This is a genomic window from Microbacterium sp. X-17, from assembly GCF_039615055.1.
Genome location: NZ_JBDHNI010000002.1, coordinates 344,647 through 386,048, shown reverse-complemented (window position 1 = coordinate 386,048; position 41,402 = coordinate 344,647). Strand labels below are relative to the sequence as shown.

Genomic DNA, 41,402 nt, shown 5'->3' with positions numbered 1-41,402 from the left:
CCCCCCTTCCCCGGGGTTGGGACACACACTCCCCCTTTTTCGCCCCCCAAAACCGCGTTCTCAGGGCGAGGTGGTCAGGGCTCGGGCGGCGAGGTGGCAGGGCTCGGGCGGGAAGTGGTCAGGGCTCGGGCGGGAAGACGCCGTCGAGCTCTGCGAGCCAGGGGCGCGCGGTGCCGTCCGACGGCGCGCGCCAGTCGCCGCGTGGGGAGAGGGAGCCGGCGGGGCTCACCTTCGGCCCGTTCGGGATGGCGGTCCGTTTGAACTGCGCGAAGCCGAAGTAGCGCTGCAGGAACACGCGCAGCCAGCGCACGATCGTCGCGCGGTCGAACGCGCCGCGCTCGTCCTCCGGGTATCCGGGAGGCCAGGCGCCCGCCGCGGCATCCGCCCACGCCTTCTCCGCGAGGAACACGATGCGGCTCGGTCGCATGCCGTACCGCAGCACGTGGAAGAGCGCGAAGTCATGGAGCGCGTACGGACCGATCGTTCCCTCGGTCGACTGGACGGCACCGTCCGCGCCGGCGGGTACGAGCTCGGGGCTGATCTCGGTGTCGAGCACGGCTTGGAGGACGTCCGTGGTGCGCGCGTCAACGCCCTCGCCGGCCGCGATCACCCAGCGGATCAGGTGCTGGATGAGCGTCTTCGGCACGCCGACGTTGACGGCGTAGTGGCTCATCTGGTCGCCGACGCCGTACGTCGCCCAGCCGATCGCGAGCTCGGAGAGGTCGGAGGTGCCGATGACGATCCCGCCGTGGCGGTTCGCGAGCCGGAAGAGCAGGTCCGTGCGGACGCCGGCCTGCACGTTCTCGAACGTCACGTCGTAGAGCGGCTCGCCCTCCGCGTACGGATGCCCGATGCCGCGCAGGATCTCGGTCGCGGCGGGCGCGATGTCGATCGTCTCGATCGTCGCGCCGACCGCTTCGGCGAGGGCGAGCGCGTTCGACTTCGTGTGGTCGGAGGTCGCGAAGCCCGGGAGCGTGTAGGCGAGGATGTCGCTCCGCGGTCGGCCCATCCGGTCCATCGCCCGCGCGACGACGAGGAGCGCGTGTGTGGAGTCGAGGCCGCCGGACACGCCGATCACGGGCCGGGGGTTGCCGATCGCGGCGAGCCGCTCCACGAGCCCCGAGACCTGGATGTTGAAGGCCTCGTAGCAGTCCTGCGCGAGTCGCGCGGGATCGTTCGGCACGAAGGGGTAGCGCGCGATCTCGCGCCGCAGGCCGATGTCGCGCGCGGGCGGATCGAGCGTGAACTCGACCGTGCGGAAGCCCGGCTCGTGGGTGCGGCGGTTGTCGTCGAAGGTGCCCTGACGGACGCGATCCTGCCGGAGCCGGTCGAGATCGACGTCGGCGACCGAGCGGCGCGGCCCGTCCGGGAAGCGCTCCGTCGTCGCGAGCAGCTGGCCTCGCTCGTAGACCATGGTCTGGCCGTCCCACGACAGGTCGTTCGACGACTCGCCCATGCCGGCGGCGGCATATGCGTAGGCGGCGAGGCAGCGAAGGGACTGGGCCTGCGCGAGCACGTTGCGGTCGTCGGCGCGTGCGATCGTGATGGGACTGCCGGAGAGGTTCAGCAGCACCGTGGCGCCGGCGAGAGCCGCGGACGACGACGGCGGGATGGGGATCCACATGTCCTCGCACACCTCCGCGTGCACGACGAGTCCGGGGACGTCGGTCGCACTGAACAGCAGATCCGGCCCGAACGGCACGTCCCACGCGCCGACGCGGATCCGCCCGCCCGCCCGGTCGTCGCCGGGCGCGTACCAGCGCCGCTCGTAGAACTCGCGATAGGTCGGGAGATACGACTTCGGCGCGACCCCCAGCATCCGTCCGCGGTGGATCACGACGGCGCAGTTGTAGAGGCGCCCGCCCGCGCGCAGCGGTGCGCCGACGACGAGCACGGGCAGGAGCTCGGCGGATGCCGCCACGATCCGCTCGATCGCGACGACGGTCGCGTCGAGCACGACGTCCTGCAGGACGAGGTCGTCGATCGCGTAGCCGGTCAGGCAAAGCTCCGGGAAGACGGCCACCGCGACCGCATCCGCGTCGCACGCGCGCGCCGTGGCGAGCACAGCCTCGGCGTTCGCCGCCGGATCCGCGATGGCGACCGGGATCGTGCACGCCGCGACCCGCGCGAACCCGTGCCGGTACGCGCTCTCGAACGGCAGTGCCTCGCTCACGCCCCCAGTCTGGCACCTCGCCCCGCGCCCGACCCCCCGCGCCGGATCAGGTGCCGTGCGCGGCGCACTCTCCGGCGAGGTCGGGACTGATCCCGACGGCGGCTTCGAGACGTCCCAACGCGTCCGCCGTGGCCGGATCGCTGAGGCTTTCGAGCTCCGTGACGACAGCGCCTGCTTCACTCAGGGTGTTGAAGTGGGCGAGATGGTCGAAGGCCGCCGCTCCACGGTCGTAGAACCCCGCTACCGCTTCGGCGTCGGCCTCCGTGCCGGCCGGCCACGGCGTCGACGGCTGTCGTATCTCAGCGGCGCTCCGGGTGAACAGGTTCGACCCGTCGGCGGCCTCGGACTGAAGAGCGCGGAAGGTGTCGAGCGACATCTCCGACCGGGCGACCCGAGTGAGGTCGTCGGAATAGCGCTTCGTTGCGCAGATGATCGACAGCAGCCCGACTTTCGCCTGCGCGACCGTCGCGGAATCACCCTGCCCCTGTCCCGTCGTCTCGACGTAGTCGCCCGAGCAGCCCGTCAACAGCAGTGCAACCGCGACCGTCGCCACCATGAGTATGCGCTTCATTCGTCCCCCAGCCTCGCGGCGACGGTAGTCGCGGCAGGTGAACGGGGGGTGTCGGGGGGCGCGGGTACGCTGCCGGAGGCGCGGGTGTCCGTGCGCACGACGTAAGGACGGTATGCGGTACATCGAGAGCGACGGGCGGGTCGTCTGGAGCGCCAGCGACCTCAAAGCGGCGGCCGAGTGCGAGTTCGCGTGGCTGCGCGCGATCGACGCGAAGCTCGGCCGCGTGCCCGCCGTGGAGGAGCCGGAGGATGCGACGCTCGAACGCGCGGCGCGGCTCGGGACGGCGCACGAGCGGCGCGTTCTCGCCGAGTACCGAGCGCGGTTCGGCGACGCGGTCGTGGAGATCCCCGAGACGGCGTCGCGCGATGCGGAAGGGCTTGCGGCCGCCGTGGCGGCCACCGAGCGAGCGCTCGCCGACCCTCGCGCCAAGGTCGTCTACCAGGCCGCGTTCGCGACCGACGAGTTCGTCGGGTTCGCCGACTTCCTCGTGCGCGACGAGGGCGCGGCGGACGGCGCGTGGATCGTGCAGGACACCAAGCTCGCGCGGCACGCCCGCGTGACGGCCCTTCTTCAGCTCGCCGCGTATGCGGACCAGCTCGACCGTCTCGGCGTCCCCCGCGCCGACCGGGTCGAGCTGCTGCTGGGCGACGGATCCACGAGCGTCCACGACGTCCGCGACATCCTCCCCGTGTTCCGCCTGCGCCGCTCCCGGCTGCGGGCGCTCATCGCCGACCGGAGGCCCGTCGCGGGCGCCGCGGGGGAGCCGATCGCGTGGGGCGACGAGCGCGGCCAGCTGGGCGTCGCGGCGTGCGGCCGGTGCGCGACCTGCGAGCTCGAGGTCGTCGCTCACCGTGACCTCCTGCTCGTCGCCGGGATGCGGCCGGTGCAGCGCGCCCGCCTGCGCGCGGCGGGGGTCGACACGATCGACGCGCTCGCCCGGGCGGCGGATCCGCCGCCGCGGATGGGCGCCGAGGTCTTCGCGTCCTTGCGCACGCAGGCGCGCGTTCAGCTGGAGAGCCCGGCGGGGGTGGTCGCGCCCGCGCCCGCGGCGCATCCGCCCGTCCCCACATACGAGGTCGTCTTCCCGAAGGCGCTCGGTGCCCTGCCGCGGCCCGATCACGGCGACATGTTCTTCGACTTCGAGGGCGATCCGCTCTACACGGAGGGGGCGCCGATCGCCGGTCGGCCCGCGGTCTGGGGCCTCGACTACCTGTTCGGCTGGGTGGACGACCGCGAGGTGTACTCCCGCCTCTGGGCGCACGACTTCGCGCAGGAGCGGGCGGCCCTCGTGCAGTTCCTCGAGCTCGTGCGCCTGCGGCGCGCACAGCATCCGGGCATGCACATCTACCACTACGCGCCGTACGAGCCCACGCACCTGCTGGCGATGGCGGCGCGGCACGGCGTGGGCGAGGCTGAGGTCGACACGCTCCTGCGCGATGGCGTGTTCGTCGACCTGTATCCGATCGTGCGCCGCTCCCTGCGCGTGGGGTCGCGGTCGTACTCGATCAAGAAGCTCGAGCCGCTCTACATGGGCGACCAGGTTCGCACGCAGGACGTGCAGAAGGGCGACGAGTCGATCGAGCGGTACGTCGAGGCGCGCCTGCTGCAGGATGCCGGGGAGGATGCCGCGGCGCGCGAGATCCTCGACGACCTGGCCGATTACAACCGGTACGACTGCGTCTCCACGCGGCGCCTGCGCGATTGGCTCGTCGACCGCGCGCGGGAGGCCGGGCTCGTGCCCTCCGCCGACCTCGCGCTCGACGACGTCGGGTACGCGCCGTCCCCGCGTGCGGGCGCGTTGCTGGCGTGGGCGGAGGACCGCGCGTCCGCCGGCGCGACCGGGGCGGATGCGACCGACGTCGCCGACGCGGAGGCCCTGCGCCTCGCGGCGGCGGCGATCGACTACTACCCCCGCGAGGCGAAGACGTTCTGGGCCACGCACTTCCTCCGGCTGCGCGAGCCGGTGTCGCTGTGGGAGGAGACGCGCGACGTGGTGGTCGTCGACCCGGAGCGGTCGCGCGTCGTGGAGGACTGGCATCCCGGACCCCGCTCGGTCCGCCGCGTCGTGGAGCTGCGCGGCGAGCTCGCGCCCGGGACGCGGCTGAGCGTCGGCGCCGACCCCTCGCTCCTCTACGACCTGCCCGCGCCGTTCCCGTTCACGGCGTCGCCGCGGTGGATCCACGCCGACCACCGCGCGACGGTGCTCGAGGTGCTCGACGACGGCGCACTGGTGGAGGAGCGCGCGGTCGACGGCCAGACCTGGGACGCGCTGCCGATCGCGATCACGCCCGCGTCGCCCCCGCGGGCCGCGAGTCAGCAGACGGCGATCGACGAGTGGGCGGATGCCGTGCTCGCGGCCGCCCCGGGCTTTCCGCGCGATCCGGCGACGGACGTGCTGCGGCGCACGCCGCCGCGCACGGTCACGGCCGGGCTCGTGCCGAGCAGGGGAGACGATGTCGCGGCGATCGCGCGCAGCATCCGTGATCTCGACCGCAGCTACCTCGCGGTGCAGGGCCCGCCCGGCACGGGGAAGACGTACGTCGGCTCGCATGTCGTCGCGCGGTTGGTTCGGGAGCACGGGTACAAGGTCGGCGTCGTGGCGCAGTCGCACGCGACGATCGAGCACATGCTGGCGAGGATCGTGGAGGCCGGCGTCCCGCGCGAGCAGGTCGCCAAGGCGCCGAAGGATGCCGAGGCGGAGCATCCGTTCACGGTGATCGCGAAGAACGGCGTGGCTGAGTTCACGGCGGCGCACCCGGAGGGCTTCGTGTTCGGCGGCACGGCGTGGGACTTCTCGCATGCCGGCCGCGTGCCGCGCGGCTCGCTCGACCTGCTCGTGATCGACGAAGCGGGCCAGTTCTCGCTCGCATCGACGATCGCGGTGTCGGTGGCGGCATCCCGGCTCCTGCTCCTCGGTGACCCCCAGCAGCTTCCGCAGGTGAGTCAGGGCACGCATCCCGAGCCGGTCGACACGTCGGCGCTCGGCTGGGTCATGGACGGAGCGGCCGTCATCCCCTCCGAGTACGGCTACTTCCTCGAGCACACGTGGCGGATGCATCCCCTGGTCGCCGCCCCGGTGTCCGTCCTGTCGTACGACGGCCGGCTCAGCGCGCACGCCCGCGCGGCGGAGCGGTCCGTCGACGGCGTCGAGCCGGGGCTGCATCCCGTGCCGTTGCGGCACCACGGCAACGCCACGACCTCGTTCGAGGAAGCCGAGCACGTCGTCGCGCTGGTGCGCGGCCTCGTCGGCCGCTCGTTCCACGACGTCGACGAGAGCGAGCGGGCGCTGACCGAGGCCGACGTCATCGTGGTGACGCCGTACAACGCGCAGCAGGTCGTGGTCGAGGAGGCGTTGGCGGATGCCGGCCTGGGCGGTATCCGAGTCGGCACGGTCGACCGGTTCCAGGGGCAGGAGGCGGTCGTGTCGATCGTGAGCCTGGCGGCGTCGTCCGGCCGCGATGCCCCGCGCGGGCTCGAGTTCCTCCTGCTGCAGAACCGCCTGAACGTCGCGATCTCGCGCGCGCAGGTCGCGGCCTACCTGCTGTACTCGCCGGGCTTGCTCGACGATCTGCCGCGGACTCCCGAGGGTGTGACGCGGCTGAGCGCCTTCGCTCGCCTGGTCGGCGCCGAGTCCTGACCCCGCCGGCGCTCGCGCCGCGCCGTGCGCCCTGATCGCCCGCACAACTCCTGCATTCCGCGGCGCGCGTGGTCACGCCGCCGCAGAATGCAGGAGTTGTGCGGGCCGGCGAGGGGCGGCTCCGGCGTGCCGGCGGGCCGGGCCGCGGACGGCACGGGCGCGACACAGGCGAGCGGCGGCTCCGGCGTGCCGGCGGGCCGGGCAGGCGTGCCGGGGAAGAACAGCTAGGCGACGGTGCCGTAGAGGCGGTCGCCGGCGTCGCCGAGGCCCGGCACGATGTAGCCGTGTTCGTTCAGGCGCTCGTCCACGGCGCCGAGGACGAGCGTGACCGCACGGTCGGCGACGCGGCGCTCGATCTCCGCGACGCCCTCCGGCGCGGCGATGAGGCAGATGGCCGTGACCTCGCTCGCGCCGCGGCGGAACAGGAAGTCCATGGCGGCCCCGAGCGAGCCGCCGGTGGCCAGCATGGGGTCGAGCACGTAGCACTGGCGACCGCGGAGGTCGGCCGGCAGACGCTCCGCGTACGTGGTCGGCTGCAGCGTCTCCTCGTTCCGCGCCATGCCGAGGAACCCGACCTCGGCGGTGGGCAGCAGCCGGGTCATGCCCTCGAGCATCCCGAGTCCGGCGCGGAGGATCGGCACGACCAGCGGATACGGATCGGCGAGGCGGGCGCCCGTGGTCTCGGTCACCGGCGTCCGGATGCGGATCGGCTCGACGCGCACGCCGCGGGTCGCCTCGTACGCGAGGAGTGTGACGAGCTCGGCGGTGAGCTCGCGGAACACGGGCGACGGGGTCTCGAGGTCCCGCAGCACGGTCAGCTTGTGGGTGATGAGCGGATGATCCGCGACGTGCACGCGCATGGGTCTCAGGCTATCGACGCGTGACCGTAGGGTGGGGCCATGACCCTGCCGGCGACCGATGGCGATGCCGCGCTCGTCGGCCGCGCTCTCGAGCTCGCGCGTGAGGCCGGGGCGCACGGGGATGTCCCCGTCGGGGCGGTCGTCGCGGCCGCGGACGGCACCGTGCTCGGCGCGGGCCGCAACGAGCGCGAGCTGACTCACGATCCCACCGCGCACGCGGAGGTCCTGGCGCTCCGGGCCGCGGCATCCGCCCTCGGCTCCTGGAACCTCGAGGGCTGCACGCTCGCGGTGACCCTCGAGCCGTGCCTGATGTGCGCGGGCGCGATCCTGCAGGCGCGCGTGTCGCGTGTCGTGTTCGGGGCGTGGGACGACAAGGCGGGCGCGGCGGGCTCCGTCTACGACGTGCTCCGCGACCGGCGGTTGCCGGTCCGCGCCGAGGTCGTCGGCGGGGTTCGCGCGGCCGAGGCCGCCGCGCTGCTCCAGTCGTTCTTCACCGACCGCCGCTGACCCGCGACCGCGGATGCCGCGACTCAGTCGACGGACTTCACCACGATCGCCTCGGTGGACAGCGTCGCCGGCCGTTCCACGTCGGGCTCGAGGTAGATGACGCGCGCGGCCGGGACCGCGGACCGGATGCGCGCCTCGATGTCGTCGATGTCGCGGGCGACCTCGACGAGCGGGCGATCCGCCGGGAATGCAAGCTTGGCCGCGACCATGAGCTCGTCCGGTCCGAGGTAGAGGGTCTTGAGGTGGATGATGCGGTCGGCCTCGTGGCCGGCCGTGACCGCGTCGACGATGCGCGCGTGGTCGGCATCCGTCGCGCCCTCGCCGACGAGGAGGCTCTTGGTTTCGATCCCGAGCACGATCGCGACGAGCACGAGGAGCGAGCCGATCATCAGCGTGCCGATCGCGTCGAAGACCGGGTTGTGCGTGATCGCCGACAGGCCGACGCCGAGGAGCGCGAACGCCAGGCCGGTGAGGGCCGCGACGTCCTCCAGCAGCACGACCGGCAGCTCGGGGGCCTTGGCCCGGCGCACGAACGAGGTCCACGACTGGCCCTTCGCGCGATGGTGGTTGCTCTCGCGCACGGCCGTGCGCAGGGAGAACGACTCGAGCACGATCGCGATCACCAGCACGGCGAGGGGCACCCAGACGTTCTCGAGCTCGTGCGGGTGGGCCAGCTTGTCGACGCCCTCGTAGATCGAGAACACGCCACCGACGGAGAACAGGATGATCGACACGACGAACGCGTAGACGTAGCGCTCGCGGCCGTATCCGAACGGATGCTCGCGGTCGGCCTCCCGCCGCGACTGGCGTCCGCCGATCAGCAGCAGGATCTGGTTGCCGGAGTCGGCGAGGGAGTGGATCGCCTCCGCGAGCATCGATGCGGAGCCGGACACGAACCACGCGACGAACTTCGCGAGGGCGATTCCGAGGTTCGCGAGCAGCGCCGCGATGATGGCCCTGCTGCCTCCGGATGCGCTCATGGGTCGAGTCTAGGGAAGCGCCCTCCGCCGGGCGCCCGGGGCGCGCGCCGCATCCGCGCTTTCGTAGGATGGGCGAATGGCGCCGTTTTCCCCCGACCTCCCGCCGATCGCGATCCTGGGGGCGGGATCCATGGGTGGGGCGATCGCGCAGGGACTCGCGGCCTCGGGTCTCGCCGCCGCCGTCACCGCGACGAACCGCACGGCGGGGTCCGCGGCCACGCTCGACGGGCTGGCGGGCGTGCGCAGCGTCGCGCTGGAGAGCGAGCCGGCCGCGAACCGCACCGCTGCGGCGGAGGCCGACATCGTGCTCGTCGGGGTGAAGCCCGCGCTCGTGCCGGAGCTGCTGCGCGAGATCGCGACCTCGCTGCGCCCGGGAACGATTGTCGTGAGCATCGCCGCGGGCGTGACGATCGCGACGTTCGAGGAGATCCTCGGACCCGGCATCCCGGTGCTGCGGTCGATGCCGAACACGCCCGCGCTCGTCGGAAAGGGCGTGACCGGACTCGCCGCGGCGGACGGGGTGTCGGCCGAGGACGCCGCGCTCGTGCGGCGGCTGTTCGAGACCGTCGGCACCGTGGTCGAGGTGCCGGAGGCGCAGATCGACGCGCTCACCACGATCTCCGGATCCGGGCCCGCATACTTCTTCCTCCTGGTCGAGGACTTCACCCGCGCCGCCGTGGGCAAGGGGTTCACCGAGGAGCAGGCGCGCCTCATGGTCGAGCAGACCTTCGCCGGCGCCGCGGCGTTGCTCGCGGCTTCGGGCGAGGCGCCTGGGGAGCTGCGCCGTCGCGTCACGAGCCCCAAAGGCACGACGGAGCGCGCCGTCGCGGTGCTGCAGTCCGCCCACCTGGACGCGGTGTTCGCCGAGGCGACGGATGCCGCCCTGGCCCGCGCCCGCGAGCTCGCCGGCTGACCCCTCACCCCGCCCCGCCCCCGGGTCCCGGGTCCCGCCCCACCCTGGCCTCCGCCCCGCCCCGGGCGCGCCCGGCTCCCGCACCCACCTCCGCGAGAACGCGCGTATGTCACAGACACGCCGTGCAGAACGCACATATGCGCGTTCTCGCGAAGTGCGTGGCCAGGGTTAGAGCGCGGGGAGCGGATCCGTCTCGGCCCACGGGCGACTCGGGAGCCGCTTCCGGACGAAGACCGATATGCGCTCCAGCGCGCCGACTAATCTATGGGCATGGCGGATATCTTCGACGTGATTGCAGACGGCACGCGCCGCGACATCCTCCGGTTCCTCCTGGACCGGTCCGCCGCGGGGGAGAGCGGCACGAGCGTCTCGCACATCGTGAGCGAGCTCGGCGTCAGCCAGCCGACCGTGTCGAAGCACCTGAAGGTGCTGCGGGATGCTGCGCTCGTGTCGGTGCGCGAAGAGGGCCAGCACCGCTACTACAGCCTCACCCCGACCCCGCTCGACGAGGTCGACGACTGGCTGATCCCGTTCCTCCCCGACGACGTGTCGGTCGGTCTCCCGGCCGTCCCGCTCCCCGAGTCCGCGGCGCACGCCGCCGAGGTGGTGGGCCGCGCCGCGGCATCCGCGACGCACGCGGTCGCCAACGCCCTGCGCAAGCTCCCCGGTCGCTGACCGACTCTCTCTCCCCCGGAGCCGCCCAGCCAGAGCGCTCTTCACGCGAGAACGCGCGTATGTCACAGACATGCCGTCCATTCATGACATAGGCGCGTTCTCACGTTGGGGGTGGCGGGAGCGGGCGCCGCGGAAGAGCCCGTCCTGAGCGGGTTCGCCCCACCAGCCACTCGGGTTTACAGGCGTCGCGCGCACCCCTAGAGTGTCGATTCAGCGACATCCGGCACTACTGAGGGGAGCGACATGTCCGACCTGTCCGACGTGCGCTTCCTGACGGTCGCCGAGGTCGCGGAGCTCATGCGGGTATCGAAGATGACGGTCTACCGTCTCGTCCATTCCGGCGAGCTCCCCGCCGTCCGCTTCGGGCGCAGCTACCGGGTCCCTCAGTCGGCCGTCACCGCTGCCATGCAGCGGCCGATCGCCGACGTCGGATAGACTGCCGCGAAGCATTTTTCCGCATAGTGAGGTAACTCCGTGGGTTCAGTCATCAAGAAGCGCCGCAAGCGCATGGCGAAGAAGAAGCACCGCAAGCTGCTTCGCAAGACTCGCCACCAGCGCCGCAACAAGAAGTAAAGCGGCGAACGCACACCAAGCGCCTGTCCTCGGGACGGGCGCTTCGTGTTTTCACCGATAATGGCTGCATGAAGTCGATCACCGTTCAGCAGCTGCGCGACCGCGAGGCCACCCCCCTCATCGACGTGCGCGAGCCCGACGAGTTCGCCGGCGGGCACGTGCCCGGTGCGGTGAACCTCCCCATGTCGCGCATCGGCGACCTCCTCGACCAGCTGCCCGACGGTGCGTTCGACGTGATCTGCCAGGTCGGCGGCCGCTCGGCGCGCGTCGTCGAGGCGCTCGAGGCCCGCGGGTTCGACGCGACGAACGTCGAGGGCGGGACCGGCGCCTGGATCTCCTCCGGCTTCCCCGTCGACCGCTGAGCGCCGGCGGGCGGGGGCGTGTCCGCGTCCCTTCTAGGATGAGTGCGTGACCACGATCACGCTCATCCGCAAAGACGGCTGCCACCTGTGCGACGTCGCCCGCGGAGTCGTCGATCAGGTGCTCGCGGAGTTCCCGGAGGACGAGGCCGAGCGCATCGAGCTCGTCGAATCCTCCATCGAGGATGATCCCGAGCTCCACGCGCGATGGTGGGAGAAGATCCCGGTCGTGCTGATCGACGGTCATCTGCATGCGCATTGGCGTGTCAATCCCGAGCGGCTGCGCGCCGCGCTCACCGATGCTGAGGAGCTCGTCCCATGACCGTTCGCCACGTCGTCGTCTGGAAGCTGTCCGCCGAGGATGCCGAGCAGAAGGCGGCCGACGCCGCCGAGATCGTGCGCCGCCTCGGTGGGCTGGAGGGTGTCGTCCCCTCGATCCGCTCCCTCTCGGTCGGCACCGACGTCGTCTCCGCCGGCACGTTCGGCGACGTCGCGCTCGTCGCGGACTTCGACGACGAGGACGGTGTCGAGCAGTACCAGGTGCACCCGGCGCACCGCGAGGCCGCCGGCTTCATCCGCGACGTGGTCTCCTCGCGCACCTCGGTCGACTTCCTCGTCTGATCCCCGCTCCTCGATTGTCCTCGATCGCGGAGCTCGTCCCGCCCGGCGCGAGTCCGGACGCGGTCTACGACGGGTTCGTCGCCTGGGCGGGGGAGCGGGGGATCTCCCTGTACCCCGCGCAGGACGAGGCGATCATCGAGATCGTCTCGGGCGCGAACGTCATCCTGTCCACGCCGACGGGGACGGGGAAGTCGCTCGTCGCGGTGGCCGCTCACGCGGCATCCCTCGCCCGGGGAGTGCGCACGTACTACACGGCGCCCATCAAGGCCCTCGTCAGCGAGAAGTTTTTCGCGCTCGTCGACGTGTTCGGCGCGGAGAACGTCGGGATGGTCACCGGCGACTCGTCGGTGAACCCGGATGCCCCGATCATCTGCTGCACGGCGGAGATCCTCGCTAACCTCGCGCTGCGCCACGGCGCCGAGAGCGACGTCGGCCAGGTCGTGATGGACGAGTTCCACTTCTACGGCGATCCCGACCGCGGCTGGGCGTGGCAGGTGCCGCTCCTTCTCCTGCGTCGCGCGCAGTTCGTGCTGCTGTCCGCGACCCTCGGTGACGTCAGCGCGATCGCCGACGACCTCTCCCGCCGCACCGGTCGGCAGACCGCCCTCGTGACAGGCGTCGAGCGCCCCGTCCCGCTGCATTTCTCCTATGTGCGCACGCCGATCCACGAGACGGTCGAGGAGCTGCTGTCGACCCGGCAGGCGCCCGTGTACATCGTGCACTTCTCGCAGGCGGCCGCGATGGAGCGCGCGCAGGCGCTGTCCTCGATCCGCGTGGTGAGCCGGGAGCAGCGCGACGAGATCGCGGACGCGATCGGCGGCTTCCGCTTCACGACGGCGTTCGGTCGCACGCTGTCGCGGTACGTGCGTGCCGGCATCGGCGTGCACCACGCGGGGATGCTGCCGCGGTACCGGCGGCTCGTCGAGACGCTCGCGCAGCGCGGGCTGCTGCGGGTCATCTGCGGCACCGACACGCTCGGTGTGGGCATCAACGTACCCATTCGCACCGTGCTCCTCACCGCGCTCGCGAAGTACGACGGGCAGCGGATGCGGCAGCTGAGCGCTCGGGAGTTCCACCAGATCGCGGGTCGCGCCGGACGCGCCGGCTACGACACGGCCGGGACCGTCGTCGTGATGGCCCCCGAGCACGAGATCGAGAACGCGGCGATGTTCGCGAAGGCCGGCGACGATCCGAAGAAGCAGCGCAAGATCGTGCGGAAGAAGGCGCCGCAGGGGTTCGTGAACTGGAGCCAGACCTCGTTCGAGCGGCTGGTGGCGGCGGAGCCGGAGCCGCTCGTGCCGCAGCTGCAGCTCACCGCCGCGATGCTGATCAACGTCATCGCCCGCGGCGGGGACGTGTTCGGCAACGTGCGCTCGCTCGTGTTCGACAACCACGAGCCGCGGCCACGGAAGTACGAGCTCGCGCGTCGCGCGCTCGCGATCTTCCGCACGCTGGTCGCCGCCGGGGTGGTCGAGGCCGGCCCGGGCGGCGGCATCCGCCTGACCGTGGACCTGCAGCCGAACTTCGCGCTCAACCAGCCGCTCTCGCCGTTCGCGCTGGCGGCGATCGAGCTCCTTGATCCGGATGACACGGCGGCCGGCGCCGGCTCCGGTCACTACGCGCTCGATGTCGTGAGCGTCATCGAGGCGACGCTCGACGATCCGCGTCCCGTGCTCTCGCAGCAGCAGTTCCTCGCGCGCGGGGAGGCGGTCGCGGCGATGAAGCGCGACGGCCTCGACTACGACGAGCGGATGGCTGCGCTCGAGGAGGTCACGTACCCCAAGCCGCTCGAGGAGCTGCTCGCGCAGTCGTTCGAGGTGTTCGCGTCGAGCCAGCCGTGGGTGCGGGACTTCGAGCTCTCGCCGAAGTCGGTCGTGCGCGACATGTTCGAGCGGGCGCTGTCGTTCGCCGAGTTCGTGTCGGTCTACCAGCTCGCCCGCAGCGAGGGGCTCGTGCTGCGCTACCTCAGCGACGCGTATCGGGCGATCCGCCAGACCGTGCCCGCCGAGGCGCAGACGGAGGCCCTGCTCGACGTCGTCGCGTGGCTCGGCGAGCTCGTGCGGCAGGTGGACTCGAGCCTCGTGGACGAGTGGGAGAGTCTCGTGAATCCGGCGGCCGACCCGGCCGCGCCCGTCGTGCCGCCCGCGCCGCCGTCGGTGCTGACGAACCGCCGCGCGTTCCTCGTGCTCGTGCGCAACGAGCTGTTCCGTCGGGTGCAGCTCATCGCCCTGGAGCGGGAGGACGAGCTGGCCGAGCTGGATCCGGACGTGGACTGGCCCGCCGCGCTCGACGCGTACTTCGCGGACCACGACGAGCTGCTGACCGGGGGCCCGGCGCGGTCCGCGTCGCTCGTGTCGATCGACGAGTCGGATGCCTCCGTCTGGCGGGTGGAGCAGACCCTGGACGATCCCGCCGGCGACCACGACTGGCGCCTCCGCGCCGAGGTGGATCTGGCCGCCTCCGAGGAGGCCGGCACCGCCATGGTCCGCGCCACCGCCCTCCTCCGCCTGTAGCCCCCGCCCCGGCCCCCGCCCCGCGCTCCGCGCGCCCGCGCGTGGTCCGGCGCCCGCGCGTCGTCCCGCGCGCCCATCCCACCCTCCACGAACCCACCTCCTCCTCGCGAACCCACCTCCTCACGCGCGGCGGACGGGGTGGGCTCGCGAGGAGGACGTGGATTCGGGTTGGGGTCGGGGTAACCCGCCGGGGGTGAGGGAGGGCTCGCGCCGCGCCCCGTCCCGCTCGCGCCCGCAGCCCGTGCCCGCCCGCGCGCTCACCCACCTCGTCGCGAACCCACCTCTTCCTCGCGAAACCACCTGCTTATGCGCGCGGGCAGGGGTGGGCCCGCGAGGAGGAGGTGGGATGGGGTGGGGGCGCGCGGGGCCCGGCCCGCGGGCGGGGTGCCCGGCGCGCCGGCGAGGTGGGCTCGCGAAGAGGAGGTGGGCTGGGCGGGCGCGCTCAGCCCGCGAGGGGGGGGCGGCGGGGGGGGCCGCCCGCCCCGGGGCGGGGGGGGGGGGGGGGCGGGGCTAGGGGGCGAGGCGGGTGGGGCCCCGGAAGAGGAAGGTCACCTCGCGGATGGAGGACTCGCCGAGCAGCAGCATCAGCAGGCGGGCGAGGCCCATGCCGAAGCCGCCGTGCGGGGGCACGCCGTAGCGGAAGAAGTCGAGGTAGTGCTCGAGGCCGGCGGGATCCAGGCCCTTCGCGCGCGCTTGCTCCTCGAGCACCTCGACCCGGTGCTCGCGCTGCGCGCCCGTCGTGATCTCGGTGCCGCGGTAGAGGAGGTCGTAGCTCTTCGTGAGCCCGGTCTCCGGATCCTGCATGTGGTAGAACGGCCGGATCTCGGCGTGGTAGTCCGTGATGAACACGAAGTCGTGCCTGAACGTCTCCTTGACGTGCGCGGAGATCTGCCGCTCGCCCTCGGGGTCGAGGTCGCCGTCGGTGCGCGGGATCTCGTACCCGCGCGCGGCCACGATCTCGCGCGCCTCCGCGAGCGGGATGCGGGGGAACGGCAGCGTCGGCACGGTCACCTCGAGGCCGAACAGCTCCTCGATCTCCGCGCCGTGCTTCTCCTTGACCGCCGCGAAGGCTGCCGCGAGGAGCTCCTCCTGCATCCGGGCGACGTCCTCGTGCGAGTCGATCCAGCTGATCTCCGCGTCGATCGAGGTGAACTCGGTCGCGTGGCGGCTCGTGAAGCTCGGATCGGCGCGGAACGCGTCGGCGATCTCGAACACCTTGCCGAAGCCGGCGGCCTGCGCCATCTGCTTGAAGTGCTGCGGGCTCTGCGCGAGGTACGCGGTCTGCTCGCCGAAGTACTCGAGCTGGAACAGCTCCGCGCGCGACTCGGACGGGCTCGACATGAGCTTCGGCGTGTGGATCTCGATGTAGTCGCGCTCGATCCAGTACGTGCGCATCGCGTGCTCGAGCGTCGTCTGCACGCGGAAGATGAGGGCGTTGCGGCGCTGACGCAGGTCGAGGAAGCGCCAGTCGAGGCGCTTGTCGAGTCCGCTGTCCGCCGCGATCGGCGTCTCGGGGAGAGCGGATGCCGCGATGTCGAGGCCCGCGATCTTCACCTCGACGCCGCCGAGCTTGACCCGCTCGTCGTGCTTGAGGACGCCGGTCGCCGTCAGGAACGTGCCCGTGGTGAGCGCGGAGATCGACTCCGTGAGGGCGAGCGCTGCGGCATCCTCCGCCGTCGCGCCCTCGGCGAGCTCGCGCGTCGCCGGGTTCACGAGCTGCACGGCGCCGGTCTCGTCGCGGAGGATGACGAACTGCACCTTCTTCTGATCGCGGACGGTCTCGACCCATCCGGACACCGTCACCGGGCCGTCGGGGAGGGACTGCAACTGCTCGACGAGGACGCGTTCGCTCACGGGGAGCCAGTCTACGGTGGCCCGCCCGCGCGCCCTATCCTGGCGGGGTGACGTACGACCGGACGCACGACCGCGACAGGCCCGAGGAGCCCGAGCGTCGTCGCGGGCCGGAGCCGGTCCGCGAGCGGCGGAACCCCTGGGACCTCGCGGCGACGCTCGTGCTGATGCTGGTGCTCGCGGTCCTGGGGATGACGGCGTCGTACGCGGGGATGATCGCCGGCACCACGGCGTCGACCTGCACGGGCGACTGCAGCGGACCCGGCATCACGGTCGGTCTCGTCCTGGTGACGTTCGGTCCGATCGTCGTGTTCTTCGCCGGCCTGTTCCTCGTCATCCGCGGGGTCCTGCGGCGGGCGTTCACGTTCTGGATCCCGCTCGTCGGCTTCATCGCGCTCGCGATCCTCTGGTACGCCGGCGTCGCGCTCGCGTCCGGCGTGCTCTGACGCCCAGGCTCCCCGCGGACGCTCAGGCTCCCCATAGCGGACCCGCACGTAGACTGAGCGGGTGCCCGCCGACCGCCTCCATCTCGTGCGCCACGGGGAGGTCCGCAATCCTGACGGCATCCTGTACGGACGCCTGCCGGGCTTCGCGTTGACTGCGGAGGGCCGGCGGATGGCGCGGGATGCCGCGAACGCGGTGCACGCCGACGGCCGCCCGGTCGGCGCGCTCCTGTGCTCGCCGCTGCAGCGCGCGCGGGAGTCGTCCGAGCCGTTCGAGGAGCTCTTCGGCGTCGAGCCGCTCGTCGACGAGCGCGTGATCGAGCCGACCAACGTGTTCGAGGGGCGCGTCATGCGCCGTGCACTCCGGAACCCGCTGAACTGGCGGCACCTGGTCCGGCCGTCCGTGCCGAGCTGGGGCGAGCCCTACGCGAAGGTCGTCCACCGCGTGGAGGCGGCCATGACGGATGCCTGGAACCGTACCGCCGGCGGTGACGTCGTGATCGTGTCGCACCAGCTCCCGATCTGGATCACGCACCTCGCGGTCGCGGGTGCGTCGCTCCGCCACGACCCGCGGGCCCGGCGCTGCGCGCTGTCGAGCATCACGAGCTTCGAACGCCACGACGACCGCTGGGTCGAGGTCGACTACCGCGAGCCCGCGTCGACCGTGGGCGCGATCGACGTGGGGGCGGTGTGATGCGCCGAGTGCGGCGGGGGCTCGCCGCGGCATCCCTCGTGCTCGCGGGGGCGCTCGTGCTCGCGGGCTGCTCGAACGACCCGCTCGCCGACCAGTACCGGGCCGGCGACAACAAGGGCTTCGTCGCGGGCGACTTCGCCACGAAGGAGATCGCGCCGGCGGACCGCGGCGATCCGGTCGTCTTCCAGGGCACGCTCGACAACGGCAAGCCCGTGTCGAACACGGATTACACGGGCGACGTGCTCGTCGTGAACTTCTGGTACGCGGCGTGCGGCCCGTGCCGGGTCGAGGCGCCGCGGCTCGAGTCGGCGCTGCAGTCGTTCGCCGGGCAGGATGTCGCGTTCCTCGGCATCAACACGTACGACCAGCCGCAGACCTCGCTCTCGTTCGCGAGCGACTACGGCGTCACGTACCCGAGCGTCATCGCCGTCAACGACGGCGCGGTCAAGCTCGCGTTCGCGAACGCGGCCCCGCTCAGCTCGACGCCGGTCACGCTGGTCCTCGACAAGAAGGGCCGCGTCGCGGCGCGTGTCATCGGCGAGCTCCCGGATGCCTCGATCCTGACCGCCCTCGTGCGCGACGCGCTGGCGGAGACCTCGTGAACCCGGGCGCCCTCGTCGGCGGCGCGCTGTGGGTGGCGCTGCCGATCGCGGTCGCGGCGGGCCTCGTCTCGTTCCTGTCGCCGTGCGTGCTGCCGCTCGTCCCCGGCTACCTCGGGTTCCTCGGCGGCGCCGCGTCACGGCGAACGGACAGCGGCGGGGACGCGCCCGCGCGCGGTCGGCTCCTGCTGAGCGTGCTGCTGTTCATCGCGGGCTTCACGGTCGTGTTCGTCGCGATCAACGTCCTCGGCGGCGCGCTCGGGCGGTTCTTCCTCGCATACGGCGACCTGATCACGCGCATCCTCGGGGTCGTCGTGATCCTCCTCGGCCTCGTCTTCATCGGCGTGTTCGGGATCGCGCAGCGCAGCGTCCGGGCGAACGTCAAGAGCAACCTCGGAATCGTGGGAGCCCCGCTCCTCGGCGTCGCGCTCGGCATCGGCTGGACGCCGTGCATCGGCCCGACCCTGTCCGCGATCTTCGCCGTCTCGTGGAACCTGGGCGACCCGTGGCGCGCGGCGCTCCTGGGCCTCGCGTACTCGCTCGGCCTCGGCATCCCGTTCGTCCTGATCGCGCTCGGCTTCGGCTGGGCGACCCGCTCGGTCGGGTTCCTCCGCCGCCACATCCGCACCGTCAACCTCGTCGGCGGCGCGCTGCTGATCGTCCTCGGACTGCTCATGGTCACGGGCGTCTGGACCGCCGTCATGTCGCAACTGCAGGGGGTGCTCCAGAATGTCCCGCTACCGCTCTGACGACCCCGAGGCCGCGGTCGATCCGCTGCGGCCGTCCGACCACATCGACACCATCGTCGAGGCCGAGCCCGCCGTGGGGGACGACGGCGAGGCGATCGCGCAGCCCGCGCTGAGTCCGCTCGGATGGCTCCGCTGGGCGTGGCGGCAGCTCATCACGATGCGGACGGCGCTCGTGCTCCTCCTGCTGCTCGCGATCGCGGCGGTGCCGGGCTCGATTTTCCCGCAGCGCAGCGCGGACCCGAACGGCGTCACGCAGTACTTCACCGACAACCCCGGCCTCGCGCCGATCCTGGACAAGCTGCAGCTGTTCGACGTCTACACCTCGGTGTGGTTCTCGGCGATCTACATCCTGCTGTTCGTCTCGCTCGTCGGCTGCATCATCCCCCGCACGCGACAGCACTGGAAGGCCATGCGCGCCCGGCCGCCGCGGACGCCGGTGCGGCTCTCGCGGCTGGACGCCTACCGGTCGACCCTCATCGAGGTCGCCCCCGGCACCGATCAGGCCGCCGCCGCGGAGCACGCGGTCGAGCTCGCGCAGCAGCAGCTGAAGTCGGCGGGCTACCGCGTCGAGCGCTACGACGGCCGTGGCGCGTTCTCGGTCTCCGCCGAGCGCGGATACCTCCGCGAGACCGGCAACCTCGTCTTCCACGCGGCGCTCGTCGGCGTCCTCCTCGCCGTGGGCCTCGGGGGCGCCTTCACGTACACGGGGCAGCGCGTCGTGGTCGAGGGGACGACGTTCGTCAACGCGCTCACGGACTACTCGTCCTTCAACCCCGGCCGGTTCGTGAACGAGGACCAGCTCGTGCCCTACTCGCTGACGCTCGACCACTTCGCGGTGTCGTACGTGCCGGCCGACCAGAGCGGCGGCGGCCAGGCCGGCGACTTCGTGGCCTCTCTCACGACGCAGATCGCGGGCCAGCAGCCGCAGAAGGGCGACGTACGCGTCAACCACCCGCTCGACATCGGCGGCGACCGCATCTACCTTCTCGGCAACGGCTACGCGCCCACGATCACCGTGCGGAACGCCGCCGGCACCGTCGTGTTCCACGACTCGGTGCCCTTCCTCCCGCAGGACAAGAACCTCACGTCGCTCGGGGTCATCAAGGTCACCGACGGGATGCCGCAGCAGCTCGGCCTCGTCGGCTTCTTCTACCCGACCGCGCAGGCCTTGACGACCGGTGCCCTGACCTCGGTCTACCCCGACCTCGTCTACCCGGAGCTCACGCTCAGCGTCTACCAGGGCGACCTCGGGATCAACGACGGCACCCCGCGGTCGGTGTACACGCTGGACACGTCGTCGATGCAGCAGCTCGCCGGTCCGAACACGAGCAATCCGGCGCTGCAGTTGCAACCCGGCCAGACCGCCGACCTGCCGAACGGACTCGGCACCGTGACCTTCGACAACGAGGCCGCCCCCGGGTCGACGAGCTTCGACGGATCCGTCAAGCGCTTCGTGTCGCTCTCCATCCACCGCGACATCGCGGCCCCCTGGGTGCTCGCGTTCGCCGTCATCGCGATCCTGGGGCTGCTCTCGGCCCTGTTCATCCCGCGCCGGCGCATGTGGATGAAGGCCACCCCGCAGGGATCCTCCGTCCGCCTCGAATACGCCGCGCTCGCGCGCGGCGAGGATCCCGCGCTCGAGGGCGCCGTCGCGCAGTTCGCGCAGAAGCACGCGACGTCGCTCCCCTAAGCGGCGTGCGTAGAATGCTCGCATGCCCGGAGCCGGAACGATGAGCCTCGACGACGTCTCAGTCCTTCTGGTCTGGACGGCCATCGCGATCTACGCCCTCGCGTTCATCGCCTACGCGATCGACCTCGCGCGCCGTTCGGAACTCGCGGTCGAGGCACAGGACGCGCGGACGCGGCAGCGGGAGCTCGTCGCCGCGGGCGGTGTCGGCGGCGCGGTCGAGGCATCCGGAGAGACGATCTCCGACGTGCAGGAGCGTCAGGACGCCGCGGCCACGGCGCTGAAGGCGCGGGGTCGGGCGCGGCAACGGCCCGTCTTCGCCCGGATCGGCACCGCGCTCACGTGGCTCGCCTTCCTCTTCCACCTGGGCGCCGAGCTGACCCGCGGGATCGCCGCCGGCCGTGTCCCGTGGTCGAACATGTACGAGTTCGCGCTGACCGGCACGCTGCTGATCGTCGCGGTCTACCTCCTTGTCCTGTTCTGGTACGACCTCCGTTTCCTGGGCGCTTTCATCACGGGCCTCGTCGCGCTCCTCCTCGGCGGTACCGCCGTCGGCTTCTACACGCAGATCGTGCCGCTGGCCGACCCGCTCAAGAGCATCTGGCTCGTCATCCACGTGTTCGTGGCGTCGCTCGGCACGGCTTTCTTCGCGCTCGCGTTCGCCCTGTCGGTCACGCAGCTGCTGCAGTCGCGCCGGGAGCGCCGCGTCGCGCAGGCCGCGGAGTCGGGCGCGACGGTGTCGACGAGCCCGCGCTTCCTCCGCATCCTTCCGAGCGCGGAGACGCTCGAGTCGCTCGCGTACCGGTTCGCGATCATCGGCTTCATCTTCTGGAGCTTTACGCTCATCGCCGGCTCCATCTGGGCGAACGATGCCTGGGGCCGCTACTGGGGCTTCGACACGAAGGAGGTGTGGACCTTCGTGATCTGGGTGCTGTACGCCGGCTACATCCACGCCCGTGCGACGCGCGGCTGGCGCGGCACCCGCTCCGCGTGGCTGTCGATCATCGGCTTCGCCGCGGTCATGTTCAACTTCACGATCGTCAACATGTTCTTCAAGGGCCTCCACGTCTACAGCGGCCTGAGTTAGCCTGGAGGGCTGTCCGCGCGCCGCGCGGCCATGACGGAATACTCCGGCCGGCCCCCGCGCTTCCCTTACGGGGCACTGCGCTCCGTCCGCCCTCCCGTCGCACTGAACCATGGCCTCTTCGTCTCCTTCCACGCTCCGCGCCCTCGCGCGCCTCGTGCCGTTCGCGCGCCCCGTGCTGCCGCGCCTCCTGCTCGGCGCGGGCAGCGCGATGGCGGCGAGCCTCGTCGCGCTGAGCGTGCCGCTGCTGCTCGAGGCCGTCGTCTCCGGCCCCGTGAGCTCCGGCGACGTGCGGCAGATCGCGGGCGGCGCGGTGCTCGTGCTGCTCCTCGGCCTCCTCGAGGCGTTCCTGGTCTGGCTCCGGCGCCGGTTCGTGCTGATTCCCTCGACGAAGATCGAGTACGCGCTGCGGACGCAGTTCTCCGAGCGGCTCCAGCGCCTGCCGGTCGCCTTCCACGACCGCTGGCAGTCCGGTCAGCTCCTCAGCCGCATGATGCAGGACATCGGCCTCATCCGGCGGTGGATCTCGTTCGGCGTGATCCTCCTCGTCGTCAACGTCATCACGATCGTCGTGGGCTCGGCGATCCTCTTCACGTGGCACTGGGCGCTGGGCCTCATCTTCCTGCTGTGCTCCACGCCGCTCTGGTACGTCGGATACCGGTTCGAGAAGCGGTACGGGATGCTGACGCGCCGCAGCCAGGACCAGGCCGGCGACCTCGCGACCGCGGTCGAGGAGAGCGTCCACGGCATCCGCGTCCTGAAGGCGTTCGGGCGCGGCCCGCACGCCCTGCGGAAGTTCCGCGTGCAGGCGGAGTCGCTGCAGGGCACGGAGATCCAGAAGGCGCGGGCGGTCGGCACGATCTGGTTCTGGCTGGAGCTCCTGCCCGCGGTCGCGTTCGCACTCTGCCTCGCCGCCGGCATCGTGCTCGTGCAGCTCGGCCAGCTGTCGGTGGCGCAGCTGTTCGCGTTCTTCGCGATGGCGACGGTGTTGCGCTGGCCGATGGAGTCGATCGGCTTCCTGTTCTCCTTCCTCCTCGACGCGCGCACGGCGACCGACCGCATCATGGAGGTCTTCGACGCGCCGAACACGATCGTGGACCCGGACACTCCGCGCACGATCGCCCAGCCCCGCGGCGAGCTGGTCTTCGAGGGGGCGCGGTTCCGGTATCCGGATGCGTCGGACGACTCCCGCGACCTCCTCGACGGCATCGACCTCGTGCTGCGGCCGGGGGAGACGATGGCGCTCGTGGGCCTCACCGGCTCCGGCAAGACGACGCTCACGACCCTGCCGACGCGCCTGTACGACGTGACCGGCGGCCGGGTGCTGCTCGACGGCGTCGACGTCCGCGACCTGTCGCTGGCGGAGCTGCGCCGCCATATCGGGATGGCGTTCGAGGATGCCACCCTGTTCTCGGCATCCGTCCGCCACAATGTCCTGCTCGGCCGTGACGACCTCGATGAGGACGGCGCCGAGGCCGAAGAGCTGATGCGCGAGGCGCTCCAGGTCGCGCAGGCCGAGTTCGTCGACACACTGCCGAACGGCGTCGAGACCGTCATCGGTGAGGAGGGGCTGAGTCTCTCGGGCGGGCAACGGCAGCGCCTCGCCCTCGCGCGCGCGGTGGCCGCGCGGCCGTCCGTGCTCGTGCTCGACGACCCGCTGTCGGCCCTCGACGTCGACACGGAGGCGCGGGTCGAGGAGGGGCTCCGGCGCGTCCTCGACGGCACGACGGCCCTGATCGTCGCGCACCGGCCCTCGACCGTGGCGCTCGCCGACCGGGTCGCCCTCCTCGAGGACGGCCGCGTCACGGCGGTCGGCACCCACTCCGAGCTGCTGCGCGACTCCGCGCACTACCGCTACGTGATCTCGAGCCTCGAGGCCGACCACGCCGAGCACCACGTGCCCACGACGCCGATCGACATCCCCGAGTACGCCGGCGCCGAGCGCCGGTTCCGGGTGCGCGAAGGGGAGGACGCCTGATGTCCGGCGTCACCGGAACCCTCGGCGAGGACCGCAGCGACTACACCCGCGAGGAGAGCCGCGCGATCCGCCGCCGCTCGCTGCGGCTGCTGGGCTCGCTCGTGAGCCCGCTGCGCTGGCACCTCGCGCTCGCCGCGATCGTGCTCGTCGCCTCGACCGCGCTGCAGGTCGCGGGCCCCGCGCTGATCGCGTACGGGATCGACAACGCGCTGCCCGCCGTGATCGAGCGGATGGACTGGATGCCGACGATCGGCGTCGTCTCGGTGTACCTGGCCGCGGCGATCGGCGGCGCGCTGCTCATCGGCTGGTACGCCGTCGTCGCGGCGCGCATCACGCAATCCGTCATGCTCGACCTCCGCGTGCGGATCTTCCGGCACACGCAGCGGCTCAGCATGGAGTTCCACGAGTCGTACACGTCCGGCCGCATCATCTCGCGGCAGACGAGCGACCTCGACTCGATCCGGGAGCTCCTCGACGGCGGCCTGAACGAGCTCGTCTCGGGCATCCTCTACGGGAGCTTCACGCTCATCGCGCTGATCCTGCTCGACTGGCAGAGCGGCGTCGTGCTCGTGCTCGCGGGCGTGCCGCTCGCGATCCTCATGCGCTGGTTCTACCGGCGCTCGCAGCTCGCGTACCGCCGCTCGCGCGTCGTGAGCGCGAAGGTGATCGTGCAGTTCGTCGAGACCATGACCGGCATCCGCGCCGTGAAGGCGTTCCGCACCGAGCCGCGCGGCGACCGCGAGTTCGCGGAGGTGTCGGCGGAGTACCGCGACGTCAACGTGGCGTCGCTGCGCCTGTTCGGCACGTTCGAGCCGGGACTCATGACGATCTCGGCGTTCACGCTCGCGACGGTGCTGTTGTGGGGCGGCATCCGCGTCGCGAACGGCGTCCTCGACATCGGCGTGCTGCTGGCCGCGGTCCTGTACGTGCGGAACTTCTTCTCGCCGCTGCAGGAGGTGGCGATGTTCCTGAACTCGTACCAGTCCGCCGCGGCGGCGCTCGAGAAGGTGTCGGGCGTGCTGGAGGAGGAGCTGAGCGTGCCGGAGCCCCGGCGTCCCGTCGCCCTCGCGCACGCCCGCGGGCACCTGCGGTTCGCCGACGTCGAGTTCGCGTACGGCAACGGGCGGGTCATCCTGCCCGACTTCGACCTCGACATCCCCGCCGGGCAGACGGTCGCGCTCGTCGGCACCACCGGTGCGGGGAAGTCGACGCTCGCGAAGCTCGTCGCCCGGTTCTACGACCCGACGGCCGGTGCCGTGACCCTCGACGGCGTCGACCTGCGTGAGCTGGATCAGGACGACCTCCGCCGCGCGATCGTGATGGTGACGCAGGAGGCGTACCTGTTCAGCGGCACGGTCGCCGACAACATCGCACTCGGCAAGCCCGACGCGACTCTGGACGAGATCCGAGCGGCGGCTCGCGCGGTGGGGGCGGACGGCTTCATCAGCGCGCTCCCCGCAGGCTACGACACCGACGTGAACAAGCGCGGCGGGCGCGTGTCGGCGGGGCAGCGGCAGCTCATCTCGTTCGCGCGCGCGTTCCTCGCCGATCCCGCGGTCCTCATCCTCGACGAGGCGACCGCGTCGCTCGACATCCCGAGCGAGCGGCTCATCCAGGAGGCGCTGCAGACCCTGCTCGCCGACCGGACCGCGATCATCATCGCGCACCGGCTGTCGACGGTCGCGATCGCCGACCGGGTGCTCGTCATGGAGCACGGACAGGTCGTGGAGGACGACGCGCCCGACACGCTGATCGCCGGCACGGGCCGCTTCGCGCAGCTCCACAGCGCGTGGCGGCAGTCCCTGGTCTAGAGCGATTCCGGACGGTCGCGGAAGACCTGCCGGGTCAGTGCGTCGACGTCGCGGTCGAGGTGGTCGATGCGTCTCTCCACGCCGTCGATCCGGCTGTTGACCGCGTCGAAGCGCGCGTTCATCTCCCCCCGGAGCCCGTCGATCCGCGTGTTCACCGCGTCGAAGCGCGTGTTGACCGCGTCGAAGCGCGTGTTGACCTCGTCGATCCGGGCGTGGACGGCCGCGAAGCCACCGCTCACCGACTCGAAGCCGCCCGTCATCTCCCCGCGAAGGCCGGTCATCTCGCCGCGGAGGCCGTTGATCGCGGTGGTCATGGAGCGGCCGAGCAGCGTCGTCATCAGCGTCATCCCGCCGAGCATGAGGGCGGCGAACACGCCGAGCAGGGTCCATACCTGCGGTTCGGTCACGACGGTCACCCTCCGATTCTGCGGGAACGCTCACCAGATTGCCATCGCGATTCCGGGAGATCCGGCCGGGGATCGACGGTGTGGACGGATGCCGCGGCCCTGCCGCATGGGGAGGGGGCGTACTGACCGCTGACCGGGCGCTCCCCCTGCGAGCGCCCGGTCACAGAAGGCCGAGGTCAGCAGATCGACGTCGATGTCGTGCTGAGGCAGGCGGTGACGCTGAAGGTGCTGACGAGAGCGTTGCGGGCGCGGTCGTCATCGCCTCGTTCGATGGTCTGGAGGCTGAGCAGGTATCCCATGGGATTCACCTCCTCCCCGCGGTCGGGGACGCTGCGGAGGGCATCAGCAGCGGGACATGGATCGGGCCGGCCGGTCGGTCTTCGAGCAGGCCCGCGTACGTGCGCAGCGCGGCGAGGACCCCGGCGGACCCGGTGGCGAAGTCGCACGAGACGCGCAGAAGTGCCTGGCCGGGGAACGCGATCCCGTGCGGTCGGCGGAGCGCGTGCAGTCGAAGCTCGGCGACATGGTGCGTGAGCGCGGCCTCGTCCTCGGGCGACGACAGTCCCAGCTGGACGAGTGCGGCGAGGAACACGATCATTCCGGCGCGACCCTGGAACAGGCCCGACTCGATGGCGAAGTCGGTGCGGGCGGCGCGACGGATCGCGGCGAGCGGGTGCAGCAGGCGTTCCGGCGCGTCGAGGTGGCGGATCGCCTGGGCCGCGACGAGCCCGACTCCGGCGGAGCCGGCGGCGAGGTACGGCATCAGGCGCCAGCCCTCGTTGATCTGCAGCGACCCGTCGACGGCGGGGAGGCAGTGGTCGAGGTCGTACGTGAGGGCGTCGAGCGCGAGCTGCAGATGGTCTGCGTCGCCCGTCCGCTCGAAGAGGCGCAGAGCGAACAGCGCCGTCCCCGTGGGGCCGCGCAGGAGGCCGCCGCTGCCCGTTCGGACGCGCCGATCCGACGAATCCTCGGCGAGCGGCGGACGGGCGTCCTGACGCGTCCGCAGGATGCCGGCGATCCGCAGGGCCTCCGCCTCCAGGGTCGGATCGGCGTCGCACTCGTCGAGGAACAGCAGTCCGAGTCCGGGCAGCCCACCGTAGAGGTCCGACCCGAGCGACGCGACGTCGATGCCGCGAAGCCGGCCGAGCGCGGCGTCGGCGTTGTCGTGCCGCCCGAGCCGGCGATCGAGCCAGGCGACGCCGGCCAGGCCGTCCCAGAGGCCGGGGCGATGCGGGCGACGCGGATCGGCAGGGCGCCGGAGGGCGGACTCGATCCAGGTCAGAGCCCGCTCATCCGGGGCCTGCCCCGCGATGGTCTGCGCGTGCACGATGCCGGCGACGCCGTGAGCCAGGCCGACGCCGTCTTCGGAGAACTGCTGCGGGTCGCCCGGCCAGGCACGGTCTTCGCGCGTGAAATCTGCGCTCGCCGCGAGCTCGGCCGCGATCTCGGCGCACAGGCCCTGCACCGCCGCGGCGTCGTGGGTGTCCCATCGGGCAACGGCATCGTCGATACGCGCCACGGTCGCGGGATCGTCGGCGGCGGGCCGGGTGAGGGCGAGATCGCGATGCACGGCGTCCGCCCACGCGTCATCGAGCGCGAACGTCCGGGCCGCTGCGCGCACGAGGTCGCCGGCCTTGCCCGGATCCAGATCGAGCAGAGCGGTGAGCGGGTAGAAGACGAAGATCTTGATGCACGCGAGACCGTATCGGTCGGCTCCGCGGCCCATGCGCCCGTCGGCCGCCCGGAAGCCCGGTGCGCCGACGATCACCGGCTCCTCCGCGGCGATCGGCTGAGACATCTCGAGGTCCAGGAGGGTGACCCGGCCGTCCGCACCGATCACCGCGTTGCCGGGGTGCACGTCACCGTGCGTGAACCCGGCGTCGTGCACGAGCGAGAGAGCCTCCTCGACGCGTTCCGTCACCTCGAGCGCCCAGCGCCGGTACTCGGCGCGGTCGGCGGGTGCGCTGTCCGCGCGGATCAAGGGACCGCGCAGCACGATCGACGACTGCAGCGATTCGCCCTCGACGCGACCGAGCAGGAGATAGCGGTGTCCGAGCAGCGTGAACGCGTCGTGCACGCGGGCCACCGGCAGGCCTGCGAGTCTCCGCAGGGTGGTCTCCTCGTCGAACAGCCGCGCGACCGCGTCCCGTCCGTCGGGGGTGTACCCGGCGTTCGGGCGGCCTTCCTTGAGGACGATCCGGGTACCGCTCGATACGTCCTCGCCGTCGTACACGCCGCCGGCATTGGAGTGGTGCAGCGCGCCGAGGATCCGCGGGAAGCCTGGTGGGGGCTCTTGCCCGCCCAGGGCTTCTCGTTGCGCGGCGAGGAAGTCGGGCAGCTCCACCCACTCCGGGGGCGTGAACGCGGTGTCGCGCACGTCCTCGACGAGGTGTCCGTCCGGATGACGCAGCGCGAGGACCTCGAAACCCTCCCCGCCGGCGATCGACTGATGGCGGAAGGCGCCGTAGCGGACGGAGAGCGGACCGCGACGCCAGCGGAGATCCGAGAGGATGTACGGCCCCGGCATCCCGCCGATCCGCGCGTCCAGCGTGTCGAGCGCGTCTCGCAGCGCGGTGAGGTCGGCGGGGTAGAGGGTGACGAACTTGCCGGAGCCGGTCCGGTCCGCATCTTTCGCGTTGGTGCCGAAGAGGGCGCCCCGGTGCGGCAGGTGTTTGAAGGCGACCCCCTCCGAGTGGCAGTACCGTGCGACCTGCTCGAGGACGTGTCCGGCCACATCGAGAGTTGCGCTGACGTGGATCTTCCAGCCCTGTTCGGGAAGCCCGCCTGCGGGTGGGAACCACGCCGACCAGTTCCCGTCGCCCCGGCTCGTCCAGCCGGCCCAATCGAGGTCGGCGGGAACGGTGAAGCGTGCCGCCTCGGGAACGGCGACGCGGGAAGGGTCCTCATAGAAGACGGCATCCGCTCGCGCAAAGCGCGGGTAGATCGCATCCACGGTCGTCGCCTCTCCTCACGCGACAATCCGGAGTGCCTGGCCGGAGTGCGTTCGTCGTCAGTATGGCGACGCCGCGGTCGCTCCGCGCCGGCTCCGACGCGGTCGTGAGAGGGCTCTCATGACCGCGTGACCAGCGCAGAGCAGGGTTCGAGGGTCCGGAGGCTATTTTTCAAATTTCATCCGATCGGATGATGCCTACCGCTGATCCAGCCCGTTCCGCACCGCCCAGAGCGCGAGCTGGGTGCGGTCGGCGAGCTTCGTCTTCTTCAGCGCGGACCTCAGCTGGGTCCGGATCGTGTTGATGGACACACCGAGGCGGTCGGCGAGCGCCTCGTTCGTCGTGAACCCCCTGCTGAGCTCCTCGGCGATCGCGTACTCGGCGGCCGTCAGGGCGGTGAGAGGAGCGGCCGGATCCGCCTCCGGGTGCTGGCCCCTCCGAGTGAGCTCGCGAATGACCGCGGGTGTCACGCGCGGCGAGATGACGCCCGCGCCCGTCGCCGCGGCGTGGACGGCCTCCACGAGCTGCGCGGTGTCGTGGTTCTTCAGGAGGTATCCAACCGCACCGGCGTCCAGGGCCTCGAACACGAAGCGGTCGGACGCATGGCTCGTCACGACGACGACGGCGATGCGCCGCGTCGCCCGAGGGCCGGTCAGTGCACGCGTCGCGTCGATCCCGCTGCCACCGGGCATCTGGAGGTCCATGAGGACGACGTCGGCACGCTCGGCTTCCGCCGCGAGAACCGCGTCGGCCCCGTTGGACACCTCGCCGACGACGGCGATCCCGGGGATCTGTTCGAGCCGGAGTCGAACGCCTTTCCGGTAGGCGCGATTGTCGTCGGCGATGAGCACCCGCGTCGGTCGTTCGGTCACGACACGTATCCTGCCGTGGCCGACTCGCTGGCGGCATCCATGATCGGGATCGTCGCGTGCACCCGCCACCCGCCGCGCTCGGTGGGGCCGACGCTCAGCGAGCCGCCCAGGAGGCCGACGCGCTCCTGCAGGCCGGTGAGGCCCCAGCCCAGCCCGAACGATGCCGGGTCGGGCAGCCCGCGGCGAGAGGGTCCGTTGGTGACCTCGATCCGGAGCTGATCATCGGTGATGTCCACATCGAGGTCGATCGAGGTGCCGGGGGAGTGCTTGACGGCGTTGGTCAGCGCCTCTTGCGCGATTCGGTAGGCGCTCGTCGAGATGACGGCGGGCAGAGACCCTATCGCACCTGATGTCTGCATGTGCACGCGTACACCACGTTTCCGCCAGAACTCGACGAGGTCGGCGAGGTCGAGAACGCCGGGAGTGGCCTCCGCCGTCGTCGGATCGGTCGCGCGCAGGTCGTGGAGCGCCGAGAAGAGGCTGGCTGCCGCGTAGCGCGCCTCCGAGCGCGCCTCCGTGAGGAGCGTGAGCGCATCGGGCGAGTACTGATCGGCGATCATGAGCGCGGCGTCGGTGAGCGACAGGAGACCGGTGATGTGCTGGCCGGCGACGTCGTGAAGCTCCTGGAGGATCCGCGACCGCTCGGCCTCCCGCGCGTGGGCGAGCCGTGCTTCCTGATCCCGCCGCTCTTTCTCGGCCTGCGCGCGCAATCGTGCGACCCGTCGTGACTGTGCCCCCCACCAGAGTCCGACGACCGCCGCCAGCGTGAAGGCCGCGGCGGCGCCCGCAGCCTGGCCGAGGATGAACCCGGTCGCGGTGCCGGGGGTGAGTTCGTTGATGCCAGCCCAGGCGATGAGGGCGAGGACCTGCGCGACGATGATCGCGAGGAGCATCGTCAGCGTCATCGCGACCGTGCGTCGCGCGCCGAACAGGAACAGCGCCGCGATCACCGCGAGCTGCATGGGTGCGACCCACGCCGGCGCGTTGAGGACGAAGAGCGCCGCGAGGTATACCGCCATCGTCGCCGCCACCGCGACCGCGGCCCATCGTGTCGTCAGGAGCAGCAGGGCCGCCTGCGCGGCGCAGAACACGAGGACGAGGAGGATCGACCCCCAGAGCGGGATCGCATACGGCCACTCGCGTCTGCCGTCGAGGATGAAGGCGATCGGATCCAGCAGCCCTTGCACGAGCACCGTGAGGAACAGGACGAGACTCAGGGCGAGCGGCAGCCGGCGTGTGGGGAGGATCGCGTCGAGACCTCGCCAGGGCACGGCATCGTCCTCGGCCGTCGTCTTCGCGACGTCGCTTGCCGGTGATTCGGTCACGGTTCCCACCTCGGGCGAGCCCTGCGGAGAGCGGTTCTTCTCCTCCGACATCCTCCCAGGCTTCCCCGGATGGCGGTCCGACGTCATCACTACGGATGAAATCTGAAAAAAAGTCGCCGACGAGCGTCGGTGTTCGACCTGGCGCCTCGCTCCCCCGGAATTCCGGGGGTCTCCTCGGGCTTCGGTCGGGCCGTGCGAAGGCTACGTCCGTGTCAAGGATGCGGCAACAGATCGGGCCCCGCGTTCATCAATTGTTTCTCCTCGGGTCCGGAGGCGTTCGTCGCCAAACGGGGAGGCTGCGCTCGCATTCGGCGGGCCTGTCGCACAGGCTTGCCGCGTCTGCTCGACGGATCCCCCCACCTCGAGCCGGCGGATCTCCCGATGACTTCATCGAGCCCAGGAGCACGGATGTCACAGCCCACGCTCGTCCGCGAGGACGAGGAGCGGAAGGTCGAGGCGGCGGTCGGCACCGAGGACCGCCCGCGGTCCCTGACCTCGAAGCGCAGCCTGTCGGACGGCCTGTTCCGCTTCGGCGCGCACGGCGGCGGCGTGATCGTGCTGGCGATCATGACGCTCGTCGGGCTGTTCCTCGCGATCCGCGGGGCGCAGGCGATCGTCTCCGCCGGCCCCTCGTTCCTCACGACGCAGGCGTGGGAACCGAACAGCGGCAACTTCGGGATCGCCGCGGTCCTGTTCGGGACGGTCACGATCGGCCTCATCGCGATCTGTGTGGCCGTGCCCCTCGCGATGGGCACGGCCACATACATCTCGGAATACGCGCCGCAGGGCCTGAAGCGCCTCCTCATCGGCATCATCGACCTGATGGCGGCGATCCCCTCGGTGGTCTACGGCCTGTGGGGGATGTTCTGGCTCGAGGGCGCGATCCTGCCGGTCGCGCAGTGGATCAGTACGTACCTCGGATGGATCCCGATCTTCGCGGTCTCGAAGTTCAACCCGGATGACCCGCTCGCGACGCCGACGGTGTTCACGGCATCCGCGTTCCTCGCCGGGCTCGTGGTGTCGATGATGGTCGCGCCCATCGCCGCGTCGATCATGCGGGAGGTGTTCTCGCAGGCGCCGATGGGGGAGCGCGAGGGCGCGTACGCGCTGGGCGCGTCGAAGTGGGGGATGATCCGCAGCGTCGTCTACCCGTTCGGGCTCGGCGGCATCATCGGCGGCACGATGCTGGGCCTCGGGCGGGCGCTGGGGGAGACGATCGCGGTCTACCTCGTGATCTCGCCGATCTTCGTCATCAACTGGCAGGTGCTCTCGACCGGCACGAACTCGATCAGCGCGCTCATCGCGCTGCGCAACGGCGAGGCGAGCCCGTTCGAGATCTCCGCGCTGATGGCCGCCGGCCTCGTGATGTTCCTGATCACGATGCTCGTCAACTTCGTGGCGGGCTTCATCATCTCCCGTTCGCGGTCCGGGGCATCGAGCTGAGGCGGATGACATGACGACGACACCGATCCTCACGAGCGAGCGCACGCATCGCCGCGTCCACCTGCCGGGCCGTTACTCCCGCACGCACCTGCCCGGGCGCGACGGCCGGATCCACGAGACCCACCCCGAGACGCGGCGGGAGCTCTCCCGGGTGCGGCGGGACGACGTCCTCCGGATCGTGGGAGCCGCCGCGGCCGCGATCGCGACGACGAGCTGGCTGTTCCTCCAGATCCTTCCGTTCCAGGGACCCCTGCCGTTCGTGCTGATCGCGTACGCCCTGTTCCTCGTGTTCTTCGTCGTGCTGATCAGCTTCGACGACAACCGGGTGACGATCCTCGACCGGGTATGGGCGGTGGTGATCCACTCCGCCGCCGTCGTGCTGCTGCTGGCGCTCGCCGTGGTGATCGTCTTCACGCTCGTGCGCGGCGCGAGCGCGTTCTTCAATTGGAACTTCTGGGTGCAGGATCTGTCGCTCGCGGGCCCGCTCGACCCCCTGACCGTGGGCGGGATGGCGCACGCCGCGATCGGCACGCTCATCATGATCGGCCTGGCGCTCGCGGTCGCGATCCCGCTGGGGCTGCTGTGCGCGGTGTTCCTCGCGGAGTTCCCGTCGCCGTTCGCGAGGATCGTCCGCACGGTGTGCGAGGCGATGACGGCGCTGCCGTCGATCATCTGCGGCCTGTTCATCTACGCGACGTACATCCTGATGTTCGGCTTCGACAAGTCCGGCTTCGCCGCGAGCCTCGCGATCACGATCATGATCCTGCCCATCATCATCCGCTCCGCCGACGTCGTGCTGCGGCTCGTGCCGGCGACGCTGAAGGAGGCCTCGCTCGCGATGGGCGCGAGCCAGTGGCGGACGATCTGGCACGTCGTGCTGCCCACCAGCAAGTCCGGCCTGATGACGGCGATCGTGCTCGGCACGGCCCGCGGCATCGGCGAAACGAGCCCGGTCCTGCTGACCGCCGGCTACACGACGTACTTCGCGCTGAACCCCTTCTCCGGCCCGATGGTGTCACTGCCGCTCGCGACGTTCACGCTCGTGAAGAGCCCCGAGCCGACGCAGATCGCGCGCGGCTTCGGCGCCGCCGCCGTGCTGATGACGCTCGTGTTCGTCCTGTTCCTGCTGGCGCGCATCCTCGGCGGCCGTGGCGCCGGCCAGCTCTCGCCGCGGGGCTACGCCCGCGCCCGGGCGGCTTCGAGGCGGGACGCCGCCCGCTTCACCGCCCGCGACGCCCACCGGCTTGCCGTCCCTCAGCCGAACGCCGCGTCCGGGGGAGGAGGCCTCAGATGATCCCCCGCCGCAGGCCATTGCATCCTGTCCGCATCGAGCTCACGGTGTCGCCGTGTCTCGCCGCCGTCCTCGTCGTGGCGATCGTTTTCTTCACGGTGCGGACCATCGCCCGCGCCCGCCGGAGAGCATCGCTCGGCTCCGATACGACCCAGGAGATCATGCACAACCTCTACGCCCGCTACGGCAAGTACTGGGACGACGACGAAGAGCGCCTCGAGGCGGACGTCGCAGAGCGGGTGGAGGAGAGCGCATGAGCGTCCGCCGCTGGGGCCTGTCGCGCGTCGTCGTCGCAATCCTCGGGGTTGTGCTCGCCGTCGCCGGCAGCGCGCAGCTCGCGGCCGCGGCCGAGCCGGTCGGCGTCGTTCACGCCCCAATCCGAGGCTCGGGCTCGACGTGGTCGGCGAACGCGTTGCAGCAGTGGATCCGCAACGTCTGGGCGAACTATCAGTGGCGGATCACCTACTCCGAGTCGGGCTCGACACAGGGCCGGAATGAGTTCGCGAACGGCACTGCGGACTTCGGCGTCAGCGAGATCCCCTACGGCATTGCGAACAGCAACGAAGCGGACACGGCACCGAATCGACGGTTCGTCTACATGCCGATCGTCGCAGGGGGTACGGCGTTCATGTACAACCTGGAGATCGGCGGGCGGCGGGTCACCAACCTGCGTCTGTCGGGGGAGAACCTCGCCAAGATCTTCACCGGCCTGATCACCACGTGGAACGACCCCGCGATCCAGGTGGACAACCCGCTGTTGGCGTTGCCCGCGATCCCGATCGTCCCCGTCGTCCGGTCCGACGGCTCGGGAACCAGTGCGCAGTTCACGACGTGGATGCGGCAGGAGCAGCCCGCCCTCTGGGATGCCTATTGCCCTCGGGTGGGTCGAGAGTTCGTCAACGGCCACTGCGGAATCACGAGCAACTATCCGACTGCGGCGGGCAGCGGGTTCATCGCGAAGGCCGGCGCGAACGGCGTGGCCGGCTACGTGGCGCAGAAGGCGGCGGTTGGCTCGATCACGTTCGTCGAATACTCGTATGCCCTCAACTCCGGCTTCCCCGTGGTGAAGATGCTCAACGGTGCCGGCTACTACGCGGAGCCGACCGCCTCGAACGTGGCGGTCGCCCTTCTGCAGGCCCAGATCAACAACGATGCGGCCTCGCAGAATTACCTGACACAGGATCTCAGCCGCGTGTATGCGGACAACGACGCGCGCACCTATCCGCTGTCGAGCTACTCGTACATCATCCTTCCGATCGTCCGTGAGTCCGGCTTCACGGACGACAAGGGACTTACGCTCGCCGCGTTCGGCTCGTACTTCCTGTGCGAGGGCCAGCAACAGGCGGAGACTCTCGGATACTCGCCGCTGCCCGTCAACCTCGTGCTGGGGGCTCAGACCCAGATCCAGAAGGTGCCCGGCGGGGATCCCACGGTGACGAACTTCTCGGTCGCCGGCTGCAACAACCCGACACTCGATCCGAGCGACCCGAACAGTAACGCCCTGGCCAAGAACGCTCCGTTCCCGCCCGAGTGCGATCGTGCCGGGACGACGCAGTGCCTTACCGGCACCGGCGGTGCGCGAGACCAGCCGACACAAGGAACCGGGGGTTCGGCGGGCCCGAGCGACGTCGCCGCGGGAGGGACCACCGCGGGTGGCGCAGCAAACACCGCCGGCAACGCCGCGGCGTCGCGGGACGGTGGAGCGGCGGTCGTGGACGGGGCGGTCACCCTGGTCAACGCCAGTCCTCAGACATTGCCGACGAACCGGCCGGGTTTCGTGCCGGCGCTCGTTCTGCTGGGGGCTGCCGCCACTCTCCTCCTCGTCGCGGTTCTCCCGTCGCTGCTGAGCCGCCGCCGCAAGCCCGTTCTGCCCGCCCTCGATCGCGGCTCGCCGCGTCCCACACGCTGAGAGACATCGTGACCCTACGGTTCCCCACTCCCGCCTGGCGGCGCGCGATCGTGTTCGTCGCGGTCGCGGCGTTCGCCGGTGCCCTGCTCGGGCAGGCGGTCCCCGGCGCGAGTATCGCCGCCAGCGGCGCCGACTCGTCGATCACCGTGGCGTGGGCCACCGGCGCGGCGACGGTCGGCCCCCAGGCGCGAGTCACCGCGGACGAGGTCCGGAACGCGCAGCCTCGCCACGCCGCGCTGAGCGATGGGAACGGCAACGACGGCGGATCCGGGCACTGGGCGGATTTCAAGAACCTCACGGTGACCGTGGGGAAGACGGGCAGCGTCGGCGACGAGGTGCTCAGCGTCACGGTCGCGGGGTTCCCGTCGGCGACGGTCACGGACCTGTCCAACGCCGCCGCGTCCAACTATGTCCAGGCGATGCAGTGCTGGGGCCCCGACCCGAGTGCGCCGGACTTCTACCAGACCTGCCAGTACGGCGGCTACGCCGGGACCCCGTCCGCGCAGAATCTTGTCCGCACGTATGGGGCGACCCGCGGCACCGCCGACGTCTCCGACGCGGAGAACGAGGTGGCGACCACGCCCTACCCCTTCCGCGCCGCTACCGGCCAGGTCAGCAGGCCTCACCGGAACGTCAACCCCGGTGAGGCGCACAGCACGTACTACGTCGACGGTCTGGAGCAGTTCTTCACGGCGTCGAGTTCCAACGAGGTCATCTTCCAGCCCGTCGACGAGGGGGGACGTGCGACGTTCGGCTTCGTCGCGCAATCCGGCGCCTCGCAGCCCTACCTCGGCTGCGGGAGTTCAGGCCGCAGCCGCTGCTGGCTCGTGGTGGTCCCGCGCGGCTCCCACTCCGGCGTCCGGGCGGGGACGCCGGCGGAGGCCTGCGACACGGGGAACCCGCAGGCGTATGGCGAGGTCACGAGCATCCAGGACGGGTCCCCGGTGGCGCCGGACTGCTCGTACTTCGACGATCGCGTGGTCGTCCCGCTCGACTTCGATCCGGTCGGCGGATCGTGCGCTGCCGGATCGGTGGAGCGCCGCGCCGTCGGCAGCGAGTTCGTGGCCCCCGCGTTCTCGTCGTGGCAGCAGGCGCTCTGCGGCACCGGCACGGCGTTCGGCCTGACGACCAACAGCGGCAACCTCGTGCGGTCCCAGCTCCTCGCCGGGCAGACGCAGCTGGGGATCACCGCCCAGCGTCTCGCCCCGGGCAACATCGGCACCGCTGATCCGGCCTCACTCGCGAGCGCCGACCTGATCTACGCGCCGCTGGCCAACACGGCTCTCGTGTTCGGATTCGTCCTCTCCTCGCCGACGAGGGTGTATCCGTCGCTCAAGCTCACCCCGCGCCTGATCGCCAAGATGCTCACGCAGTCGTACAAGATAGATATCCCCTCGGTCTCCGGAAGCTACACCAACCCGAACTACTCCGGGTCGGCGAGCCGAGACGCGATCGCGAACAACGCGGAGTTCGTCTGGGACGATCCGGAGTGGCGCGCCGTCGGCAATCCGGTCCCGTCTGACCGGACCGACAAGACGGCTCTCGCGCTCACCGGGCCGCAGGGCGACGACGCCGTCGACCTGCTGTGGCGCTATGTCCTCGCCGACGCCGATGCGCGCGCGTTCCTCGGCGGCGCGCCGGATCCATGGGGTGCGATCGTGAACCCCTACTACCTCCCGCCGGGGAATCCGCGTGCGATCGACGGCGGGTACGACCTCCTGAGCGCGCCGCTGGATGTCTTCCCGAAGGCCGACCGCACCCTGGTTCCCACCGAGGCCGTCGCGAACGAGAACTTCTTGGGGCGCCGGATCGACTCGACGTCCTTCCTCCCCTACGCCGGCAGCTTCGACGCGAGCGCCGCGCGCATCGCGCGCGCGGACAGCCAGCGGGCCAACGAGTGGGATCCGTACAGGGGGTGGGTGAGCGCGGGGCCGCCGCTCGCGAACGGCTTCCGTTACCTCATGGGGCCGGTGAGCGCGGCGGGTGCGGCGGCCTATCAGCTCTCGACCGCGGCCGTGGCGCTGCCGCTCGCGGTGCCGACGACGAAGGACTCCGTGACCTCCGCGCGTTCGTTCGTGGTCGCGAGCGATGCGACCCTGGGGGCCGCCGTCGGGTCTCCGGGCTACGACGCGGTGGGCGGGCGGGACACGGATCTCACCGCGCTTCCCGCTGATGCCTATCCCCTGACGATGACGCTGTATGCGGCCGCCGACCGCAACTCGGCCGGACTCGACGGCGGGGCCCGGTCGCAGTACGCGACGTTGTTCCGCTACGCCGCCGACGCCGGGCAGGTGCGCGGCCAGGACCCGGGGAATTTGCCCGACGGCTACGTTCCCCTCACCGACGCGCAGCGCACCGAGACCAACGCGTCCGCCGCGCTTCTGCTCGAGGCGAAGGACGGGGCGTCGCCCACGCCAGAGACGCCGCGGGCCGCCGCCGCTCCGGCGGGTTCCGGTGGGCCGGCCGCGCCCGCCCCGAGTTCGCAGACCCAGGTGACGGCGTCGCGGTCCTCGGGCGAGGCGCCCGGCACGAGCGGAGCGGGAGCGCCGGGGGCGGTCCTGGGCGGAGCGCTCGTCGCGGGCGTCGCGGGGCTTCTCGTTTCGCCGTTCCTCCTCCGACGGAGGGGATCGGCATGAGGTCAGGGGCTGCCGCCCGCAGCCATCCACAGAGCTTCTTCGAGGACGAACGTGTCGCCGTCCGAGAAGAGGGACCCCCGTCACCAACCGGGAAGACGATGACGGGGGCCTGCGTAACAGAGCGACACGGTACCACACGAAAAACGAGGGAAATCATGTCCATCAACCGCAAGGCGCTTTTCGGCGCCGCGGCCGCCGTCGCGGCGGTCGGTCTCGCGTTCGGCATCGCGCCGGCCGCGAACGCCAACCCCGCGCCGGGGACCAACCCCATCATCGACGGCTTCGGCTCCGACACGACGCAAGATGTGCTCAACGGCTTGGCGTCGGTGATCAAGGACGGCTCGGGCAACGCGATCATCGCGTCGTACGACGCCACCTCGGCCGGCACCTCGGTCACCCCCGGCGAGGTCGCGCCGACCGTGACCGTCCCGGTCGCCAACGGCTCGGGCCAGGGCAAGACCGTGCTCGCCGCGGCGGTCAACGGCACATCCGTGTCGCTGACCAACTTCGGGACGACGCTCACGTCGTCGGGGCCGCTCAGCCGCGACGACGCCGAGTTCGCGCGTTCCTCGAGCGGCGGCACGTGGAACGCTGCCGGCCAGTATGCATACCTCCCGTTCGGTGTCGACGCGGTCACGTACGCGACGGCACCGAGCACGGCGGTGCCGAACGGCATCCCGCTCGGCACGGTCGTGGGTCAGGACACCGACGGCGACGGCACGCCGGACCTGACGCTGAAGAACATCTACGGCACCGCGGGTTCGGGCGTCATCACGCTCGAGAACGCGTCGAACGTCGCGTACACGGTGGGAGCGCAGGGCTCGGGGGCGAACATCATCCCGTTCATCCCGCAGGCCGGGTCCGGCACGCGCCAGTTCTGGGCGCAGGCCACGCTCGGCTCGAGCTCGGCGACGTTCCCGTCGCGCGTCTCCGACACCTACGGGTCGACGAGTGTGCAGGAACATGACGGCAGCGTGCTGACGTCGGTCACCAACGCGATCGTGCCGTTCTCGGTCGCGCAGTGGATCGCACAGGGCCGGGCGTCGACGCTGTCGACGAACTACGGCGTGACCGTCACCGACCGTCGCCATGGCGCGGTGCTCGGCAACGTCGGCGCCGTCGCGCCGATCAACGCGCTGACCGGGAACCTGAACCCCTCGTTCCCGATCAACCGGGCGGTGTTCAACGTCGTGGAGTACAACGCCATCACGTCGGGCACCGCTGTGTACAACAGCAACCTCGACGGCGTCTTCAACGGCAGTTCGGCGAAGGTTCTCACCGCGAAGCGCCCCGGCTCGACGACCGTCTCGGTGATCAACGACTTCGGCTTCGGGACCATCCCGGCGGCCGGGTTCACGCCGCTCGACGGGAAGCTCTACGTCGCCGGAACCGTCTACCGCGCCACCGCGTGACAAGGAGGTGGGCGGGGTCTTCGGGCCCCGCCCACCTTCCTGGCACATGCCGCCACGATTCGCCCGGGTCGTCGCTGGCTCCGGGCCGTCAGGCCCGCCACCGGGATTCGTCCAGCCATCCACCCCTCCACCCGAAGGAGATCTCCATGACACAGGTCAAGAAATGGCACGGTGCGGTTCGCGTCGGTCTCGTCGCGCTCCTCGCGTCCGCCCTCACGATTCCGGGAACGGTCGCCGCTCAGGCGATCGACGCGCCCGCCGGATATACGAATCAAACCGTGTGGGATAATTACATCGCCCCCGCCGTTCAGGACGGCAGCGTGCTCGACCTGGGGGACCTCATCGTGACCCTCAAGCCGGGGGCAAAGGCGAGCGATCTCTATCCCATCGCGTCGGTTTCGACGGCGCCCGGGGCTTTGCCGGCACCGACGGGTTACAACGTCCAGGGTGTGGAGTTGTACATCCTTGACAACACGTACACGGTTCAGAGTGACGCCTATCAGCGGGGGGATGCGAAGGCCGCGGGCCGCGGACTCGATGGCGGGCCCATCGCCTACAGCGACTCCGAGAGCAATCACATCGTCGGCGTCGAGAAGCTTTCCGCGAACCCGGGATACACCGAGTCCGGCTATTTCCGGTACGCGCTCACTCTCAGCAGCGACCCGGACGTGAGCCGCCCCAATCAGGCGGGGGTGGCCTTCTACGACGCGATCCTCTTCTGGGATAAAGCCACCGACCTGCTGAGCGTGGTCAGCGACCCTGGTCAGGCCCAGAAGGCGGAGACCCAGCTCGCGGCGTCCGCGAGCGGCGTGACGTCGACATCGGCGACACTATCCGCCGGCGTGACCCCCGCGGCGGCGACGGGAACGGTCACGTTCACCAGCGGCTCTCTGTCACGGAGCGCGACGGTGACAAACGGGACAGCGTCCGTCTCCGTATCCGGCCTCACGCCCTCGACGCCGTACACGTTCTCGGTCGCCTACTCCGGTGATGAGCACTATCTCGCGTCCTCCGCGGCGACCACCGTGACGACGTCCGCGGCGTCGCCCAACACCTCGGAGACCCCGGTCGGCGTCACGGTTCCGGACGTCAGTGCCCCCAAGGGACTGCAGCTGTCCGTGCCCGGGGCGGCGATCACCCTGGCGGGGACCGCCCGCACGTCGGGCCAGGCCTGGCAGGCCACGGGAGCGCTCGGCACCGTCACCGTGAACGACGACCGCCGCAACGAGAACGCGGGGCCCTGGACGCTCAGTGGACGGCTCTCCACGCTCACGGCGGAGGGGTCGAAGTCGATCGCGGCGAGCAACCTCGGCTGGAAGCCGGCGAAGGTCGACGAAGGCAACGGGACCGCCGGCGCGGAGGTCGTCGCGGGATCCGGCGGCGGGCTCTCCGCCGACAAGCCGCTCGCCACCGGAACCGCATCCGCGGCATCCGATGTGATCACCAAGGTCGGCGCCGCGATCACGCTCAACGCACCCGCCAACACGCCGGCCGGCACCTACGCCGGCACGCTCACGCTGACGCTCATCTGAGCGTCGGACCCCGACCGGGTGGTCCGCCGCGCACTGGGGGCGCGACGGACCACCCCACCACGCTTCCCCTCCCGACCAGGAGCCCAATGACCGCCCGCCCACACCTCACGCGCGCCCTCCTCGCGGTCACGCTCGCCGCCGCGATCGGGGCGCTCGCCGTGCCGCCGGCATCCGCCGCCGACGGCGACGTCACGTGGGGCATCCAGCCCTCCACCCCCGCCGGCCCCGACGGGCGCACGCAGTTCACCTACCAGGTCGCCCCGGGCACGACCATCACCGACTGGGTCGGCGTCGTCAACGACTCCACCGTGCCCGCGACCTTCCGCGTCTACGCCGCGGATGCCAC

36 protein-coding genes (1 of these 36 running past the window's edge) are annotated in these 41,402 nt (G+C 71.1%); 26 read left to right on the top strand and 10 right to left on the bottom strand.

The annotated features are described in order from the left end of the window. Positions 1-118: 118 nt before the first annotated feature. Complete coding sequence (locus tag ABCS02_RS10220) at positions 119-2,173, bottom strand: NAD(+) synthase (RefSeq protein WP_345835531.1); 2,055 nt, start codon at positions 2,171-2,173, stop codon at positions 119-121. A gap of 46 nt (positions 2,174-2,219) precedes the next feature. Continuing rightward, complete coding sequence (locus ABCS02_RS10215) at positions 2,220-2,729, bottom strand: hypothetical protein (protein ID WP_345835530.1); 510 nt, start codon at positions 2,727-2,729, stop codon at positions 2,220-2,222. Between the two features lie 127 nt (positions 2,730-2,856). Between ABCS02_RS10215 and ABCS02_RS10210 the strand changes: the two genes are divergently transcribed. Continuing rightward, positions 2,857-6,381, top strand: a complete 3,525-nt coding sequence (locus ABCS02_RS10210) for a TM0106 family RecB-like putative nuclease (RefSeq protein ID WP_345835529.1) — start codon at positions 2,857-2,859, stop codon at positions 6,379-6,381. Positions 6,382-6,605: 224 nt separating this feature from the next. Here ABCS02_RS10210 and upp read toward each other — a convergent pair whose 3' ends face one another. Next, positions 6,606-7,241: a uracil phosphoribosyltransferase gene (gene upp / locus ABCS02_RS10205; RefSeq protein ID WP_345835528.1), complete on the bottom strand. Its 636-nt coding sequence runs from the start codon at positions 7,239-7,241 to the stop codon at positions 6,606-6,608. A gap of 39 nt (positions 7,242-7,280) precedes the next feature. Between upp and ABCS02_RS10200 the strand changes: the two genes are divergently transcribed. Further along, positions 7,281-7,748 (top strand): nucleoside deaminase, encoded by a 468-nt coding sequence (locus ABCS02_RS10200; protein ID WP_345835527.1) that lies wholly within the window; start codon positions 7,281-7,283, stop codon positions 7,746-7,748. Between the two features lie 23 nt (positions 7,749-7,771). On the opposite strand, the gene ABCS02_RS10195 is transcribed toward ABCS02_RS10200, so the two are convergent. Continuing rightward, positions 7,772-8,728 carry a cation diffusion facilitator family transporter gene (locus ABCS02_RS10195; protein ID WP_345835526.1) on the bottom strand — a complete coding sequence of 319 codons (957 nt, stop codon included), beginning with the start codon at positions 8,726-8,728 and terminating at the stop codon, positions 7,772-7,774. Between the two features lie 76 nt (positions 8,729-8,804). Here ABCS02_RS10195 and proC point away from each other — a divergent pair, with 76 nt between their 5' ends. The 8 genes from proC (at position 8,805) to ABCS02_RS10155 (ending at position 14,382) form a co-directional block, all read left to right on the top strand. After that, entirely contained in the window at positions 8,805-9,641 is an 837-nt protein-coding gene (gene proC, locus ABCS02_RS10190) for a pyrroline-5-carboxylate reductase (RefSeq protein WP_345835525.1), read from the top strand. Between the two features lie 270 nt (positions 9,642-9,911). After that, positions 9,912-10,316, top strand: a complete 405-nt coding sequence (locus tag ABCS02_RS10185; RefSeq protein ID WP_345835524.1) for a metalloregulator ArsR/SmtB family transcription factor — start codon at positions 9,912-9,914, stop codon at positions 10,314-10,316. A gap of 243 nt (positions 10,317-10,559) precedes the next feature. Continuing rightward, positions 10,560-10,751 (top strand): helix-turn-helix domain-containing protein, encoded by a 192-nt coding sequence (locus tag ABCS02_RS10180; RefSeq protein WP_345835523.1) that lies wholly within the window; start codon positions 10,560-10,562, stop codon positions 10,749-10,751. A gap of 39 nt (positions 10,752-10,790) precedes the next feature. Beyond that, positions 10,791-10,889 carry an AURKAIP1/COX24 domain-containing protein gene (locus ABCS02_RS10175; protein ID WP_003792170.1) on the top strand — a complete coding sequence of 33 codons (99 nt, stop codon included), beginning with the start codon at positions 10,791-10,793 and terminating at the stop codon, positions 10,887-10,889. A gap of 68 nt (positions 10,890-10,957) precedes the next feature. Further along, positions 10,958-11,251, top strand: a complete 294-nt coding sequence (locus ABCS02_RS10170) for a rhodanese-like domain-containing protein (RefSeq protein WP_345835522.1) — start codon at positions 10,958-10,960, stop codon at positions 11,249-11,251. A gap of 46 nt (positions 11,252-11,297) precedes the next feature. Continuing rightward, on the top strand, positions 11,298-11,570 hold the full coding sequence (locus ABCS02_RS10165) for a glutaredoxin family protein (protein ID WP_345835521.1): 273 nt from the start codon (positions 11,298-11,300) through the stop codon (positions 11,568-11,570). Further along, a complete protein-coding gene (locus ABCS02_RS10160; RefSeq protein ID WP_345835520.1) occupies positions 11,567-11,869 on the top strand; it encodes a Dabb family protein in 303 nt (100 codons plus the stop codon). The genes ABCS02_RS10165 and ABCS02_RS10160 overlap by 4 nt, the downstream gene beginning before the upstream one ends. A 14-nt stretch (positions 11,870-11,883) precedes the next feature. Beyond that, the gene (locus tag ABCS02_RS10155) at positions 11,884-14,382 is read left to right on the top strand and encodes a DUF3516 domain-containing protein (RefSeq protein WP_345835519.1); all 2,499 of its coding nucleotides are present in this window, start codon (positions 11,884-11,886) and stop codon (positions 14,380-14,382) included. 510 nt (positions 14,383-14,892) lie between these two features. Here the strand turns inward: ABCS02_RS10155 and aspS are convergent. Beyond that, positions 14,893-16,236 (bottom strand): aspartate--tRNA(Asn) ligase, encoded by a 1,344-nt coding sequence (gene aspS / locus ABCS02_RS10150; protein ID WP_345835518.1) that lies wholly within the window; start codon positions 16,234-16,236, stop codon positions 14,893-14,895. On the opposite strand from aspS, the gene ABCS02_RS10145 reads away from it, so the two are divergent. From ABCS02_RS10145 to ABCS02_RS10110, 8 genes are all read left to right on the top strand, one after another. Then, complete coding sequence (locus ABCS02_RS10145) at positions 16,170-16,679, top strand: DUF6264 family protein (RefSeq protein WP_345836326.1); 510 nt, start codon at positions 16,170-16,172, stop codon at positions 16,677-16,679. The two genes, aspS and ABCS02_RS10145, sit on opposite strands and share 67 nt — an antisense overlap. Before the next feature lie 61 nt (positions 16,680-16,740). Continuing rightward, positions 16,741-17,370: a histidine phosphatase family protein gene (locus tag ABCS02_RS10140; RefSeq protein ID WP_345835517.1), complete on the top strand. Its 630-nt coding sequence runs from the start codon at positions 16,741-16,743 to the stop codon at positions 17,368-17,370. Further along, complete coding sequence (locus ABCS02_RS10135) at positions 17,370-17,972, top strand: TlpA disulfide reductase family protein (protein WP_345835516.1); 603 nt, start codon at positions 17,370-17,372, stop codon at positions 17,970-17,972. Before ABCS02_RS10140 ends, ABCS02_RS10135 begins: the two co-directional genes overlap by 1 nt. After that, complete coding sequence (locus ABCS02_RS10130; protein WP_345835515.1) at positions 17,969-18,718, top strand: cytochrome c biogenesis protein CcdA; 750 nt, start codon at positions 17,969-17,971, stop codon at positions 18,716-18,718. Before ABCS02_RS10135 ends, ABCS02_RS10130 begins: the two co-directional genes overlap by 4 nt. Next, positions 18,699-20,408, top strand: a complete 1,710-nt coding sequence (locus ABCS02_RS10125) for a cytochrome c biogenesis protein ResB (RefSeq protein WP_345835514.1) — start codon at positions 18,699-18,701, stop codon at positions 20,406-20,408. The genes ABCS02_RS10130 and ABCS02_RS10125 overlap by 20 nt, the downstream gene beginning before the upstream one ends. A gap of 22 nt (positions 20,409-20,430) precedes the next feature. After that, the gene (gene ccsB, locus ABCS02_RS10120; protein WP_345835513.1) at positions 20,431-21,492 is read left to right on the top strand and encodes a c-type cytochrome biogenesis protein CcsB; all 1,062 of its coding nucleotides are present in this window, start codon (positions 20,431-20,433) and stop codon (positions 21,490-21,492) included. Between the two features lie 109 nt (positions 21,493-21,601). Further along, positions 21,602-23,467, top strand: a complete 1,866-nt coding sequence (locus tag ABCS02_RS10115; protein ID WP_345835512.1) for an ABC transporter ATP-binding protein — start codon at positions 21,602-21,604, stop codon at positions 23,465-23,467. Further along, the gene (locus tag ABCS02_RS10110) at positions 23,467-25,278 is read left to right on the top strand and encodes an ABC transporter ATP-binding protein (protein WP_345835511.1); all 1,812 of its coding nucleotides are present in this window, start codon (positions 23,467-23,469) and stop codon (positions 25,276-25,278) included. Before ABCS02_RS10115 ends, ABCS02_RS10110 begins: the two co-directional genes overlap by 1 nt. On the opposite strand, the gene ABCS02_RS10105 is transcribed toward ABCS02_RS10110, so the two are convergent. From ABCS02_RS10105 to ABCS02_RS10085, 5 genes are all read right to left on the bottom strand, one after another. After that, positions 25,275-25,694, bottom strand: a complete 420-nt coding sequence (locus ABCS02_RS10105; RefSeq protein ID WP_345835510.1) for a hypothetical protein — start codon at positions 25,692-25,694, stop codon at positions 25,275-25,277. The two genes, ABCS02_RS10110 and ABCS02_RS10105, sit on opposite strands and share 4 nt — an antisense overlap. Positions 25,695-25,861: 167 nt before the next feature. Next, the gene (locus tag ABCS02_RS10100; protein ID WP_345835509.1) at positions 25,862-25,984 is read right to left on the bottom strand and encodes a hypothetical protein; all 123 of its coding nucleotides are present in this window, start codon (positions 25,982-25,984) and stop codon (positions 25,862-25,864) included. 5 nt (positions 25,985-25,989) lie between these two features. Next, a complete protein-coding gene (gene lanKC, locus ABCS02_RS10095; protein ID WP_345835508.1) occupies positions 25,990-28,638 on the bottom strand; it encodes a class III lanthionine synthetase LanKC in 2,649 nt (882 codons plus the stop codon). 195 nt (positions 28,639-28,833) lie between these two features. Then, entirely contained in the window at positions 28,834-29,508 is a 675-nt protein-coding gene (locus ABCS02_RS10090; RefSeq protein WP_345835507.1) for a response regulator transcription factor, read from the bottom strand. Continuing rightward, complete coding sequence (locus ABCS02_RS10085) at positions 29,505-30,833, bottom strand: ATP-binding protein (RefSeq protein WP_345835506.1); 1,329 nt, start codon at positions 30,831-30,833, stop codon at positions 29,505-29,507. The genes ABCS02_RS10090 and ABCS02_RS10085 overlap by 4 nt, the downstream gene beginning before the upstream one ends. A 408-nt stretch (positions 30,834-31,241) precedes the next feature. Between ABCS02_RS10085 and pstC the strand changes: the two genes are divergently transcribed. The 8 genes from pstC to ABCS02_RS10045 form a co-directional block, all read left to right on the top strand. Continuing rightward, positions 31,242-32,276: a phosphate ABC transporter permease subunit PstC gene (gene pstC, locus ABCS02_RS10080; protein ID WP_345835505.1), complete on the top strand. Its 1,035-nt coding sequence runs from the start codon at positions 31,242-31,244 to the stop codon at positions 32,274-32,276. 10 nt (positions 32,277-32,286) lie between these two features. Beyond that, on the top strand, positions 32,287-33,570 hold the full coding sequence (gene pstA, locus ABCS02_RS10075) for a phosphate ABC transporter permease PstA (RefSeq protein WP_345835504.1): 1,284 nt from the start codon (positions 32,287-32,289) through the stop codon (positions 33,568-33,570). Continuing rightward, positions 33,567-33,824 (top strand): hypothetical protein, encoded by a 258-nt coding sequence (locus ABCS02_RS10070; protein WP_345835502.1) that lies wholly within the window; start codon positions 33,567-33,569, stop codon positions 33,822-33,824. The genes pstA and ABCS02_RS10070 overlap by 4 nt, the downstream gene beginning before the upstream one ends. Continuing rightward, positions 33,821-35,476 (top strand): phosphate ABC transporter substrate-binding protein PstS, encoded by a 1,656-nt coding sequence (locus ABCS02_RS10065; RefSeq protein ID WP_345835501.1) that lies wholly within the window; start codon positions 33,821-33,823, stop codon positions 35,474-35,476. The genes ABCS02_RS10070 and ABCS02_RS10065 overlap by 4 nt, the downstream gene beginning before the upstream one ends. A gap of 8 nt (positions 35,477-35,484) precedes the next feature. Beyond that, the gene (locus ABCS02_RS10060) at positions 35,485-38,112 is read left to right on the top strand and encodes a hypothetical protein (RefSeq protein WP_345835500.1); all 2,628 of its coding nucleotides are present in this window, start codon (positions 35,485-35,487) and stop codon (positions 38,110-38,112) included. Positions 38,113-38,267: 155 nt separating this feature from the next. Further along, positions 38,268-39,524 (top strand): hypothetical protein, encoded by a 1,257-nt coding sequence (locus ABCS02_RS10055; protein ID WP_345835499.1) that lies wholly within the window; start codon positions 38,268-38,270, stop codon positions 39,522-39,524. Between the two features lie 146 nt (positions 39,525-39,670). After that, complete coding sequence (locus ABCS02_RS10050) at positions 39,671-41,056, top strand: Ig-like domain repeat protein (RefSeq protein WP_345835498.1); 1,386 nt, start codon at positions 39,671-39,673, stop codon at positions 41,054-41,056. Between the two features lie 86 nt (positions 41,057-41,142). Beyond that, positions 41,143-41,402 carry the start of a hypothetical protein gene (locus ABCS02_RS10045; protein WP_345835497.1) on the top strand. It continues 862 nt past the right edge of the window, so the window shows 260 of its 1,122 coding nt (coding positions 1-260); its start codon is at positions 41,143-41,145; its stop codon lies off the right edge, out of view.

What these genes read in the sequence shown, in the direction of transcription:
- ABCS02_RS10110 (WP_345835511.1), top strand. Translation starts at nt 23,467, where the DNA reads ATGTCCGGCGTCACCGGAACCCTCGGCGAGGACCGCAGCGACTACACC.
- ABCS02_RS10180 (WP_345835523.1), top strand. Translation starts at nt 10,560, where the DNA reads ATGTCCGACCTGTCCGACGTGCGCTTCCTGACGGTCGCCGAGGTCGCG.
- ABCS02_RS10200 (WP_345835527.1), top strand. Translation starts at nt 7,281, where the DNA reads ATGACCCTGCCGGCGACCGATGGCGATGCCGCGCTCGTCGGCCGCGCT.
- ABCS02_RS10215 (WP_345835530.1), bottom strand. Translation starts at nt 2,729, where the DNA reads ATGGTGGCGACGGTCGCGGTTGCACTGCTGTTGACGGGCTGCTCGGGC.
- ABCS02_RS10185 (WP_345835524.1), top strand. Translation starts at nt 9,912, where the DNA reads ATGGCGGATATCTTCGACGTGATTGCAGACGGCACGCGCCGCGACATC.
- ABCS02_RS10210 (WP_345835529.1), top strand. Translation starts at nt 2,857, where the DNA reads ATGCGGTACATCGAGAGCGACGGGCGGGTCGTCTGGAGCGCCAGCGAC.
- ABCS02_RS10135 (WP_345835516.1), top strand. Translation starts at nt 17,370, where the DNA reads ATGCGCCGAGTGCGGCGGGGGCTCGCCGCGGCATCCCTCGTGCTCGCG.
- ABCS02_RS10195 (WP_345835526.1), bottom strand. Translation starts at nt 8,728, where the DNA reads ATGAGCGCATCCGGAGGCAGCAGGGCCATCATCGCGGCGCTGCTCGCG.
- ABCS02_RS10170 (WP_345835522.1), top strand. Translation starts at nt 10,958, where the DNA reads ATGAAGTCGATCACCGTTCAGCAGCTGCGCGACCGCGAGGCCACCCCC.
- ABCS02_RS10055 (WP_345835499.1), top strand. Translation starts at nt 38,268, where the DNA reads ATGTCCATCAACCGCAAGGCGCTTTTCGGCGCCGCGGCCGCCGTCGCG.
- ABCS02_RS10115 (WP_345835512.1), top strand. Translation starts at nt 21,602, where the DNA reads ATGGCCTCTTCGTCTCCTTCCACGCTCCGCGCCCTCGCGCGCCTCGTG.
- pstA (WP_345835504.1), top strand. Translation starts at nt 32,287, where the DNA reads ATGACGACGACACCGATCCTCACGAGCGAGCGCACGCATCGCCGCGTC.
- upp (WP_345835528.1), bottom strand. Translation starts at nt 7,241, where the DNA reads ATGCGCGTGCACGTCGCGGATCATCCGCTCATCACCCACAAGCTGACC.
- ABCS02_RS10160 (WP_345835520.1), top strand. Translation starts at nt 11,567, where the DNA reads ATGACCGTTCGCCACGTCGTCGTCTGGAAGCTGTCCGCCGAGGATGCC.
- ABCS02_RS10070 (WP_345835502.1), top strand. Translation starts at nt 33,567, where the DNA reads ATGATCCCCCGCCGCAGGCCATTGCATCCTGTCCGCATCGAGCTCACG.
- ABCS02_RS10065 (WP_345835501.1), top strand. Translation starts at nt 33,821, where the DNA reads ATGAGCGTCCGCCGCTGGGGCCTGTCGCGCGTCGTCGTCGCAATCCTC.
- proC (WP_345835525.1), top strand. Translation starts at nt 8,805, where the DNA reads ATGGCGCCGTTTTCCCCCGACCTCCCGCCGATCGCGATCCTGGGGGCG.
- ABCS02_RS10125 (WP_345835514.1), top strand. Translation starts at nt 18,699, where the DNA reads ATGTCCCGCTACCGCTCTGACGACCCCGAGGCCGCGGTCGATCCGCTG.
- ccsB (WP_345835513.1), top strand. Translation starts at nt 20,431, where the DNA reads ATGCCCGGAGCCGGAACGATGAGCCTCGACGACGTCTCAGTCCTTCTG.
- pstC (WP_345835505.1), top strand. Translation starts at nt 31,242, where the DNA reads ATGTCACAGCCCACGCTCGTCCGCGAGGACGAGGAGCGGAAGGTCGAG.
- ABCS02_RS10050 (WP_345835498.1), top strand. Translation starts at nt 39,671, where the DNA reads ATGACACAGGTCAAGAAATGGCACGGTGCGGTTCGCGTCGGTCTCGTC.
- ABCS02_RS10100 (WP_345835509.1), bottom strand. Translation starts at nt 25,984, where the DNA reads ATGGGATACCTGCTCAGCCTCCAGACCATCGAACGAGGCGATGACGAC.